This window comes from Neorhizobium galegae bv. orientalis str. HAMBI 540, from assembly GCF_000731315.1.
Classification (GTDB): domain Bacteria; phylum Pseudomonadota; class Alphaproteobacteria; order Rhizobiales; family Rhizobiaceae; genus Neorhizobium; species Neorhizobium galegae.
The window spans coordinates 679833-733856 of record NZ_HG938353.1 but is presented as its reverse complement, the minus strand read 5'-3'; the positions used below and the strand labels follow the sequence as shown (position 1 = coordinate 733856).

Annotated in this window: 60 protein-coding genes and 1 tRNA gene (2 of these 61 running past the window's edge); 14 read left to right on the top strand and 47 right to left on the bottom strand. The window is 60.8% G+C overall.

The window, feature by feature from the left end; translation table 11 throughout:
- Positions 1-358, top strand: the 3' portion of a protein-coding gene (locus RG540_RS03645) for a MarR family winged helix-turn-helix transcriptional regulator (protein ID WP_157884574.1). Its footprint begins 101 nt before the window's first position; the window shows 358 of its 459 coding nt (coding positions 102-459); its start codon lies off the left edge, out of view; the stop codon is at positions 356-358.
- 51 nt (positions 359-409) lie between these two features.
- Here the strand turns inward: RG540_RS03645 and RG540_RS03640 are convergent, their stop codons facing one another.
- Positions 410-832 (bottom strand): organic hydroperoxide resistance protein, encoded by a 423-nt coding sequence (locus RG540_RS03640; protein WP_038540908.1) that lies wholly within the window; start codon positions 830-832, stop codon positions 410-412.
- A gap of 161 nt (positions 833-993) precedes the next feature.
- On the opposite strand from RG540_RS03640, the gene RG540_RS03635 reads away from it, so the two are divergent.
- Positions 994-1479 (top strand): MarR family winged helix-turn-helix transcriptional regulator, encoded by a 486-nt coding sequence (locus tag RG540_RS03635; RefSeq protein ID WP_051909230.1) that lies wholly within the window; start codon positions 994-996, stop codon positions 1477-1479.
- Between the two features lie 56 nt (positions 1480-1535).
- Here the strand turns inward: RG540_RS03635 and RG540_RS03630 are convergent, their stop codons facing one another.
- From RG540_RS03630 to RG540_RS03575, 11 genes are all read right to left on the bottom strand, one after another.
- The gene (locus RG540_RS03630) at positions 1536-1943 is read right to left on the bottom strand and encodes a DUF6766 family protein (protein WP_038584670.1); all 408 of its coding nucleotides are present in this window, start codon (positions 1941-1943) and stop codon (positions 1536-1538) included.
- Positions 1944-2005: 62 nt separating this feature from the next.
- Positions 2006-2890 (bottom strand): aminoglycoside phosphotransferase family protein, encoded by an 885-nt coding sequence (locus RG540_RS03625; protein ID WP_038584667.1) that lies wholly within the window; start codon positions 2888-2890, stop codon positions 2006-2008.
- Between the two features lie 67 nt (positions 2891-2957).
- On the bottom strand, positions 2958-3659 hold the full coding sequence (locus RG540_RS03620) for a L,D-transpeptidase (RefSeq protein ID WP_038584664.1): 702 nt from the start codon (positions 3657-3659) through the stop codon (positions 2958-2960).
- Between the two features lie 226 nt (positions 3660-3885).
- Complete coding sequence (locus RG540_RS03615; RefSeq protein WP_038584661.1) at positions 3886-4710, bottom strand: L,D-transpeptidase; 825 nt, start codon at positions 4708-4710, stop codon at positions 3886-3888.
- Positions 4711-4775: 65 nt separating this feature from the next.
- On the bottom strand, positions 4776-5501 hold the full coding sequence (locus RG540_RS03610) for a nucleotidyl transferase AbiEii/AbiGii toxin family protein (RefSeq protein WP_038584658.1): 726 nt from the start codon (positions 5499-5501) through the stop codon (positions 4776-4778).
- Entirely contained in the window at positions 5498-5725 is a 228-nt protein-coding gene (locus RG540_RS03605; protein ID WP_038584655.1) for a hypothetical protein, read from the bottom strand. Before RG540_RS03605 ends, RG540_RS03610 begins: the two co-directional genes overlap by 4 nt.
- Positions 5726-5773: 48 nt before the next feature.
- Positions 5774-6727, bottom strand: a complete 954-nt coding sequence (locus RG540_RS03600) for an alpha/beta hydrolase family protein (RefSeq protein WP_038584652.1) — start codon at positions 6725-6727, stop codon at positions 5774-5776.
- A gap of 109 nt (positions 6728-6836) precedes the next feature.
- Positions 6837-7043 (bottom strand): hypothetical protein, encoded by a 207-nt coding sequence (locus RG540_RS03595; RefSeq protein ID WP_038584649.1) that lies wholly within the window; start codon positions 7041-7043, stop codon positions 6837-6839.
- A 65-nt stretch (positions 7044-7108) separates the two neighbouring features.
- On the bottom strand, positions 7109-8734 hold the full coding sequence (locus RG540_RS03590; protein ID WP_038584646.1) for a cisplatin damage response ATP-dependent DNA ligase: 1626 nt from the start codon (positions 8732-8734) through the stop codon (positions 7109-7111).
- A gap of 244 nt (positions 8735-8978) precedes the next feature.
- Positions 8979-9989, bottom strand: a complete 1011-nt coding sequence (locus tag RG540_RS03580) for a ligase-associated DNA damage response exonuclease (protein WP_038584640.1) — start codon at positions 9987-9989, stop codon at positions 8979-8981.
- Positions 9990-10026: 37 nt separating this feature from the next.
- Entirely contained in the window at positions 10027-11559 is a 1533-nt protein-coding gene (locus RG540_RS03575) for an MDR family MFS transporter (RefSeq protein WP_038584637.1), read from the bottom strand.
- A gap of 118 nt (positions 11560-11677) precedes the next feature.
- Between RG540_RS03575 and RG540_RS03570 the strand changes: the two genes are divergently transcribed.
- Entirely contained in the window at positions 11678-12229 is a 552-nt protein-coding gene (locus RG540_RS03570) for a MarR family winged helix-turn-helix transcriptional regulator (RefSeq protein ID WP_038592978.1), read from the top strand.
- Between the two features lie 148 nt (positions 12230-12377).
- On the opposite strand, the gene RG540_RS03565 is transcribed toward RG540_RS03570, so the two are convergent.
- Positions 12378-13907 carry a sensor domain-containing protein gene (locus RG540_RS03565; protein WP_080724874.1) on the bottom strand — a complete coding sequence of 510 codons (1530 nt, stop codon included), beginning with the start codon at positions 13905-13907 and terminating at the stop codon, positions 12378-12380.
- 226 nt (positions 13908-14133) lie between these two features.
- Here RG540_RS03565 and RG540_RS03560 point away from each other — a divergent pair, with 226 nt between their 5' ends.
- Positions 14134-15513: a TIGR03808 family TAT-translocated repetitive protein gene (locus RG540_RS03560; RefSeq protein WP_038584634.1), complete on the top strand. Its 1380-nt coding sequence runs from the start codon at positions 14134-14136 to the stop codon at positions 15511-15513.
- On the opposite strand, the gene RG540_RS03555 is transcribed toward RG540_RS03560, so the two are convergent.
- Both RG540_RS03555 and RG540_RS03550 read right to left on the bottom strand, forming a co-directional pair.
- Positions 15510-15797 (bottom strand): type II toxin-antitoxin system RelE/ParE family toxin, encoded by a 288-nt coding sequence (locus RG540_RS03555; protein ID WP_244446616.1) that lies wholly within the window; start codon positions 15795-15797, stop codon positions 15510-15512. The two genes, RG540_RS03560 and RG540_RS03555, sit on opposite strands and share 4 nt — an antisense overlap.
- 21 nt (positions 15798-15818) lie before the next feature.
- Positions 15819-16100 carry a ribbon-helix-helix domain-containing protein gene (locus tag RG540_RS03550; RefSeq protein WP_038540865.1) on the bottom strand — a complete coding sequence of 94 codons (282 nt, stop codon included), beginning with the start codon at positions 16098-16100 and terminating at the stop codon, positions 15819-15821.
- 134 nt (positions 16101-16234) lie between these two features.
- On the opposite strand from RG540_RS03550, the gene RG540_RS03545 reads away from it, so the two are divergent.
- A complete protein-coding gene (locus RG540_RS03545) occupies positions 16235-16894 on the top strand; it encodes a glutathione S-transferase family protein (RefSeq protein WP_038584632.1) in 660 nt (219 codons plus the stop codon).
- A 4-nt stretch (positions 16895-16898) separates the two neighbouring features.
- Here the strand turns inward: RG540_RS03545 and RG540_RS03540 are convergent, their stop codons facing one another.
- Positions 16899-17795: a LysR substrate-binding domain-containing protein gene (locus tag RG540_RS03540; protein ID WP_038584630.1), complete on the bottom strand. Its 897-nt coding sequence runs from the start codon at positions 17793-17795 to the stop codon at positions 16899-16901.
- 102 nt (positions 17796-17897) lie between these two features.
- Here RG540_RS03540 and RG540_RS03535 point away from each other — a divergent pair, with 102 nt between their 5' ends.
- The gene (locus RG540_RS03535; RefSeq protein ID WP_038584628.1) at positions 17898-18098 is read left to right on the top strand and encodes a hypothetical protein; all 201 of its coding nucleotides are present in this window, start codon (positions 17898-17900) and stop codon (positions 18096-18098) included.
- 82 nt (positions 18099-18180) lie between these two features.
- Here RG540_RS03535 and RG540_RS03530 read toward each other — a convergent pair whose 3' ends face one another.
- On the bottom strand, positions 18181-18813 hold the full coding sequence (locus RG540_RS03530) for a glutathione S-transferase family protein (RefSeq protein WP_038584625.1): 633 nt from the start codon (positions 18811-18813) through the stop codon (positions 18181-18183).
- A gap of 67 nt (positions 18814-18880) precedes the next feature.
- Entirely contained in the window at positions 18881-19237 is a 357-nt protein-coding gene (locus tag RG540_RS03525) for a hypothetical protein (RefSeq protein ID WP_038584622.1), read from the bottom strand.
- Positions 19238-19363: 126 nt separating this feature from the next.
- On the opposite strand from RG540_RS03525, the gene RG540_RS03520 reads away from it, so the two are divergent.
- A complete protein-coding gene (locus RG540_RS03520; protein ID WP_038584619.1) occupies positions 19364-20119 on the top strand; it encodes a DeoR/GlpR family DNA-binding transcription regulator in 756 nt (251 codons plus the stop codon).
- A 402-nt stretch (positions 20120-20521) separates the two neighbouring features.
- Here the strand turns inward: RG540_RS03520 and RG540_RS03515 are convergent, their stop codons facing one another.
- Both RG540_RS03515 and RG540_RS03510 read right to left on the bottom strand, forming a co-directional pair.
- The gene (locus RG540_RS03515) at positions 20522-21388 is read right to left on the bottom strand and encodes a LysR family transcriptional regulator (RefSeq protein WP_244446615.1); all 867 of its coding nucleotides are present in this window, start codon (positions 21386-21388) and stop codon (positions 20522-20524) included.
- A 173-nt stretch (positions 21389-21561) separates the two neighbouring features.
- Positions 21562-22569: an asparaginase gene (locus RG540_RS03510; protein ID WP_038584614.1), complete on the bottom strand. Its 1008-nt coding sequence runs from the start codon at positions 22567-22569 to the stop codon at positions 21562-21564.
- 94 nt (positions 22570-22663) lie between these two features.
- Here RG540_RS03510 and RG540_RS03505 point away from each other — a divergent pair, with 94 nt between their 5' ends.
- Positions 22664-23401, top strand: coding sequence for a DUF3750 domain-containing protein (locus RG540_RS03505; protein WP_038584611.1), 738 nt, complete (start codon positions 22664-22666; stop codon positions 23399-23401).
- Between the two features lie 73 nt (positions 23402-23474).
- Here the strand turns inward: RG540_RS03505 and RG540_RS31340 are convergent, their stop codons facing one another.
- From RG540_RS31340 to RG540_RS03480, 6 genes are all read right to left on the bottom strand, one after another.
- Positions 23475-23621, bottom strand: a complete 147-nt coding sequence (locus RG540_RS31340) for a DUF1127 domain-containing protein (protein ID WP_007751079.1) — start codon at positions 23619-23621, stop codon at positions 23475-23477.
- A 606-nt stretch (positions 23622-24227) separates the two neighbouring features.
- A complete protein-coding gene (locus RG540_RS03500; RefSeq protein ID WP_038584608.1) occupies positions 24228-24509 on the bottom strand; it encodes a helix-turn-helix domain-containing protein in 282 nt (93 codons plus the stop codon).
- A 13-nt stretch (positions 24510-24522) separates the two neighbouring features.
- A complete protein-coding gene (locus tag RG540_RS03495; protein ID WP_038584605.1) occupies positions 24523-24834 on the bottom strand; it encodes a type II toxin-antitoxin system RelE/ParE family toxin in 312 nt (103 codons plus the stop codon).
- 46 nt (positions 24835-24880) lie between these two features.
- Positions 24881-25882, bottom strand: coding sequence for an NAD(P)H-quinone oxidoreductase (locus RG540_RS03490; RefSeq protein ID WP_038584602.1), 1002 nt, complete (start codon positions 25880-25882; stop codon positions 24881-24883).
- Between the two features lie 102 nt (positions 25883-25984).
- Positions 25985-27790 carry a bifunctional diguanylate cyclase/phosphodiesterase gene (locus RG540_RS03485; RefSeq protein ID WP_038584599.1) on the bottom strand — a complete coding sequence of 602 codons (1806 nt, stop codon included), beginning with the start codon at positions 27788-27790 and terminating at the stop codon, positions 25985-25987.
- Between the two features lie 174 nt (positions 27791-27964).
- Positions 27965-28513 carry an HdeD family acid-resistance protein gene (locus RG540_RS03480; RefSeq protein ID WP_038584596.1) on the bottom strand — a complete coding sequence of 183 codons (549 nt, stop codon included), beginning with the start codon at positions 28511-28513 and terminating at the stop codon, positions 27965-27967.
- 179 nt (positions 28514-28692) lie between these two features.
- Between RG540_RS03480 and betC the strand changes: the two genes are divergently transcribed.
- From betC to betA, 3 genes are all read left to right on the top strand, one after another.
- A complete protein-coding gene (gene betC, locus RG540_RS03475) occupies positions 28693-30216 on the top strand; it encodes a choline-sulfatase (protein WP_038584593.1) in 1524 nt (507 codons plus the stop codon).
- Between the two features lies 1 nt (position 30217).
- Complete coding sequence (betB, locus tag RG540_RS03470; RefSeq protein WP_038584590.1) at positions 30218-31681, top strand: betaine-aldehyde dehydrogenase; 1464 nt, start codon at positions 30218-30220, stop codon at positions 31679-31681.
- A 246-nt stretch (positions 31682-31927) separates the two neighbouring features.
- The gene (gene betA / locus RG540_RS03465) at positions 31928-33580 is read left to right on the top strand and encodes a choline dehydrogenase (protein ID WP_038584587.1); all 1653 of its coding nucleotides are present in this window, start codon (positions 31928-31930) and stop codon (positions 33578-33580) included.
- Here the strand turns inward: betA and RG540_RS03460 are convergent, their stop codons facing one another.
- The 10 genes from RG540_RS03460 to RG540_RS03415 all read right to left on the bottom strand — a co-directional run bounded on the left by RG540_RS03460 (position 33581) and on the right by RG540_RS03415 (position 41991).
- Positions 33581-33880: a type II toxin-antitoxin system RelE/ParE family toxin gene (locus RG540_RS03460; protein ID WP_038584585.1), complete on the bottom strand. Its 300-nt coding sequence runs from the start codon at positions 33878-33880 to the stop codon at positions 33581-33583.
- Complete coding sequence (locus tag RG540_RS03455) at positions 33877-34152, bottom strand: YlcI/YnfO family protein (protein WP_038584582.1); 276 nt, start codon at positions 34150-34152, stop codon at positions 33877-33879. The genes RG540_RS03460 and RG540_RS03455 overlap by 4 nt, the downstream gene beginning before the upstream one ends.
- Positions 34153-34309: 157 nt before the next feature.
- A complete protein-coding gene (locus tag RG540_RS03450; protein ID WP_038584579.1) occupies positions 34310-35668 on the bottom strand; it encodes a virulence factor family protein in 1359 nt (452 codons plus the stop codon).
- A complete protein-coding gene (locus tag RG540_RS03445) occupies positions 35665-36984 on the bottom strand; it encodes a phosphatidylglycerol lysyltransferase domain-containing protein (RefSeq protein WP_038584576.1) in 1320 nt (439 codons plus the stop codon). Before RG540_RS03445 ends, RG540_RS03450 begins: the two co-directional genes overlap by 4 nt.
- A 234-nt stretch (positions 36985-37218) precedes the next feature.
- Positions 37219-38256 (bottom strand): sulfate/molybdate ABC transporter ATP-binding protein, encoded by a 1038-nt coding sequence (locus RG540_RS03440; RefSeq protein WP_038584573.1) that lies wholly within the window; start codon positions 38254-38256, stop codon positions 37219-37221.
- Between the two features lie 15 nt (positions 38257-38271).
- Positions 38272-39150, bottom strand: coding sequence for a sulfate ABC transporter permease subunit CysW (cysW, locus tag RG540_RS03435; RefSeq protein WP_038584570.1), 879 nt, complete (start codon positions 39148-39150; stop codon positions 38272-38274).
- Positions 39143-40000 carry a sulfate ABC transporter permease subunit CysT gene (gene cysT, locus RG540_RS03430; RefSeq protein WP_038584568.1) on the bottom strand — a complete coding sequence of 286 codons (858 nt, stop codon included), beginning with the start codon at positions 39998-40000 and terminating at the stop codon, positions 39143-39145. The genes cysW and cysT overlap by 8 nt, the downstream gene beginning before the upstream one ends.
- Before the next feature lie 13 nt (positions 40001-40013).
- Positions 40014-41060 (bottom strand): sulfate ABC transporter substrate-binding protein, encoded by a 1047-nt coding sequence (locus RG540_RS03425; protein ID WP_038584565.1) that lies wholly within the window; start codon positions 41058-41060, stop codon positions 40014-40016.
- A gap of 299 nt (positions 41061-41359) precedes the next feature.
- On the bottom strand, positions 41360-41512 hold the full coding sequence (locus RG540_RS03420) for a type II toxin-antitoxin system ParD family antitoxin (protein ID WP_244446614.1): 153 nt from the start codon (positions 41510-41512) through the stop codon (positions 41360-41362).
- A 23-nt stretch (positions 41513-41535) separates the two neighbouring features.
- A complete protein-coding gene (locus tag RG540_RS03415) occupies positions 41536-41991 on the bottom strand; it encodes an RrF2 family transcriptional regulator (RefSeq protein WP_038540778.1) in 456 nt (151 codons plus the stop codon).
- Positions 41992-42351: 360 nt separating this feature from the next.
- Between RG540_RS03415 and RG540_RS03410 the strand changes: the two genes are divergently transcribed.
- Genes RG540_RS03410 through cysN form a run of 3 tightly spaced genes read left to right on the top strand, consistent with a single transcriptional unit; the run spans position 42352 to position 45617 of the window.
- On the top strand, positions 42352-43122 hold the full coding sequence (locus RG540_RS03410; RefSeq protein ID WP_038584562.1) for a phosphoadenylyl-sulfate reductase: 771 nt from the start codon (positions 42352-42354) through the stop codon (positions 43120-43122).
- 40 nt (positions 43123-43162) lie between these two features.
- Positions 43163-44116 (top strand): sulfate adenylyltransferase subunit CysD, encoded by a 954-nt coding sequence (gene cysD, locus RG540_RS03405; RefSeq protein ID WP_038584558.1) that lies wholly within the window; start codon positions 43163-43165, stop codon positions 44114-44116.
- A 1-nt stretch (position 44117) separates the two neighbouring features.
- On the top strand, positions 44118-45617 hold the full coding sequence (gene cysN, locus RG540_RS03400) for a sulfate adenylyltransferase subunit CysN (RefSeq protein WP_038584557.1): 1500 nt from the start codon (positions 44118-44120) through the stop codon (positions 45615-45617).
- Positions 45618-45681: 64 nt separating this feature from the next.
- Here cysN and RG540_RS03395 read toward each other — a convergent pair whose 3' ends face one another.
- The 11 genes from RG540_RS03395 to RG540_RS03340 form a co-directional block, all read right to left on the bottom strand.
- A complete protein-coding gene (locus RG540_RS03395) occupies positions 45682-46707 on the bottom strand; it encodes a LacI family DNA-binding transcriptional regulator (RefSeq protein ID WP_038584554.1) in 1026 nt (341 codons plus the stop codon).
- A gap of 282 nt (positions 46708-46989) precedes the next feature.
- Positions 46990-47066 (bottom strand) — tRNA-Pro (locus RG540_RS03390).
- A gap of 9 nt (positions 47067-47075) precedes the next feature.
- Entirely contained in the window at positions 47076-48662 is a 1587-nt protein-coding gene (locus RG540_RS03385; protein WP_038584552.1) for a site-specific integrase, read from the bottom strand.
- Complete coding sequence (locus RG540_RS03380; RefSeq protein WP_038584549.1) at positions 48662-49156, bottom strand: hypothetical protein; 495 nt, start codon at positions 49154-49156, stop codon at positions 48662-48664. Before RG540_RS03380 ends, RG540_RS03385 begins: the two co-directional genes overlap by 1 nt.
- 656 nt (positions 49157-49812) lie before the next feature.
- Positions 49813-50136, bottom strand: a complete 324-nt coding sequence (locus tag RG540_RS03370; RefSeq protein WP_038584543.1) for a hypothetical protein — start codon at positions 50134-50136, stop codon at positions 49813-49815.
- Complete coding sequence (locus RG540_RS03365; RefSeq protein WP_157884572.1) at positions 50133-50783, bottom strand: hypothetical protein; 651 nt, start codon at positions 50781-50783, stop codon at positions 50133-50135. Before RG540_RS03365 ends, RG540_RS03370 begins: the two co-directional genes overlap by 4 nt.
- Positions 50776-51306, bottom strand: a complete 531-nt coding sequence (locus RG540_RS03360) for a hypothetical protein (RefSeq protein WP_038584538.1) — start codon at positions 51304-51306, stop codon at positions 50776-50778. The genes RG540_RS03365 and RG540_RS03360 overlap by 8 nt, the downstream gene beginning before the upstream one ends.
- A gap of 13 nt (positions 51307-51319) precedes the next feature.
- A complete protein-coding gene (locus RG540_RS03355; protein ID WP_038584535.1) occupies positions 51320-51772 on the bottom strand; it encodes a hypothetical protein in 453 nt (150 codons plus the stop codon).
- On the bottom strand, positions 51769-52311 hold the full coding sequence (locus RG540_RS03350; RefSeq protein ID WP_038584533.1) for a metallophosphoesterase family protein: 543 nt from the start codon (positions 52309-52311) through the stop codon (positions 51769-51771). The genes RG540_RS03355 and RG540_RS03350 overlap by 4 nt, the downstream gene beginning before the upstream one ends.
- A gap of 164 nt (positions 52312-52475) precedes the next feature.
- Positions 52476-53039: a hypothetical protein gene (locus tag RG540_RS03345; RefSeq protein WP_038584530.1), complete on the bottom strand. Its 564-nt coding sequence runs from the start codon at positions 53037-53039 to the stop codon at positions 52476-52478.
- Positions 53036-54024: the 3' portion of a replication initiation protein gene (locus RG540_RS03340; RefSeq protein ID WP_080724869.1), read on the bottom strand. The gene runs 640 nt beyond the window's last position; only the last 989 of its 1629 coding nucleotides appear in the window; the start codon falls outside the window, past its right edge; it ends in the stop codon at positions 53036-53038. Before RG540_RS03340 ends, RG540_RS03345 begins: the two co-directional genes overlap by 4 nt.

Sequence of the window (54024 nt, the reverse complement as noted above, 5' to 3'; positions counted from 1 at the left end):
GCTTGCCCGGCGTTTCGACAATGCGATGAAGCCGATCGGGCTCACCAACGGTCAGTTCTCGCTGATGATGTCGCTGAACCGGCCGCAGCCGGCGCCGATGAGCCAGGTCGCCGCCCTGCTCGCGATGGACCGCACGACGCTGACGGCGGCGCTGAAAGTGCTGGAACGGCGCGGCCTGGTGGAAACCACCGTCGATCCGAAGGACCGGCGTGGCCGGCTGCTGCGCCTCACCGATGACGGCATGACCATGCTCTCGGCCGCCCTGCCGATCTGGAAGCGGGTGCATGCGGAGATTGACGCTGAGCTTGGCGAGGGCGGACCGGCGGAACTGCGAGCGACGCTGGGCGGGATCAAATAGAAAAAGCCGGCGCGAGCGGCCGGCTTTCCATTTCGGAAATCTTCAGAACGATCAGGCGACAGAGACCGGCACTTCGGTCGAGGTGCGCATCGCATGGCTATAGGGGCAGACGATATGGGCCTTGGCGACGAGGTCTTCGGCCTGGGCCTTGTCCATGCCCGGAATGTCCACCAGGAGGGATACCTCGATGCCGAAACCCTTGCCGTCGTCGCGCGGGCCGATGCCGACAGTTGCCGTCACCTTGGCGTCATCCGGGATCTTGACCTTTTCCTTGCCGGCAACGTTCTTCAGCGCGCCGAGGAAGCAGGCGGAATAACCGGTTGCGAAGAGCTGTTCCGGATTGGTGCCGCGGGCACCGTCGCCGCCGAGTTCCTTCGGAACCGTCAGCGTGACGTCGAGAACGCCGTCTTCGGAGGCGCCATGACCGGCGCGGCCGCCGGTGGCAGAAGCCTTGGTGGTGTAGAGAATAGGCATGGGTCTAACTCCCTTGGTCTTTGATGATGGTTCCAGGTCAAAACATTGTCCGCAATTCAATTGCGTGCAATCTAATTACGCGCATTGCAATTTGCCGTCAAGCCTGCGAAAATACGCTTCTGGAAAAGATAGAGCACAGACACGTGAAGACAGGACCGGCCATGCAGAAAAAGGCGGGCAACGCGGATAATTTCGAGATCGAGCTCGATGCGCAGCTGTGTTTTGCGATCTACGGCGCGGCGCATGCCTTCACGCGCACCTATAAGCCGCTGCTGGAACCGCTCGGCCTTACCTATCCGCAATACCTGGTGATGATCGCGCTCTGGGAGGAGGACGACCAGCCGGTGAAGGCGATCGGCGACCGGCTGGGGCTGGATTCCGGCACGCTCTCCCCTCTCCTCAAGCGCCTCGAACAGTCCGGCCTCGTCGCCCGCAAGCGCGACCACGACGACGAGCGGCAGGTGAAGATTTTGCTGACGAAAAAAGGCCGGGAGCTGAAAGCCCAGGCGGTCGCGGTAACCGCTGCAATCGGCAAGGCCACCGGCTGCAGCTTCGAGGAAGCCATGGCCCTGCGCGACGAACTGGTCGCGCTCAAGGAAAGGCTGACAAAGGCGGGAAGCGAAAAAGAGACGCTGTCCGCTGTCTGATAGTCTCCATCGCCGGTCGAGACCGGTCAACGCGAGAGCGGCAGAACCTGCGCTGCTCACGTCTTGTGGGCTTCCGGTTCGTCCGTATGGCGGCCCGAATAACGTTCGTCCAGTTCCCGGATCACGCCTTCGCCATCGGCGGGATCCACTCTGCGCAGGATGACGTCGATCTTCGCCTCCAGCCGGTCAGAGCCTTCCTTCGATTGCGGCGAGCCCAGAAACAGGAAGAAGGCGAGGCCACCGACCTGCCAGAGCAGCTGCAGGAATTCCGACTGCCAGTTTTCGAACGTATCCCGCAGCATTTCCACCAGATAGGGAGAAAATTCCACCGGCTGCCCGTGCTCGGCCTGTTCCTGGACAAAGGCGAACCAGCCGAACAGCCAATGCCCGACAAGACTGAAACCAAAAAATGCCAAGGTGATCCAAGCGTAGCTATAGGCTCGCCATAGTGAATTCTGCTGCACGGCTTCCTCCAGAACATTCCACGCAATTCAACGGAAAAGTTCCGGCCTAGTTCCCGCAGAGATCAGGCTTGGCCGAGGTGATCCGCAACGATCCTGTCGATCCAGCGGCGATGCTCATCCTTGACCAGCGGATTTGTGCCGGGTTCGCCGGCAGCCGTGATCAGCGCTTTCCACAGGCACCAGCCGCGCGCCCTTTCCCAGGTCTCAGTGTCGAGCTTCACCCGATTGCGGAAAGCATGGGCTGCGGGTTCGTCGAACAGGGTCCAGGCGATGACGAGGTCGCAGGCCGGATCGCCGGTGCCGGAACTGCCGAAATCGATCACGGCGGCAAGCCGTCCGTCGCGGACGAGCAGGTTTCCCTCGGCGACGTCGCCATGCACCCAGACCGGCCTGTTCTTCCAGGTCGAGGCGAGCGCCCGTTCCCAGATTTCGGTGATCAGGGGCACATCGATCTGATCGGCAAGGACTCTGATCGAACGACGTGTCTCGTTGTCATAGACTTCCAATGCGCCGCCGCGGAAAAAGTTATGCGGGCCGGGAGGCGGGCCGTCGGACGGATCGATTTTCCGGAGGGCCAGCAGGAAATCCGCCAGATCCTCGGCAAAAACGGTCAGGTTGGCGATCGCCTGGAGGCTGGATCGATCACCGGCGATCCAGGCATAGACCGACCAGGGCCAGGGATAACCTTCACCCGGCTTTCCGAGCCCCAGGGGGACAGGAATGGGAAGCGGCAACTGGGGACCAAACGCCGGCAGGAAGCGATGTTCCTTCTCCACCTGCGCGACATAACGTTCGGCACTCGGCAGGCGCACCAGCATGGTCTCGCCGAGATGGAAGGTGCGGTTGTCCCAGCCGCCGTTCGCGACCGGGCGCACGGACAAATCCGCCCAATCGGGAAATTGAGCGGCTATCAGGTTTTTCACGAGAGCGGCGTCGATCTCGACCATGCGCAAATCCCTTTCTGTGCAAGTCTAGGTTGCGTCGGGGATGTTTAGCAAGTGTCTGTGACAGAGATTACTGCCACACCACGATGCGCGCCTTTTCCGGCACGCGGTCGTAGAGGTCGATGATATCCTGGTTCATCAGCCGTACGCAGCCCGACGAGACGGCCTTGCCGATCGAGTTCCATTCCGGCGAGCCGTGCAGGCGGTAGAGCGTATCCTGGCCGTTCTTGAAGATGTAGAGCGCGCGGGCGCCGAGCGGGTTCAGAAGGCCGGGCGGCATGCCGCCATTCTTGGCCGAATATTTGGTGAGTTCCGGCTGGCGGGCGACCATTTCGTCCGGCGGCGTCCATTTCGGCCATCTCTGCCGCCACTGGATGACGCCTTCGCCCTGCCAGGCGAACCCCTCGCGGCCAATGCCGACGCCGTAGCGCATCGCAGTGCCGCCCGGCTCGATGAGGTAGAGGAAACGCGAGGCGGTATCGACGACGACCGTGCCTGGACGCTCGCCGGTCGGATCGACGACCTGCTGGCGGTAGTAGCGTGGATTGATCTGCCGATAGGGTATCGCCGGAATGACGAAACCGCCGTCGACGATGGAGCCGTACATCACATCCAGTTCCGACGACGGGCCCTCAATAGGCTCCGGTCGGAAGGCAACCGTAGTCGCCAGCGGACGCGGCACCGATGAGGCGCAGCCGGCAAGCGTGGAGGCCGCACCCGCACCGAGGAGAGACAAAAAACTCCGGCGGGAAAACGAAGGGTTCAGGATCATCTGAGGCAGGACCGTCCGATAGGAAACGCAGGGAACAGCAAAATCGCTCTTTAACGGCAGGGCGGCCGAAAAGTTCCGACTCGCTCCTTCCGCAGGGAAGATAGGTCTGCGGTCGTTAATCAACTATTCACGAGACCTACACGGCGGTTCAAACCCATGAGATGAATCGAACGAAAAAGAGCGGCATCGCCGCTCTTTCCGTCTATTGCCAAGCCTGTTGCGGCGCTCAGAGGACCACGATCTGGGTGCCCGAGGGCACGCGGTCGAAGAGGTCGATGACATCCTGGTTCAGCATGCGCACGCAGCCGGACGAGGTCTGCTTGCCGACAGACTGCCAGTCCGGCGTGCCGTGCACCCGGTAGAGCGTGTCCTGGCCATCCTTGAAGATGTAGAGCGCGCGGGCGCCGAGCGGATTGTTGAGGCCCGGATTGGCACCGCCTTCGGCGGCCGAAAATTTGCGCAGATCCGGCTGGCGGGCGACCATCTCGTCCGGCGGCGTCCAGCGCGGCCATTCCGCCTTGCGCTGGATCACGCCGCGGCCCTGCCAGGCGAAACCGGCCTTGCCGAGGCCGACGCCGTAACGGATCGCCTTGCCGCCCGGCTGCACGAGATAGAGGAAGCGCTCCCTGGTATCGACGACGATCGTGCCCGGCACTTCGCTGGTTTGGTAGTCGACGTCCTGGCGCAGATAACGGGCATCGATGCGCGAATAGGGGATGGCCGGAAGCGTGTGGCCGTCATCGCGGATCACGCCATACATGGCCCGGTGGACCGGGTTGGAAATCGGCAACCCATAGGTCTGATGGAAAGTCGACGGATAGAGCTGGCGCTTGTGCGGAATGGCACCCGGCATCGGAGGTGGCTGGTTCGACGGCGGATCGGCATAGGGCGCGACGTTGAAGACCGGCGACGTCTCCTGGACGAAGACGTCCGGATTCATGCGGCTGGTATCGGTGACCAAAGGGATCTGGCAGCCGCTGACCGCAGCGGTCGCAGCAAGCGTGAAGGAAAGCCCAAGGGTTCGGGGGAAAGATCGAAAGGAGAATGGCATGAGAACCCGTTTCCAGCAGATGACGTCTAGGCCGACAATGGCAGATGCGGCTGGCGCGAGGCTGGTCAAATATCGTCGGAGCGAACCTCGAGCTCCGGCCAAAGGCGGACAGTCTCGCGTCGCAGTTCGCAGATTGCCCTGAGCGCCCTATCTGGTCTCATCATTAGGGAATGGGCCGCTGCATTGCGCTCTTCGGCATCCTGCAGTCGATTTACGACCCAAGCCAGTTTGCGTCCTATATCCGCGCCGTAAGCGGCCGTCGCCTTTTCGACCGCCGCCCCCGGAATCGCTCCGAAATGCTCAACCAGGACCCCTAGATCGAAAGCGTCACGGTAAGCCACCGAGCGATCCTGGCCGCGGTCCGCGTTGGCGAGCAGTTTTTCGGCAAACATGTCTTCAGGAAGCAAGGCCGGCACCAGAAGATCGGCATCCATTCTGCCGTTCAGAGCAATTCGTCCCTCGCGGATGATCTCGAACTTGATCAGCTGTTCCCTGAATTCGAAAACCGTCCGGAGACCGTATTGATCGATGCGAAAATCCCGCACCGCCTTTATCGATTCCGGAAAAAAGGCCTTGAGACCGCGCTCGGTCGCAGCGCTGCGGAGTTCACGATAACCGTCCGAAGAAGCGCAAAGAAAATCGACATCCAGTGAACGCCGATACTCGCCAAGTTTCAACACAATCGCAGTGCCGCCACCGAACCAGCATTCGTTCGCTACAAGGTATTCGCGATCCATCCGCGAGAGTGCTTCGGCAATGATCTGATGTTCGGGGAGAACGAAATCTTTCATCGGGATTTGAGCATCACGCCCCCGCCGAAGGCCCGCGCCAGATCCTCAATGAGATCAGCCTCCCGCCTGGTGAGGCCGCGTTCATCCACAAAACGCCAATTGCGCTCATAGATGGAGAAGGCCTCCTCGGCTGGAATCGGGCGCAATGGATCGCGACTCCAGACGAGCTGCTTCAGCTCCGGGTAATCTGCGGGAATGATGGTGCGGTCCTGCGCAGGTTCCATGGTCGCAAGATAGTGCGGAAATCGTCAAAATGACAGGGGCACTCAGCCCTAACCCGTGACCTGGCTGAAGAAGCGGATGCTCTCGGCGACCGCGCCCGGCACGACGCCGTTGTGGTTGCCGGGCAAGAGCTTTGCCTCGATCGGGACGCCGGCCGATTTTGCCCGATCCATCAGCAGCTGGTGGTCGGCATCGAAGGGCCGTTCCTCGGTGCCGCGCAGCAGCAGCGTCGGGCATTTGAGGCTGTGGCCGAAACAGACCGAGGAGCGCATGATGAATTCCTGCTGGTCGTTTTCGTCGAAACGGACTTCGCGCTCGAAGCGGCCGAAATAACGCCAGGAATTGACGCCGGCCGAGATCGGCGCCGAGGCGCGGAATTTTCGGGTCATCGAGGCAAGCAGCGCAAGGGTGCCGCCATTCGAATGGCCGGCGAGGAAGAAGCGGTTCTTGTCGATCCCCGGCAGGTCCTCCAGGTAGCTTGCGGCAGCCAGCGCATCCGATGTCTCGTCGTAGAAGCCCGAATAATTGCCGGCCTGGCCGTTCTCGCCGCGGAACGAGGGCAGCATGACGACGTAACCGGCTTCCCAATAGGCCTTCATCAGCTCCCAATGGCCGTCACCGGTGGCGTTGCCGCCGTGCAGGAAAAGAACCGCGGGCTTCAGCTTGGCGGAAGGCTCATAGGACGAGATCCAGGCGATCAGTTCGATCGAGCCGTCCGGGCCGCCGCGATACATCACCCTCCTGGCCCCTGCGGGCGTGCCGAGCGGGGCAGACTGTTCGGGAGAAGGCCCCTTCCTCAAGAGATTGGTATGGAACCGCTTGCGGGCTTCGCCATAGTCTTCCTTCTCAAGCGGCGGGACTTCGGGAATGGGAAATTCCGCGCGCGCCGCGGCCGGCAGCAGGGCTGCGACCGAGAGGCCGGCGGCGCCGGCCAGCAGGCTGCGGCGGGTTAAACCACCGTCTTCCATAAGATTTCGGGAAGGAAGAATGCGTTGATCTGTCATATGTGATGAGCCTGAAGAGCGTTTCGCCAGCCTGATATCAACATTTGCAAGAAACACTGTCCATTCACTCATTCGCGAACTTTACAGGAAAACTTGAAGGTCGGATTGCTTATAGCTTCTTGGCACGCATGGCATCCTTCTCCTTGCGCCACTGAACGAGCGCCTGAAGAAACGGCCCCGCGGTCACCCCAAGAATAATCCCGCCGGCCACCCATCCCAGAGCGCCGCCGCCCAAGAGTTCCTGACCGACATAAGCGGCTGCGACGCAGCCGATAAGCGCAACAATGCCCTTTGTGATAAAGCTCGATTTCGTCATTTCATGATCCCCCAAGAACCAAGATCTGCAATATTCGAGATTTAGATAGGCGGTTTTCGATATAATCAACCCTCGCGGGCATCCAGCATCGCGGTCAAGGTCGCCAGCCGGTCGGCGTCGCGCGGCAGCTTGTCCTGGCGCAGGCGGGCGATCCGCGGAAAGCGCATGGCGACGCCGGATTTGTGGCGGGTCGAGCGGTTGATGCCCTCGAAGGCGACTTCCAGCACGAAGCCGAAATCCCGCTCGGCCCGCACCGCCTTGACCGGCCCGAAGCGGTCGATCGTGTTGTCGCGCACGAATTTGTCGAGCACTTCGAGCTCCGCATCGGTAAAGCCGAAATAAGCTTTGCCGACCGGCACCAGTTCCTCGCCATCCGGCGTTTCGGCCCAGACGCCGAAGGTGAAGTCGGAATAATAGCTCGATCGCTTGCCGTGACCGCGCTGGGCATAGAGCATCACCGCGTCGATATTGTAGGGATCACGCTTCCATTTGAACCATGGCCCCTTGAGGCGGCCGGCCTGATAGGGGCTGTCCTTGCGCTTGATCATCACCCCTTCGATGACCGGATCGGGTGGCGCGATGCGAATGCGGTCGAGCTCGTCCCAGGTGCTGAACGGCACGAGTTCGGAGAGGTCGAAACGGTCGTGCGGCGCCTGTTCGATCACGTCGCGGAGCCGCCTGCGGCGCTCGAAAAACGTCTCGGCGCGGATATCGAGGTCGCTTTCGAAGAGCAGGTCGTAGGCACGCACGAAGGCGGGGTAGTCTTCGAGCATTTTTGACGTCACCGTCTTGCGGTTCAGCCGCTGCTGCAGATCGGAGAAGGTGCGGGTCGGATTGTTGGAGCGGGCGGTGCCGCCGACCAGCAGTTCGCCGTCGATGACGCCCTCGAAATTGATCGACCCGACGACGTCCGGAAAGGCGCCGGTGATGTCGTCGCCGGAGCGCGAATAGAGCTTCTTCGTGCCACCGTAGCTCGACATCTGCACGCGGATGCCGTCCCATTTCCACTCGGCGGCGTAATCGGCGGGATCGAGCTTTTCGAGATCGCCCGGCTCCACCGGATTGGCCAGCATGACCGAGTGGAAGATCGCCGGCGTAGCGAGGACCGGCTTTTCCGCCCTGCCCTCCAGCCAGGCGAAGAGCGGTTCATAGGGTGGTGTCAATCCGTGCCAGAGCGTCTCGATCTCGGTGACGTCTTTTCCGCTCATGTCCGACAGCGCCTGCTTGGCGAGACGGGCGGAGACGCCGATGCGGAGCGCACCGGTGACAAGTTTCAGGAAGGCAAAGCGGCTCGACGGGTCGAGCTTGTCGAGCAGGTCGCGGACGGCGGAGCGCACCTCGGTACGGCCGAGCGAATTCATTCTGGTGACGACCTCGCCGAGGCGCGGCTGGTGATCGTCATCGATCACATCCTTGGCGCCGCCATCCCATACCAGCGAAATGGTTTCGGCGAGATCGCCGACATAGTCGTAGGAATATTGGAAGAGGACGGGGTCCAGGCGTTCCAGCACGAGGTCGCGCAGCATGGCCGGCTTGACGCTTTTCAGATCGAGCCCACCGGCGAGTGCGGCCAGGCCGTAGCCGCGGTCGGGATCGGGGGTGTCGCGAAAATAATCGGCGAGAAGGGTCAGCTTGCCGTTGCGCGACGGGGTGAGAACGAGGCGGTCGAGGAGGGTGGCGAAGGCTTTCATCTTGCCACCCCATCGATGGCGTGCGTGGCATACCCCCCTCTGCCCTGCCGGGCATCTCCCCCACAAGGGGGGAGATCGACTCGCGGCATCGCCACTGCCTCGTTCTGGCTCGTCTGCTTTGCAGCAAACAAAGCGGCAGTTATTTGGGGAAGGCCGTGCCACATCCGATCTCCCCCCTTGTGGGGGAGATGGCCGGCAGGCCAGAGGGGGGTGTCGGCGGCACGAACGGAAAAGTCCTTCGCCATCAGTCCCCCTCATCCTCATAACCCACCAGATGCAGCGGCCGGGCGGGGATGTTCTTCAGCTCGCACCAGCGCACCAGTGCCTCCTCGCGGCCGTGGGTGACCCAGACTTCGGATGGGCCGATCTCCTCGATGGTCGACAGTAGTTCCGGCCAGTCGCAATGGTCGGAGATGACCAGCGGCAGTTCGACGCCCCCTTGTCTGGCGCGCTGGCGCACCATCATCCAGCCGGAGGCAAAGGCGATCAGCGGTTCGTTGAAGCGGCGTGCCCAGCGATCCTGGAAGGCGGAGGGCGGGCCGACGATGACCGCGCCTTTGAAGGCGTCGGGGCTGCTCTTCTCGATGGTCGCGGGTCTTATATCGCCGAGATCGATGCCTTGGCCGACGTAATAATCGCAGAGTTTGGCGAGCGCGCCGTGGATGTAGATCGGTTCGGAATAACCGCAATCGCGGATCAGCCGGATGACCCGCTGCGCCTTGCCGAGCGCATAGGCGCCGACGAGATGGCTGCGCTCGGGAAACTGCTTCAACGAGGTGAGCAGCTTGTCGATTTCATCCCTGGGATCCGGGTGGTGGAAAACCGGCAGGCCGAAGGTCGCCTCGGTGATGAAGACGTCGCAGGCGACCGGCACGAAAGGTGCGCAGGTGGGATCGACGCCGCGCTTGTAATCGCCCGAAACGACGATGCGCAGCCCTTGCCTTTCGATGGCAATCTGGGCCGAGCCGAGCACATGGCCGGCGGGATGAAAACTCACCCGCACGCCCTCGACATCGATCTCCTCGCCGAAGGAGGCTGCCTGTTCCTCGCCGCAGAAATCCTCGCCGTAGCGAAGCCGCATGATGTCGAGCGTCTGGCGGGTCGCCAGAACCTTGGCATGGCCGGCGCGGGCGTGGTCGGAATGGCCGTGGGTGATCAGCGCCCGCTCGACGGGACGGACCGGATCGACATGGAAACGGCCAATCGGGCAGAACAGCCCGGCCGGGGTGGGATGAAGCAGCGCCTCTGGTTTCATGCCCTTGAAGATAGGGCAAAAACGGTCGGACGCCAGATCACTCCGAAGCGGTGGCCGGCTTCTTTTCGGCGATCACCGCCTGCGGCAGCCGGGCAGGTTTCAGCATCAGGGCGGCGATGAGACCGATCAGCGCCATGGCGCTGCCGGCCATGAACACGGGCGTGAAGGCCTCGGTATAAAGCGTGTGGACTGCAAGGCGCGACGGCTCGGGCAGTTCCATCATCATCACCGGCGTCAGCGAGCCTATATCCTCGACGCCCGGAATGCTGGTACCGACGCCCCTGATGCCGGCAGCGACGATCGCGCCGTAGACCGAGATGGCAATCGAGGCGCCGGCCATGCGCATCAGCGTCACGGCGCCGGTGGCGGCACCGACATCCTCGCGAGGGGCCGAATTCTGCACGCCAATGATCGGCGCCTGCTGGCCGAAGCCGATCGCCAGGCCCTGCATCAGCATGAAGCCGAGGATGATATAGATCGGGGTACCGACCGGAAGCTGCGAGAAGATCAACAGGGCAACGATATTCAGCGACAGGCCGATCAGCGTGAACGGCTTATAGCGGCCGGTGATCGAGATCAGCCGGCCGGTCGACAGCGAGCCGATGACGATGCCGAGGGTCGTGGCGACAAAGCAGAAGCTCGCGGTCGTCGGCGACAGGCCGGTGGTCGTCTGCAGGAAGAGCGCGAAATAGTTGGCCATGCCGATCGCCACCGCGCCGGTACAGAAGGAGACGATCAGGAACAGGGAAAAGGTCGAATCGCGGAAAAGTTTCAGCGGCACGATCGGCTCCGGCACCTTCCCTTCGACGAAGACCCAGAGCACGGCGCAGAGCGCGCCCGCCGCCACGACGACCATCGACTGCCAGGCGACCAGCGAACCGAACAGCGTGACGCTGTCGGCCCAAACGACGACGCTCGCAACGGTTCCCGCCAGCAGGACCGCGCCGAGATAATCGATCTTCGGCTTGCGGATCGGGCGGCGATAGGGAAGCAGAAGCGAAATGCCGGTGACCGCGATGATGCCGATCGGCAGGTTGATGAGGAAGATCGACCGCCAGCCGAACAGTTCACTCATCGTGCCACCGAGCAGCGGCCCGAGGCTGCCGGAGGCCATGATCACCAGGCTCGAATAACTCTGGTATTTCGCCCGTTCCCGCGGCTCGAACAGGTCGGCATTGATGGAGAAGATCGACACCATGATGCCGCCGCCGCCGAACCCCTGCAGCACGCGCGAGGCGATCAGCGAATCCATCGACCAGGCGAGCCCGCAGGTGAGCGAACCGATGGTGAAGATGACGATCGCCGCCAGCATCACGTATTTGCGGCCGAACAGATCGCCTAGCTTGCCGTAGATCGGCATCGAAGTGCTGCTGGCGAGAAGATAGGCCGACCCGATCCAACCGAAACGCTCCAGTTCGCCGAATTCCCCGACAATCGTCGGCAGCGCCGTCGAGACGATCTGGTTGTCCAGCGTCGCCATGAACAGCGCCGTCAGCAAAAAGCAGAAGATCACCAACCGCTGGCGGTGGTTGGCGACAAGCGGCACATGGGCCGGACGGGTCATATCCATGGGTCAATCCAAAGTGTCGGAAATTTATGTGCCTTCAGCATATAATTGTCAACGGCACTTTGATGCGCAGGGCAAAGAACGGTTGGAAAGCCTGATGGGCTTTGATATGTTCGCCAACATGACGAGCAAGAGCCTTTTGAGCCGGAAACCCGCTGCTGCTTCACCCTCCCCCGAGGACGTGGCCCGCGTGAGCGAAATGCTCGGGCGGATGCGAATTCTGATCGGCCGGCGGATCATCGGCCGCACGGCGATTGCCAATATCGCGCCGGGCCTGGAAATTTCGCATCTAGACGTGCTGGACGTGATGCGCCGCATCGAAGGCGAGGTAACGGTGGGCGCGATTGCCGAGGCGATGCGCATCGACCCCTCGCGCGGCAGCCGGCTGGTAGCCGATCTCGTCGCCCGCGGCATCCTGCGCCGCGACGCCTCCCAGGCGGACGGCCGCCGTTCGCTGGTCGTGCGCACCGAACTCGGAGACAGCCTGCTCGCCGAGATCCGTTCCGTCAAACGCTCCCTGCTCGCGCGCGTCCTGGAGGACTGGCCGGAAGACGAACTTCACACATTCTCGCTGCTGTTCGAAAAATTCGTGTCGAGTTACGAAGAGATCTTCGTGGCGCCGGAAAAATCGTCGGACGACGAGCTTTCCGAAGCGCCTCGGCCGATGCCATAAGCTTCCGGCATTGCGGGAGATATTGCTGCGGGGATGTCCGTGACGAGACCTCGATACCTCGCTCGAAGCGGCAGCCGAAGAACTGCACAAACAGGGCTATTGGTTAGTCCGGCGATATCTCGGTAGCTCCCATCTTGATAAGGGAAGCCTAGATGCCGAGACCGTCGCCCGGGACATGCGAAACGCGCAGGCGGTCGCGGCCCAGGTCCTTGGCTTCGTACATGGCACGGTCGGCGCGGGCGAGCAGTTCCTCGGGCGTTTCACCATCCTGCGGGAAGAAGGCGACGCCCATGCTGCAGGTGGCGGTGACGCTCTTGTCGTCGATGACGATGGGTTTCGAGATCGCGGTTCTCAATTCCTGAAGCCGGCGCATCAGGCCGAGTTCGTCGTGACTGACATTGCTGAAGACGATCGCGAACTCGTCGCCGCCAAGGCGAACCAGAAGATCGGTGACGCGGACGCAGTTGACCATGCGCCACGACAGTGTTTTCAACACCTCGTCGCCGGCCGCGTGACCCAGCGTATCGTTGATCTGCTTGAAATTGTCGAGGTCGAGATAAGCGACCGTGACTTTGCGTTTCTCGCGGCGGGCCTCATGCAGGGCGCGGCTGAACTGCGCCCAGAACAGCGTCCGGTTCGGCAGGCCGGTCAGCGGATCGTGATGGGCCATGTGCTGGATGCGCTCTTCCGAGCGGGCGCGCTCGATGGCGATGCCGGCAATATCGGTCGCCATCGCGGTCAGCTCCAGCTCGAGTTCGGTCGGTTCGCGCGGTGCATCGGAATAGAGCCCGAACGTGCCAAGCACCCGCCCGTCCGCGCCCATGATCGGCGTCGACCAGCAGGAGCGAAAACCGAATCTCAGCGCCAGTTCGCGATAATTGTCCCAGAGCGGATCGGTCAGCACGTCCTTGACGAAGACAGGTTCGCGCCGCCAGGCGGCGGTGCCGCAGGAGCCGACCTTCGGGCCGATCTCGATGCCATCGATCAGTTTCACATAGGCCGGCGGAAGGCTGGACGCCGAGCCGTGACGCAGCCGGTCCGTACCTTCTTCGAGAAACAGGACCGAGGCCGTGACGTCGTCCAGCTCATCCTCCACCGTTTTGACCAGCGCATCCAGAACCGCCGTCAAAGGCTGGCCGCGGGCGATCATCTCGAGAAGACGCGCATGGCCGTGCCGGCGGTTGTCCTGGCGCTTGCGCTCGGTAATGTTGCGGGAAATGCCAACCAGGCCGACGACCTGGCCGTGAACATCGCGCAGCGGCATTTTGGAGGTGGTAAGCCAGAGCACACGGCCATCGCCGAGCTTGACGCGCTCCTCGCGACCGTCGATCGCCACGCCGGTCGACATGATCTCCTGTTCGACCAGAAACAGTTCGCGTGCGGTTTCATGATCGAGAATGTCGAAATCCGTCTTGCCGATCAGGTCGTTGCCTTCATGCAGCTTGCTGCTGCGCCCGGCTGCGGCATTGGCAAAGACGAAGCGGCCGCGACGGTCCTTTACGTAAATGAAGTCCGGGAGCTGATCGAGAAGGGTACGGGTTTCCAGTTCGAGCGTGACCAGGGCAACGTCGAGGTCGATATCACCGTCGGTGGAAACGCGCAGGAGGCGGCTGCAGAGCTCGTCGAGCGGATCGGGGGCAAACGTCAAGGGCATGCTATGCGACATGGGTCCCGCCATCCGAGTGCCTCCTTTTCATTTTCAACAGAAAATACGCGGGAACTCGCGCCAATTGCCCTATAGCATGACGGAGAATTCCTTATCGTTGCTTAAAATCATCGTGAAATTGCCATGGTTGAAGCTTGGACAGAAGTCTTTTTACTGAGCTGTCCAAGACTTTTAGCGTAATAACAATATAAAGGACTGGCATAGAAAATGCTTTATTGACGCCAGGAGGAGGCGCTGGATGATTTCGAGACGGGCGGCGTTGACGATGATCGCGGGGGCGGCGGCTGCCGGAACCCTGCCTCCCCGCGTTTTCTCGGCCCCACAAGGCTTTCCGTCGGTCGACCTGCGCGGCTCGATCGATGCCGGTGCGCATGGCGTCACGCCTGACGGTGGAGACAAGCAGAACCGCAAACTCGCAGAGATTATCGCCAAGGCGGCGCGCCAGAACATGCCGGTCTTCCTGCCGCCCGGAAACTACCCGGTGTCCAATCTCGACCTGCCCGAAGGCACGCGCATCACCGGCGTGCCGGGCGCGTCGCGGCTCGTCTATTCCGGTGACGGGCGGATGCTTACGGCCGACGGGGTGCGCCGCATCGAGCTTTCCAACATCGTCATCGACGGGGCGAGCCGCCGGCTCGACGACCAGAGTGCGGCGCTCGTCCATATGCGCGGCGTCGGTGAAATCGTCATCGACAATTGCGAGGTCATCGGCGCGCGCAAGACGGCCGTGCAGTTCGAGCGTTGTGGCGGGCGGATCGAGCGGAGCCGGATTTCCGGCGCCGCGGAATATGGCCTCTATGCAGTCGAAAGTACGGGGCTTTCGGTCACCGGCAATACGGTTTTCGATTGCGGCAATGGCGGCATCCTGATCCATCGGTGGACCAAGGGCGCCGACGGCACGATCGTTTCCGGCAATCGTATCTCCCGGATCGGCGCCACCAATGGCGGCACCGGTCAGTATGGCAATGCGATCAATCTGTTCCGGGCCGACAACGTGATGGTGACCGGCAACCAGATCTCGCAATCGGCCTTTTCGGCGATCCGCGCCAACAGCGCCTCGAACGCCCAGATCGCCAACAACACCTGCCTCGCCTCCGGCGAGACCGCGATCTATGCGGAATTCGCCTTCGAGGGCGCCATGGTCTCGGGCAATATCATTGACGGCGCGGCGAACGGCATCTCGGTCGTCAATTTCAACGAGGGCGGCCGGCTGGCGACCGTCGCCAACAACATCGTCCGCAACCTGAAGTCCACCGGTCCCTATGTGCTCGACGAAGCGATCTTCGGCGTCGGCATCAGCGTCGAGGCGGACACCGCGGTGACCGGCAACGTCATCGAGAATGTGCCGCTCTGGGGCATGGCGCTCGGTTTCGGGCCGTACCTGCGTAACGTGCTCGTGAGCAACAACATCGTCCGGCAAGCGAAAGTCGGCTGCGCGGTGACCGTGGTCGAAGGGGCGGGAAGCGCCCTGATTTCCGGCAACCTGTTCGAGGCGGTGAAGGACGGCGCGGTGATCGGCCATCGCTGGAAGGCGCCATCCACGGCAGAGCTGGCTCGCGGAGACGGTCAGGCCCAGGGGTTCAAGCATCTGACGATCGAGAACAACCGGATTGTTTAGTCGAGATCGCTGGAAGCGTCGCCGAAATCAATATTGCGGCCGCGATGGAAGATGCGGGCGATAACGACGACATCGCCTTTAACCTGAAACGCGATGGTCGCTTTGCGCCGGTATCCGACGAGGCGCAGGCCCGGCCTCTTGTTGGAGAAAACGCCGCGTTCGGGAAAGGTTTCAAAGGAGTAACAGTAGTCGATCAACCGATCGACGTATCGCTTGGCAACTTTCTCCCCCCGCGGCAGGTACCAAGTACTCCAAGAGCTCCGCGACGTCCTCTTCGGCATCATCCGAGAACAAGACCGTATACTTCATGCCTCTGGATCGACCAGTTTGTCGACGCGGGCATGCAGCCTTCTACGTGCCTCCTCAAGCGGCATGACCTTGGAGGGATCCGCTTCGATCTCATCCAGCGTCGGAACCACCTCCTCAACCAGCCACTTCTCGATTGCCGCATCGCGGGCGAGCAGGGTGCGCAGGCCGTCGCGGATGACTTCGCTTTCGGTGGCGTATTCGCCGGAAGCGACCTTGGACTTGACCATCTGCGCCATTTCGAGCGGCAGGGTGATGCTGAGCGACTGGGTGGTGCGCATGATCGGCTCCTTTCCAAGACATCGGACACGATTAAATCCTATCGAAAACTTTCATGATCGTCCAATGCGGATTGGTCTTCCGTTTTGCGCGCCATGCCCATAGCTTGCGGCCTGCATTTCAGGAGGGACATTGAATGCTGAAAATCTATGGCGTTTACCGCTCGCGCGCCACGCGGCCGCTCTGGCTTATCGAAGAGCTGGGTATTCCTTTCGAACATATTCCGATCATCCAGGGTTATCGCCTACCCGAGCCGATGGCACCGGGCGCACCGGTCAACACGCTGTCGCCGGAATTCTTGAGCGTTAACCCGATGGGCTCGATCCCGTCGATGGACGACGCCGGTTTCGTGCTGCACGAATCGCTCGCCATCACGCTCTACCTCGCCCGCAAATATGGCGGAGAGCTCGGCCCGAAGGATATCGCCGAAGAAGGCCAGATGGTGCAGTGGTCGCTGTTCGGCGCGACCAGCATCGAAACCCCGGCGCTGAAGATCTCCGCCACGATCGCCGGAGGCCGCGCCGAGACCGAGGAAGGCAAAGCGGATATCGAAGTGGCGGCCCGCACCCTGAAGCGGCCGTTCGACGTGCTCGAAAAGCACCTTTCCAAGACCGGCCACATGGTCGGCGGCCGCTTTACCGTGGCGGACATCAATGTCGGAGAAGTCGTGCGTTATGCACAAGGGTATGCGCCGCTGTTCGACAGCCGCCCGGCCTTGAAGGCCTGGATCGAGGCCGCGCAGGCTCGCTCCGGTTTCAAGGCGATGTGGGACAAGCGGACCGCCGAACCGGCGTAACGCCTTAACTTACGCTTTCCGTGAGCGGCGGCAGTTCCGTCTTCAGCCAATCCCGGAAAGCCCTCACCTTCGCCGGCATCCTAGCGCCGGCGCGGGTGACGAGATAATGCCCCATGCCGGTATGCGCCCGTATCGAAAAGGGTTCGACCAGCCGCCCCTGTTCCAGCGCATAGGTGGCGAGCGTATGCCATGCGAGCATCACGCCCTGCCCCGCAATCGTCGCATCGAGGCAGAGCGAGGCATCGTTGAAGACATGCCGCGTCGCCATGCCGGCGCCGGACAATCCCGCCTCGTTCAGCCAGATCGCCCAGGAAAACATCGATGGGCCGTCGATGATCGCCGGCAGTTTCAGGATATCCTTCGGCTGCTTCAGCTTCTCGGCGAGTGCCGGGGAGCAGACCGGAAACACCGTCTGCTCGATCAGCAGCTCCGCATCGACGCCCGGCCATGTGCCTGGCCCGACGCGGATACCGAGATCGATATCGTCTACGCCAAGGTCCGCGAGCCTGGTCGTGGCATCTATCCGCAGCCGGATTTCCGGGTGCAGGCTCGAGAACCGGTCGAGCCGGTGGACGAGGAACCGGGCTGCAAACACAGGCGCGACGGAAATGGTCAGCAGCGCATCGTCCTGCCGCCTGCCGATCGCCATCGCTTCGGAAAGCGCATGAAACCCGTCGGTCAATCGCGCCAGCATGGGGCGGGCCGCATCGACCGGCATCATGCCCTTCGGCAGGCGTTGAAAGACCGGCTGGCCGAGCTGGGCTTCGGCCTTGATGACCTGCTGGCTGACGGCACCGACCGAGACGCCGAGTTCATCGGCAGCCGCCTGCAGCGAGCCCAGGCGCCCGACTGCCTCAAGAGCCCGCAAGCCGTTGAGATGCACGAGGTTGAGATTGCTCATATAGCTTTTCTATAGCCACGCTCTCAAGAACTCAATTGAAAAACCGAGCGGAAAAGCCGATGTTACGTCTGCAAATGGTCACATATTTGCGAGGTAACGGTCATGGCACCGCTGAAGATTTTCTTGAACTTGAAAGCTTGGTTGGAAACGACCGAAACATTGACGGACCTGCAGTCGAACGACCTGTTCCGTCATCCCGACATCCGCGCGATGGACCTGCGGCAACTCGCCGACCTGCCCTTCCCGCGCCCGCTTCAAGCCGATACGAACTGCAACGAAGCGCCTCTGGCGAAATGCGCCTGACGCTCCCATGATCCGCTTCCCGCCCAAGGGCGGATCATAGGGCTGACGTGAATCGGTGTTCGAGCGGAAAAACTTGCCGGCGTTAGACCGCGGTCGCCGCAGCCTGCTCGGCAATTGCGCGCTGCACCGCCGGACGCTGCCTGACGCGCTCGTAATGGGCGTTGACCTTCGGGAAGTCGGCACGGTCGAGCTTCATGTTAGCGAGCCAGTCGGTCATCAGGTAGAGATAGGCGTCGGCGACCGAATAGGTTTCGCCGAGCACATAGGGGCCTTCGAGCAACGAGTCCTCGATCACCTGAAAACAATCATGAAAGACCTTTGGCGCCTTGGCGGCCATGTCGTCGAAGGAGGACTGGTTGTCCGCCCAGCGATAACCACGACGCCAATGGGCATAGGCGACATGCACCGTCGAGGCGATATAGGCGTTGAACGCCTGCATCTTGCCGAACAGGAACGGGTCGTCGAGCGGCGCCAGCTTTGCCTCGGGTGCGGCCTGGGCGATGAAGGCGAGGATGGCGACGGACTCGGTGATGACGCCCCGGTCAGTTGCGAGCGCCGGAACGCGGCCCTTGGGATTGATCTTCAGATAGGCTTCCGACTGCTGCTCCTTGTCGGCGAATTTCACCCATTTGATCTCGTAGGGCAGACCGGATTCGGCAAGCGCGATGTGGCTGGCCAGTGAACAAGCGTTGGGCGAAAAGAACAGTGTATACATGAAAATCCTCCTTTGGACCGCGCCGTTCTAGCACGGTTTTTTCAGGCTAGAAGTCCCAAACCAGCGATCAACTGACGCCCGGTACATCCTCCAGCCGATGCCAAACCGGAATGCCGCGCTCGTTGGCGATCCGGACATCGTTGTCGGCGCCCTTGGAAGCACCCGGCAGGCGCAGGACGCCCTCGCAGAGCTGCAGCAGACGGCCGGCGACGGGATGAAATATCTCCTCGTACAGGTTGTCGCCGACGTGTTTTCCGCCGGCCGCATGCCAGACCGGCAGCGCCACCCATTCGCCGATCATCGGCACATGGCCGGCCTTGAACAACGCATGGGACGGCGCTTCAAGCCGCTTGAGATTTTCGGCCATCTTCTCAGGATCGTCTCCGGTGCCGGAGCGGTAGGGGCCGGCAATCAAAATCAACATCTTCGTTCTCCAAACTTGTCCGCATTCATCGCGGAACTGCACGAATATGCCGGAAATGCTTTACATCGTTGGCGTTTTCAGGCATATTCGCGCTTATTCATGCAATTTCGTGCAGAGTCAAGAGCCATGCTGACAAGCCAACGCAAGAGCCTCATTCTCGACATGCTGCGCCGGGAGGGGCAGGTCGTGGCCAAACGGGCGGCGGAAGAATTTTCGCTTTCCGAGGATACGATCCGGCGGGACCTTCGGGAGATGGCGGCGGAAGGCCTGCTGCGGCGCGTGCATGGCGGGGCGATGCCGATCGCACCCGATCTGCCGGATTTCTCCGCCCGGCGGGCGGTGTCGTCGGATGTCAAGCAGCGGCTCGGCAGGGCTGCAGCTGATATGGTGAAGCCGGGCCAGACGATTTTTCTGGACGGCGGCACGTCGACGGCCGAGATTGCCCGTGCCCTGCCCCGCGACTTCGCCTTTACCGTGATCACCCATAGCCCGACGATCGCCGCAGAACTCGAACGTCATCCGACGGCCGACGTGATCCTGATCGGCGGCAAGCTCTACAAACATTCGATGGTGGCGACGGGTGCGGCGGCGATGAACCAAATCGCGCTGATGCGGCCGGACATCTTCTTCCTCGGCGTCACCGCCGCCCATCCGGTGCGCGGGCTCTCCACCGGCGACTTCGAGGAGGCGGCGATCAAACGCCATATCGCCGCCTGTTCCGCAGAGACGATCACGCTCGTCACGGAGGAGAAGCTGGATGCAGTCTCGCCGCATGTGATCATGCCGGTTTCGGCATTGTCGGGCATGATCGTGCAGGAGGGCATCGACGAGGAGCGGCTGGCGTCCTACAGGGCTTTGGGGATCGCCTTGCTGGAAGCCTGAGGCCCGTCGTCGAGAGCCGGCCCAAGCGGCTTTCTCATCAGTGAGCGGCAGGCCATGCGAAAACATTCGACAAAAACACGGCGGATTGCGGCGTTCCGCAATTGTTGGGCGAGCCGTCCGTGATGCCTTATCACGCTGGATGTCACGATAGGTTGGCAAGCTTCCTGCCGCTTCGGAAACAGGCGTGCGTATATCATTTCGCTTCTGCCTTCCCTTGCCGGGCATGAAGGACATTTTTGACGCCGGAGAACAATCGCGAGCGGAAGACAGTGACGATCATAGGGCGGGCTCCTCTAAACACCGGGAGACGACACGCGGGGCAGCGTCGTGGGCGATCCGGTCCATTCCAGAAGAGGATGAGCGCCGCTCAACTATAAATCAAATGCATTGTTTCTATAATGATTATGCATCGGACGAGGAGCCCTCGAGCCTCTTCGTCAAGGCGTTCGCCAGTCGATCGACCGCCGGGTCGAAGCGTCTCGGCATAGCGCTGCGGACCAGGGTGACGGTTGCGGGGATGACGAAATCCATCACGGACAGGATCTGCCGGCCTTCGCGATGCGGGCTGTGCTCGAACAAACGGCGCGGGACGAGCGCAAGACCTCCCACCTTGGACAGAAGCGACAGCTGAAGATCTTCCCCGAAAATCTCGGCGGCGATTCGCATGGGAAGCTGCTGGCGATCGAAGGACCGAACCAGCGCTGCACGACATCCACATCCCGGCGGGTTGAGAAACCAATCTTCCTCCGCCAGATCCCTCAGGCGCCACGGACTGCCGTCCCGCTTTGTGGGGAGGCGCGACGCAGAAACCACGACGACCTGTTCCGCGCCGAGCGCGATGCGCTGCAGTCCGGGTGGGACCGTGTGATCGTCGGTCAACAATCCAACGGCGCAATCGATGGCGCCACTCCGCACTTCTTCGATCAGGCCGACGCTCCAATTCGAACTGATCTGGAGTCGCAGGCGCGGGAAATCCTGCCGAAGCGTTTCCAGCGGCGTGCTGAGAACTATCTCTCCCAGGCCGTGGGCCACCCCGATCTTCAGTTCGCCGGCCGGATCGGCGGCGCTCGTCGTACAGGCTTCCAGTTCCGTCACGGCAGCAAGCACGCGCCGGCAATGCTCGAGAACATGGCTGCCAAGCGCCGTCAGTATGGCAGGTTTCACCGTGCGATTGAAGAGGAGGCCTTCTCCCACAGCGATTTCGAAGCTTTGGATGCGCCGTGTCATGGCGGGCTGGGTGAGATTGAGGCGTGCCGCCGCGCGGCTCACGGAGCCCGTTTCCGCCACTGCGACGAAGGCCTCGATATCTTGAAGATTCATGCCCTGGATTTATAAACGTGGGCAGATTATGTGCAAGAGAGAATATCTAAAAGGTGGCGAGAAGACCGTCCCTCCGCTTGATGAGGGAGGGCGCTGCCACGCCCACCCTGCCGGCGTCGACCTCACGCAAACAGCGCGTCGGTCACCCTCACGTCACCCACATGGATGCCGTTCCAGTTCTTCATCGGCTTGTTGGCCATCGCCATCAGCTTTGTATGCACCTCGCCGCCCTTTTCGAAATAGCGGGCGATCAAGGCGAAGATCATCGCTTCCGCGGCGCGGGTGGTGCCGTCCTCGCATTTCACCGCCATGGCAATGCCCTGATCGGGCAGCGCGGCGACGAAGACGCCTTCGGCGCCGGTCTTGGCAAAGATCTTGCCGGGCGCGACTTCCATCAGTTTGGTGCAGGCGCGGTTGGTGCCGGCGACGTAAAAGGGCTCGGCCATGCAGGCATCCATCAGCCGGCGGGAAGCTTTGGCACGTTCGGCGGACAGGGTGTTGCCGGTCGCCATTTTTGCAAAACCGTGGGCGAGGCCTTTCAACGGCACGGCATACGTCGGTATCGAGCAGCCGTCGGTGCCGCAATTCTGGTGGCCGATGATTGCGCCGGTCAGGGTTTCCATCGTGCCGCGGATTTCGGCCTGCAGCGGATGGTCGTAATCGACGTAACCCTTCACATCCATGCCCGCGTGCACGCAGGTGCAGACGAAACCCGAATGTTTGCCGGAGCAATTGTTGTGAAGTGCCGTCGGCGCCTCGATGGTGCGGGCCTGATGGATCAGCACCGCCTGTTCCGAAGACCAATGGGCGCCGCATTCGAGCGCACTGTCGTCGCGGCCGGCCTTGCCGAGCATCGAGGCAGCCATTGCCACATGCGCGTCCTCGCCGGAGTGGGAGGCACAGGCAAAGGCGAGTTCCTTGTTGCCGAAGCCATAGGCATCCGCCGCACCGCTTTCGATGAGCGGCAGCGCCTGCATGGCCTTGCTGGCGGAACGAGGGAAAACATGCGCTTCCGCCTCGCCGAACGAGAACAGCACCTTGCCGTCACCATCGACGACCGCGCCGAGTCCGCGATGGCGGCTTTCGACCAGGTTGCCTCTAGTGACTTCGACGGTAACGGGGTTTTGCATGGTCTGTCCTGAAATTGCCGGTTTCAATGTGCCTATCGTCTGGCGATATCACAGGCTCTTAAACGAGTCCGGCGGGATTTTCATGGGGGGCCGTATGAAATCGGTTAAGCGGTTGTTTCTGGTCATCTTCATCGTCTACCTGGTTCCGACCTTCGCGTCGGCAGGGTTTTGGGCGATGAAGGAGCGACCGTCGCGCTGGAGCGATGCGCGCTGGTCGTCGGCGGGCATCCTGCCAAAGCCCGAAGAGAGCAATGATGCGGCGATCTACGTCTTCTCCGCCATGACGGGGGGCCTGAAGGGTGCCGTGGCGAGCCATGCCTGGATCGTCTTCAAGGAAAAGGGCGCGAAAACCTATACGCGTTACGACAAGGTGGGCTGGGGTTCGCCGATCCGCCGTAATGGCTATTCGCCTGACGCCTACTGGTATTCCAACACACCGCAGCTCGTCACCTCGGTGACCGGCTCGAAGGCGGAGCTGCTGATCCCCAAGATCGAGGGCGCGATCGCCGCCTACCCTTATGCGGAGCCGGGCGGCTACACGATCTGGCCGGGACCGAACTCCAACACTTTCGTCGCCTATGTGCTGCGGACCGTGCCGGAACTCGACGCCGTGCTGCCGCCGCACGCAATCGGGCGCGACTATCTGCCGGCCGGCGAATTCATCCACGTGGACGACGACTGGCGCGACGTGCACGTGACCGTGCGCGGCCTCATCGGCCTATCGGCCGGTCTGCGCAGCGGTTTCGAGGTGCATTTCCTGGGCCTGGTCGCAGGCCTCGATTTCGCCAATCCCGGCATCAAGGTGCCGGCACTCGGACGGATCGGGATTTAAGATGGCAGCTATGCATCAAATGCAAAACGCCCGCGGATGCGGGCGTTCGACATAAATAGATGTCAGATGGCGATCAGAAGCCGACGGCCTGACGCGCAACCCGGCGGATATCGCCCTGGGCGATGCCGAGATCGTTGAGTTCGCGCGGTGTCATACGGCCCAGTTCGGCAACCGTCTGACGATACTTGCGCCAATTGTTGAGAGTGCGTGCGACGTTCATGATGGTTCCCCTTTCCTGGGATTTTCGAAGCCCAGCTGCCAGTCCTTGGCGCTCTCGTTTGCTTCGATGACGCTTATATAAGCTCATCAAACGTGCACTGAAAGCGCCCACTTGGCAGGCCACCTATGCGAGGGGTGCATAGGTATTCGTATATTAGAAATAATGAAAAATGAAGAGCCGCCGGCCGTCATTAAAGCGGCTTTTGAATGAAGGGCCATAAAATGGAAAAGGGCCGCTCGAGGCGACCCTTCCATGAGTTTGGTCCGGTTGAACGAACCCGGGGCGCTTCGCAGCGGCCCGAAGGAAGATGAGGTTCAGGCCGAGGGTTGCCCCGTCAAAACCGCCACCTTTCCATTGCCCGTTACACAGACCGAAATCTCACTAGACATTGGACCACCTTCCTTTCACTACGTTGATGATGATTAGAAGTTAGGGGCCAAAGCCTGAGTCTGCAAGCCACGTTATATAAACGATCGCGAATTTAATTGAGTTGCGGAAGCGACCATCCGCCCCTAGAATTCGCCAGCTTCGATCGAGGCAGATTCCCTCCCTCAGCTCAACGTCACCACGCTCTTGCCGATTTCCGTTAGCTTGTGGGATCGGAGATCAGGCTGCGTCCGCGATATCCAGCCGGACGGAAAGCCCTACTTTCCCAGCCAATTCAACGAGTGCATCCAGGCTGAAATTTGCAATCCTGCCCCGTAGCAAGTCGTTCAGGCGCGGCTGAGTGATGCCGAGGCGAGCCGCGGCATCCTTCTGAGTCACATTCCAGTTCCGAACCTTCTGCTCGATCGCAATCAGCAGGGCCGAGCGCATAGACATATTGGCCGCTTCCGCCGGGGTATTTTCCAGCGCGTCCCAGACATTTGAAAAGCTCTGGCGTTCCATGGGTCCAATCCAATCAGATCTGCCGCAGACGCGCGGTGACGATATCCAGATCCCGCTTTGCCGTCTGCTGTGTCTTCTTCTGAAATGCATGCAGGACGTAGACGGCGTCCTCTATTTTGGTCACATAGATGATGCGAAAAGCGCCGGTTTCGTCGCGGATGCGGATTTCCCGCACGCCCGCTCCGATCGTCGTCATGGGCTTCCAGTCGCTCGGCTCAAGGCCGAGTTGAATTTTGTGCAACTGGACGCCCGCTTCCTTACGGGCTACCTCCGGAAAATCCCGCAGGCGATCCAACGCATCTCCGAGAAATTCCAGCCGCTTCATATCGGTCCACGATTTATATCAAAACAAGTATAGACCTGCAAGGCGACTATGCAAGCGTCACCACGATCTTGCCGATATGGCTGCTGGTTTCCATCAGCTTGTGGGCCTCGACGACCTCTGCGAACGGCAGGACCGAGTGGATGACCGGGGCGACCGTTCCGTCTTCCAGGAGCGGCCAGACCTGGGCCAGAAGATCGTCGCGGATGGCGCGTTTTTCATCCGCGGTGCGCGGGCGCATGGTCGAGCCGGTGACCGTCAGGCGCTTCACCATGATCGGCGACAGGTTGACCTTTTCGGCGATGTTGCCGCCGAGAAAAGCGATGATCGAGAGGCAGCCATCCTTGGCGAGAACCGAGAGGTTCTTTTCGAGATAGGCAGCGCCGATCATGTCGAGCACGACATCGACGCCCCGGCCAGCGGTTTCCGCCTTGATGACCTCGGCAAAGTCCTCGGTCTTGTAGTCGATGCCTTTTACGGCGCCGAGCTTTTCGCAGGCCTCGCATTTTTCCCTGGAGCCCGCCGTCGCGTAGACCGTTGCGCCGAACGCCTTGGCGAGCTGGATGGCCGTCGTGCCGATGCCGCTAGTGCCGCCGTGGATCAGCACGCTCTCGCCTTCGGTCAGGCCCGCCATCTGGAACAGATTGGCCCAGACGGTGAAAAAGGTTTCTGGCAGCGCCGCCGCCTTGACCGCGTCATAACCCTTCGGCCAGGGCAGCGCCTGCCCCGCCGGCACGGCGCAATATTCCGCATAACCGCCACCGTTTGCGAGCCCGCAGACCTTGTCGCCGAGCTTGAATTCGCTGACGCCCTCTCCGAGAGCCACCACTTCGCCTGATATTTCCAGGCCGAGAATGGGGCTTGCGTCCTTCGGCGGCGGATAAGCGCCCTTGCGCTGCTGCACGTCGGGACGGTTGATGCCCGCCGCCTCGACCCTGACCAAGATTTCGCCCGGCCGCACCGCCGGCAGCGGACCGTTCGCGATGGTCATCACCTCCGGTTCTCCGAAGGACGGCAGATCGATGAAACGCATTTCGGTGGGAAGCGGCATGGAAGGACTCCTCTCAGAACCAGCCATCGACTTGCGGCCGGCGTCGGGCACTGACTTAGGACAGTCCCCGGCTGATAGGAAGGCGGCGTTCCGCCGCCTAGGTCATTTTGTCTCGCCGAAACTCGCGAAAAACAGACCGCCTTCGTTTTCCTTGGCCTGCGCCTTGACGGTGGCGATTTCCGCACCGATGCGGCCGACATCGTCGAGCAACAGGCCCTGGGGCAGTTCAAGCACGCCGATCGAGCAGCGCAGCAACGGAAAATCCCGCTCCGCGCCGGAGCGGTCGTGGCCGCGGATCTTGCCGGCAGCACGCTCTTCGGGAGAATAGAGCTGGACGACGTCATCGTGAAAATCGGACAGCAGGCGCCCGAGGATTTCATTGAGTTCCTCGCGGGTCCAGTCGCGCACGCCGATGAAGAAATCGTCGCCGCCGACATGGCCAAGGAAATCGCCGTCGGAGAAGAAATAACGCTTCACCAGGGCGGCAAACAGCGAGATCGCGTGGTCGCCCATCTGGAAACCGTAATGATCGTTGAACGGTTTGAAGTTGTCGAAGTCGCAGTAACAGAAGAAGCGCGCCTCGTCGTCGTCGCGGCCGGTTTCCTGCATGAAGTCGCGGATGGCGCGATTGCCCGGCAGGCCGGTCAGCGGGTTCTGGTCCTGGGCGATCTTCAACTGCTTTTCGTTGATGACCTTGATCAGCGAGGCGGCCGAGACGACGCCCGCATAGCGCATGTTTTCGGTAAGGATGACGCAGGCGCTGTTTTCCATATTGGCAAACAGCCGCATCAGTTCTTCGGCTTCCGCATCCAGCCCGACGATCGGGGCGCGGTCGACGAAATGCGAGATCGAGCGCTCGTAGACCTTGTTCTTCAGGAGATCGCGGCCGAAGGGCTGATAGATATATTCCTTGAGGTGGTATTCGTTGATGACGCCGCGCGGCTCGCCATTGGCATTCAGCACCGGGAAAAAAGCCTGGCGCGGATTGCGGCGGAACAGGTCGAAGACGCTGTCGATGCTCTGGTTCTCATAGACGGTCGGCAGGTGTTCGATCTGCTTGCGGATGAGGATTTCGTCGAGCGACTGGCTGGAGCGACGGGTACGGCCGATATCGGCGAGATAGGGGAAGGACGGCTGCAGTTCGGACACGAAGGTCGTCGGCCGGGCAATGAACCAGCCCTGGACGAGATCGACGCCGTATTCGCGGCAGACGAGGAATTCCGCTTCCGTCTCGATGCCCTCGGCAATGACGCGGATGCCGAGCACGTGGGCGATGCTGACGATATTCTTGACGAGGTGGCGCTTGCGCGGGTTCTTGTCGATCCCGGCGACGAAATGGCGGTCGATCTTCAGATAATCGACCGGATAGTCGCAGAGCAGTTTCATTTCGCCATGGCCGACGCCGAAATCGTCGATCGCCAGCTTGAAGCCTTCTTTCCGCATCTGGGTGACCAGATCGGCGAATTCCGGCACGCTGGTATTGTCGAAACGCTCGGAGAACTCGAAGCAGACGGAAGACGGTGCGATATTCGCCTTGCGCAGGTGCTGCACGACCTTTTCGAGGAAATGTTTGCCGTGGCGGATCAGCCGGACGTCGAGATTGAGAAACAGCGTCTGGGACGAGAAATCCGGCAGACTGGCGAATTTCGCCAGCGCCCGGGTTGCCATCATCTGTTCGAGTGCCAGAAGCTGGCCGGTGTCCTGGGCCTCATCCAGCAGCTCGAGCGGTGAGGAGAACCCGATCCGTTCCTGGCCGCGCAGCAGCGATTCATAACCGAAGACAGAACCTGTGCCGACTTCGACGATGGGCTGGAAGGCATTTTCCAAAACCAATTTTGCCAGGGTAACAAGCTGATCGCTCGCATACCGGCGGAAAACGCCCGGTTCCAAGATGGCCGCAGACGACATTACTCACTACTCCACTGCGCAATGGCCTAAAACATGCCTAAAACACGAATGTCAGGCTCCCGGAAATTGGTCAAAAATACCTTTCCCTAACATGAAGGTTAGATGAAAGTTTTGTGACGATAAAAGGCATTTTTATACAAGATTTTAGAGACTTAGCGGCAACTTTCGCGAGCTTCAGGCCTTGGCTGCAAGCGCCACCGCGATCAGTGCCCAACCCTGTATCGTCAAATCGATCGCCAGGAACAGGCCGAGGATCCACAGGCTGTTGACCGGCCAGCCGAAGGCGATGACGAGGCCTGCGAGCCCTGTTATGACGCCGCCGAAAACAACCCATCCGGAACCTCGCATCGGCCGCATCCTGAGCCCGACCCAGAGGCGAAAAGTGCCCGCGACGATCAGCGTCACCGCCATGAAAAAGGTAACGATGGCGGCCGTCAGCGCCGGATTCCAGAAGGCGAGCAGACCGGCAATGGTATAGAGGATGCCGCTTGCCGCCCAGAACAGGATATGGTCCCAGCCTTTCACCTGGAAGGCATGGACGAGATAGGCGATGCCTCCGATGAGCATCATCATGCCGATGTAAAAGACCGACGCGACGGTCGCCACGAAGAGATTGGCGAGCGCGAGGAAACCGAAGATCAGCAGCAGAATGCCGAGGGCCAGAAACCAGCCCCACTTATCACGGACCGTCGCGACCGACGGCGCATCCAGACCAAACGTCATGGCCACCCCCTTTTGCAAGAACCTCACCCGAACCTTAAGGGATACGATGTGGAGCGGGCTTGATCCGGGTCAACGGCGCGCTTTTGCGACAGGAAGGTTCGCAATCGCTTCTTGATTGCCAAGGCGATCGAAAATAACTCACTCTGGAGACCATGCCGCCCGCGAGGAAGATGCCTGCCATGACTAAACCCAATATCCTCATCGTCATGGTCGACCAGTTGAACGGGACGCTGTTTCCCGACGGGCCGGCGGAGTGGCTGCATGCGCCAAACCTCAAGGCGCTTGCTGCGCGGGGTGCCCGGTTTGTCAACAACTACACGTCCTCGCCGCTCTGTGCGCCGGCACGTGCCTCGTTCATGGCCGGGCAATTGCCGAGCCGGACGCGGGTCTACGACAATGCCGCCGAATATGTCTCGTCGATCCCGACGTTCGCGCACCATCTGCGCCGCGCCGGTTATTACACGGCGCTTTCGGGCAAGATGCATTTCGTGGGGCCGGACCAGTTGCACGGTTTCGAGGACCGGCTGACGACCGATATCTATCCGGCCGATTTCGGCTGGACGCCGGATTACCGCAAGCCGGGCGAGCGGATCGACTGGTGGTATCACAATCTCGGCTCGGTGACCGGCGCAGGCGTCGCCGAAATCACCAACCAGATGGAATATGACGACGAGGTCGCCTTCCTCGCCAACCAGAAGCTCTATCATCTCGCCCGCGAGCGGGACGATGCGGAGCGGCGCCCCTGGGCGCTGACCGTCTCCTTCACCCATCCGCACGACCCCTATGTGGCGCGGAAGAAATTCTGGGATCTCTACGAGGATTGCGAGCACCTGCTGCCGGAGGTCGGGCCGATCCCGCTCGAAGACCAGGACCCGCATTCGAAGCGGATCATCTTTTCCTGCGACTACAAGAATTTCGACGTGACGGAAGAGAATGTCCGCCGCTCGCGAAGAGCCTATTTCGCCAACATCTCCTATATCGACGAAAAGGTCGGCGAGCTGGTCGACACGCTGACGCGGACACGGATGCTGGACGACACGCTGATCCTGTTCTGCTCCGACCATGGCGACATGCTGGGCGAGCGCGGGCTGTGGTTCAAGATGAACTTCTTCGAGGGTTCGGCCCGCGTGCCGCTGATGATCACCGGTCCCGGCGTGCCCCCTGCCCTGCATCTGGCGCCGGTTTCCAACCTCGACGTGACACCGACGCTCTGCGACCTCGCCGGCATTTCCATGGACGAAATCAAGCCCTGGACGGACGGTGAGAGCCTGAAGCCGATGATGGAGGGTGTTCCGCGCACGAGCCCGGTGCTGATGGAATATGCCGCCGAAGGCTCCTATGCGCCGCTCGTCGCCATCCGCGAAGGCAAGTGGAAATATGTCCATTGCCTGCTCGACCCGGACCAGCTGTTCGACCTGGACAGCGATCCCAAAGAGCTCAACAACCTCGCCGACGATCCTGAACTTGCTGAGGTCGTCGCCCTGTTCCGGCGCCAGCGCGAGGAGCGGTGGGACATGGGTGCCTTCGACGCGGCGGTGCGTGAAAGCCAGGCGCGGCGCTGGGTGGTCTACGAGGCGTTGCGCAACGGCGCCTATTATCCCTGGGACCACCAGCCCTTGCAGAAAGCGTCGGAGCGCTACATGCGCAACCACATGAACCTCGACAATCTCGAAGAGTCCAAACGCTACCCGCGCGGAGAATGAGATGAAAGCCCAGCCCATCGCCAGCCATTTCATCGACGGCGAATATGTCGAGGATACCGACGGCACCGTCATCGAAAGCCTCTATCCGGCAACCGGCGAGGTGATCGCGCGGCTGCATGCGGCGACGCCCGCGATCGTCGAGAAGGCGATTGCAGCCGCCAAGCGCGCCCAGCCGGAATGGGCGGCGATGAGCCCGACCGCCCGCGGCCGCATCCTCAAGCGCGCCGCCGACATCATGCGGGAGCGCAACCGCGAGCTTTCCGAACTGGAGACGCTCGATACCGGAAAGCCGATCCAGGAAACCATCGTCGCCGACCCGACTTCGGGCGCCGACAGCTTTGAATTTTTCGGGGGTATCGCAGCGGCAGGACTCAACGGCAGCTACATTCCGCTGGGGCAGGACTTTGCCTATACGAAACGGGTGCCCTTGGGTGTTTGCGTCGGCATCGGCGCCTGGAACTACCCGCAGCAGATCGCCTGCTGGAAGGGTGCACCGGCGCTGATCTGCGGCAACGCCATGGTGTTCAAGCCCTCGGAAAACACGCCGCTCGGGGCGCTGAAAATTGCCGAGATCCTGATCGAGGCCGGGTTGCCGAAGGGACTCTACAACGTCATCCAGGGCGACCGGACGACCGGGCCGCTGCTGGTCAACCATCCCCATGTCGCCAAGGTATCGCTGACCGGCTCGGTCCCGACCGGCCGCAAGGTGGCGGCGGCGGCTGCCGGAAGCCTCAAGCATGTGACGATGGAACTCGGCGGCAAGTCGCCGCTGATCGTCTTCGACGACGCAGACATCGACTCGGCGGTCGGCGGGGCGATGCTCGGCAATTTCTATTCGACCGGCCAGGTCTGCTCCAACGGCACCCGCGTCTTCGTGCAACGGAGCATCAAGGAGACGTTCCTCTCCCGCCTCAAGGCACGCACGGAAAACATGGTGATCGGCGATCCGATGGACGAGGCGACCCAGATCGGGCCGATGGTCTCCTTCGACCAGCGCCAAAAGGTGATGAGCTATATCGAAAAGGGCAAGGCCGAGGGTGCCACGCTCGTCACCGGCGGCGGCATTCCGAACCACGTCACCGGCGAAGGTTATTACGTGCAGCCGACCGTTTTCGCCGACGTGACCGACGAGATGACGATCGCCCGCGAGGAGATTTTCGGGCCCGTGATGTGCGTGCTCGATTTCGACGACGAGGCCGAAGTGATCGCCCGTGCCAACGGCACGGAATTCGGCCTTTCGGGCGGGGTGTTCACCAGCGATCTCACGCGTGGGCATCGCGTCGCCGATCAGCTCGAGGCGGGCACGCTGTGGATCAATACCTACAATCTCTGCCCGGTGGAAATTCCCTTCGGCGGCTCGAAACAGTCCGGCTTCGGGCGGGAGAATTCGCTTGCGGCGCTGGAGCATTATTCGGAGCTGAAGACGGTCTATGTGGGCATGGGCAAGGTCGAGGCGCCGTATTGATGTTCGCTCCGGCTGTCGTCGCGCAAGTCCGCCCCCCTCTGGCCTGCCGGCCATCTCCCCCACGAGTGGGGAGATTGGCTGGGGGCACCGGCTTTCCCAAACAAAAAGCCGTGCCGACGGAAGCAACGTTTATGCGGCACGAAGGTCCAGCCGCTTGTGATCTCCCCACCCGTGGGGGAGATGGCCGGCAGGCCAGAGGGGGGCTGGCACAGCACGACCTCACGAAAATGTCTGGAGAACACTGACATGCTTCAGGCAGATTTCGTCATCATCGGTTCCGGTTCCGCAGGCTCCGCCATGGCCTATCGCCTGTCGGAGGACGGCAAAAATACCGTGATCGTCATCGAGGCGGGGGGATCCGATTTCGGGCCGTTCATCCAGATGCCTGGCGCGCTTGCCTGGCCGATGAGCATGAAGCGCTATAACTGGGGTTATCTTTCCGAACCGGAGCCGAACCTCAACAACCGCCGCATTACCGCACCGCGCGGGAAGGTCATCGGCGGGTCGTCGTCGATCAACGGGCTTGTCTATGTTCGGGGGCACGCCGAGGACTATAACCGCTGGGAGGAGCTGGGTGCGACCGGCTGGGCCTATGCGGACGTGCTGCCCTATTTCAAGCGCATGGAACATTCCCATGGCGGCGAGGAAGGCTGGCGCGGCACGGACGGGCCGCTGCATGTCAAGCGCGGGCCTGTGACCAATCCGCTTTTCCACGCCTTCATCCAGGCGGGCTCGCAGGCCGGTTTCGAGATGACGCAAGACTATAACGGCTCGAAGCAGGAAGGTTTCGGGCTGATGGAGCAGACGATCCACAACGGCCGGCGCTGGTCCGCCGCCAACGCCTATCTGCGGCCGGCGCTGAAGCGCAAGAATGTCGAATTGATCTATGGACTGGCGCAGAAGGTGGTCATCGAGAACGGCCGCGCCGTCGGCGTCGAGATTTTTCGCCGCGGCGTCAGCGAGACGATCAAGGCTAACCGCGAGGTGATCGTCTCGGCCTCTGCATTCAACTCGCCGAAACTGCTGATGCTCTCCGGCATCGGGCCGGCGGACCATCTGAAAGAGATGGGCATCGAGGTGACGGCAGACCGGCCAGGTGTCGGCGCCAACCTGCAGGACCATATGGAATTCTATTTCCAGCAGGTTTCGACCAAGCCGGTATCGCTCTATTCTTGGCTGCCCTGGTTCTGGCAGGGCGTGGTCGGCGCACAGTGGCTGCTGTCGAAGGGCGGCCTCGGCGCCTCCAACCAGTTCGAGGCCTGCGCCTTCCTGCGCTCCACCGCTGGACTCAAGCAGCCCGATATTCAATATCACTTCCTGCCGGTGGCGATCTCCTATGACGGCCGCGCGGCGGCGAAAAGCCACGGATTCCAGGTGCATGTCGGCTATAATCTGTCGAAATCGCGCGGAAGCGTGACGCTGCGATCGCCCGATCCGGAGGCCGATCCGGTGATCCGCTTCAACTATATGAGCCATGCGGAAGACTGGGAGAAGTTCCGCTACTGCGTGCGGCTGACCCGAGAGATTTTTTCGCAGAAGGCATTCGACCAGTATCGCGGGCCGGAAATCCAGCCGGGCGAACAGGTCGAGACGGACGACCAGATCGACGCGTTCCTGCGCGAGCACCTGGAAAGCGCCTATCACCCTTGCGGCACCTGCCGCATGGGCCGCGCCGACGATCCGCTTGCGGTGGTCGACCCGGAATGCCGGGTGATCGGGGTCGAGGGCCTCAGGGTTGCGGACTCGTCGATCTTCCCGCATGTGACCTACGGCAACCTCAACGGCCCCTCGATCATGACCGGCGAAAAGGCGGCCGATCATATCCTCGGAAAGACACCCCTGCCCCGCAGCAATCAGGAACCCTGGGTCAATCCGAGGGCGATGGTGAGTGATCGGTGATCAGTGATAGTCGTCTTCGCGCTGATGGCGGACGGCGGCTATGGTGACAGTCTTGTCGTTGTCGATCCTGAAGAGGACGATATAGCCGGATGAGCCGAAGGGAACCAGAAGCTCCCTGAGAAACGCATTTTCGCCAGGTGCTTTGCGACAGCTGAACGGGAACTCCTCAAGCAACTCCATTGATTGCGTGATCGCGTCGAGCGCGCGTGCGGCGGCCTCTTCATCGCGATCAAGCATAAATGCGTAGAGGAGTTTCAAATCTCCACGCGCTCTCTCCGTCAGCTTGATCGCGTATGTCATTCGGGGCGTTTTTCTGCTCGTTTAGCATCGAGCATGCCCTTCAGTTCGCCAAGAACCTCCTCAGCGGAATAATAGACGCCTGTTCGTTCCGCCTCAGCGAGCGAGGCAAGCCCCCTTGCGATAAACTCCGCCTGCGTTCGGCGATAGTTGATCTGAGCCCGCAACGAGTTCTCGACGAAAGCCGAAAGCGTTTCGCCTTCTTTCAAAACGCTCTCGGCAGCCGCGCGCAGTTCCGGATCAACGCGCAGGGAAGGAATGGTCGCGGTTTTCATGTCATCGCTCCTTGCGTTGCAATTGCGACGCAACATGCTCCCGATATTTGGATTAATCAAGACGGCTACAAACTGCGCATCTCATCGCGCAGCGAGGATACCTCCTCGAATGACTACAGTTTTCACCGTCTCTTGAACGTCAGCCCGCAACCTAACGTCAGTTGACGGCCATCAGCGCCACGGCCCTGTCGACGATCAGACGGTTGAGGGCACGGTAGTCGCCGTCGAAATGATGGCCCCCTTCGCGGGCAAGCACCTGGACGCCGGGGATTTCCTTAACGGCGGGGCAGGCGCTCTCCTTTTCCTTCAGTCCATAGATACATTGGATCTTGGACGGCTCGACCTTGCGCAGGTCGTCGACAGGATCGCCGTGGCCGGTACCGCGCATACCGAGCCAGCCGCCCACGTCGATCTCGAAATCCGCGTGGTGCGACAGCGCCAGAAGCGAAACAAGCGAGATCGCCTGCTTGTCGGCTTCCGGCAGAAGCCGATAGGTGGCCGGCAGGACATTGGCACCGAAGGAATATCCGATCAGCAGGACATTATCGACGTTCCACCGCTTTCGGTAGGAGGTCATGATCCGCGAAAGATCGGCGGCGGTCTGTTCCGGCGTCCGCTCGCTCCAGAAATAACGCAGCGCGTCGACGCCGACGACCGGGATGCCCTCTTCCTTCAGATAGGCGCCGAGCTGCTGGTCGATATCGCGCCAGCCGCCGTCGCCGGAATAGATGATCGCCATTGTGTTGTGCTTCGGCGTCGCGTGGATCGGCACGATCGGCAGATTGAGCGGCGAAGCGGAATGAGCGAGCCTCCGGGCGATGGCCGATATATTCTCCAGCAAGGCGACATCCGCGCCCTCAGCCGTTTCGTGGAACTCGATCGCGGGATGGATCTCCTTCAGTTCTTCGGCATGGATGCGACCTGCCGCGTCGGCTGACGGACTGAAGACGACGCGGATCGGATTGGGGAGGTCGCCTTCGGTCAGGCCGTAGACCGTGCCGCCGGGAACGGGCGTCTTGGGGGCCGGCGTGCAGAGAATGGTCGATAGCGGGATGGTGGTCCGGGGATCGATAGCGAGGGTCTCGGCGATCGTCGAATCCGGCGTCTGGGCGGCGATCGCGAGCGCCAGTGTAGCGCCGTCACCGATTCCCGCCACCACCGGCGGGTGGTAGTTGGCAATGTCGGCCGAGCGGTGCAGCTGATGCGACAGAGTCTCGATGTCGGAGACCAGGTACAGGCAATCGTCCCACTCTTTTTCGAGCGCCGCATAATACTGGCGGATATCCACCCCGACCACCAGCGCACCGTGCCCGGTCAGCACCTCGGAAACCTGCTCTTCGCGATCCGTCCAGCCCTCGCCATCCGAAAGCAGCACCACGACGCCGGTCGCCTTGCCTTCGGGGAAGGAGATCCGGTCCGTCGGAAGGCTCTTGGTCTTCAGGGCCGGCTCGGAGACGATATTGAAGATGGCAGCGGCCAGCGTGATGCCGGCAAAAACAATCGGCAGAAGCCTCATTTGCGAAGGATGCCCTTCAGCCCGCCACCGATCAACATGGTAATGTCGAGCATCGAAACGACCGGCATGCCGCGGCCGGAGACGACCAGATACCGCGGCTGCCATTCCGGATCGAACTTGGCCTTGAATGCCAGCACGCCCTGAAAATTGTAGAAACGCTCGCCGCTCCTGAATATCCGTTCGCCCACATGGTTCCAGAGCGGCGCCTTGTTGTGGGTCGAAAGACCGGCAAGCGGCGCCATGCCCAGATTGAGCGTGCGGAACCCTTGCGCCTTCATGTGCTCCATGATGCGCACGAAGAGCAGGTCCATCATGCCGCGATGGGTATCGGGAATATGCCGCATCAGGTCGATGAAGGCATCCCCGTCGGACGCGACCGAAAGGATATTGGCAAAGGCGACGATGCGGCCTTCGAGGCGGATGACGGCGACCGGCCCGGCCGCGACATATCGCGGCTGGAATGTGCCGAGCGAAAAACCTTTTTCGGCTGCATTCTGGGCCTCGAGCCAGGTACTGGAGACGGCAAGCAATTCATCAAGAACAGCCGGCACATCCTGCGGCTGCAGCATGGAGAACTGCAGGCCGTCGCGTTCGGCACGGTTGATGGACCGGCGCAGCTTCAGCCAAGCGCCGCCCTTGAGATCGAATTTGGTCAGATCGACGACCGCCTGTTCGCCAAGTTTGTAGGGCTTCAACCCGGCTTCGACGGTGACCGGCAGGAAATCCGGGGAGACCTGATAGAAAACAGCGCGGCAGCCCGCCTGGCGGGCATGTTCCATGAATTTGAGTGTCAGGCCGGACCAGGCCTTGCGACAGCCGACAGGATCGAACAAGGCCACCCAGGAACGGCCCTGCTGGGCGTACATGATGAAAGCCTTGCCGCATTCGGAAAACAGGATCTTCTTGTCGCCGAGGCGCACCAGGCCGGCACTGGCATTCGGCTGGGTCGCGAGGATTTCGATGGCGCGTTCCATATCGTCGTTCGCCGGCGGCTTGCGGCAGCGCCGCGGGCGCCTCAGCCGGTTGGTGGCGAATGTGCCGATCAGCAGCGTCAGCGCCAGACCGGTCGGCGCATGAATATCGCTGTTCGACAGAAGCAGGCTCCAGCCGAGCCTCGCCAGGCTTTCCTCCAGGAAAAGATTGACGCTCAGCGAAACTACAAGCAGGGCCAGACCGAATGCCAGGAGAACGCTCGTATCGGGGGTAAGGCGGTCGATCAGTACCCTTCCCATCGACACGGCAGTTTGAGCAGAATGCTTTGCCGGCGAGCCGGGAACCGGCTCGGAGGTGTCGTCGAGTTGGGCAAAATCTGCCATAGGTTACCCGTCACAGAAAGAACTTAACGCCAGCGTTCGTCAGGGCCTGCGCCCGTGAGGTTCATACCCGTTCATTGCAAATCAAAAATTGACGCATATCAATTTTGAAAAACTTTTCGTGATTAAGGTAAAAACGTCACGCAATAAAGAGGCGTGCACTGCGATTTAGCAGAAGTCAACGCAGCCGCCCGCATATGCGGCCGGCTGACGTCAACTTCAGGCTGCAACAGAGGCTTATTTGCGGAAAACCTTCCAACGGGTCGGGCGGAAACGCGTTTCGCTGCCGAGCTCGATCGGCGCATGCAGCGGCACTTCGACCTCGACGTGATAAGGCGCGTGGCCGTCATTGGCGATGTCGATTTCAGCGATGCGGGTGCCGGCGAGGCGGCGACAGGCGGTGACCTTGCCGAACAGCGCGTCCGGCGCGTCGACGAGCGTCACGTCCTCCGGCCGGAAGAACAGTTCTCCTGCCCCGCTGCCGGTTTCCGCAATGCCGATCGGCTGGCCCTGGAAAAGCATGGTGCCATCCCTGACCTCGACCGGGAGCTGCGAGGACTCGCCGATGAAGGAAAAGACGAAGGGCGAGCCCGGCCGGTCATAAACGTCGTCAGCCGAGCCGACCTGTTCGATTTTGCCCTGGCTCATGACCACGACGCGGTCGGCAAGTTCCAGCGCCTCTTCCTGGTCATGGGTGACGAAGACGGTGGTGTGGCCGGTGCGGTCGTGGAATTCCCGCAGCCAGCGGCGCAGCTCCTTTCGGACTTTGGCGTCGAGCGCGCCAAACGGTTCGTCGAGCAGCAGGATGCGCGGCTCGATCGCCATGGCACGGGCAAGTGCGACGCGCTGGCGCTGGCCGCCGGAAAGCTGGTTCGGATAACGCTTCTCGAGTCCACCGAGCTGAACCATCTCCAGGAGTTCGGAGACCCGGCGCCGGATTTCCGCCTTGGTCGGGCGGCTGGCGGTCGGCCGGACCTTGAGGCCGAAGCCGATATTCTCGGCGACGGTCATATGCCGGAACAGCGCATAATGCTGAAAGACGAAACCGACATTGCGCTCCTGCACCGAATGGTGCGAGGCGTCCTGATCACCGAAGAAGATCTTGCCCGATGTCGGGAAATCGAGGCCGGCGATCAGCCGCAGCAGCGTCGTCTTGCCGGAACCCGACGGACCGAGCAGCGCGATCAGTTCGCCGGAGGCGATCTTCAGCGACACGTCGTTCAGCGCCGGGAAACGATCGAATTCCTTGCGGATATTGTTGATGGTGACTTCCATCTAGCCTCAGACCTTTCAATGCCTGCCGCCGGCAGCGCCGGCACCGAACCGAAGTTCGAGAAGGGTTTTCAATGCAAGGGTGACGAGCGCCAGCAATGCCAGCAGCGACGCCACCGCGAAGGCCGCGACGAAGTTATACTCATTATAGAGTATCTCCACATGCAGCGGCATGGTGTTGGTGAGACCGCGGATATGGCCCGAAACCACCGAGACGGCGCCGAACTCACCCATGGCGCGGGCGTTGCAGAGGAGCACGCCGTAAAGCAGGCCCCACTTGATGTTCGGAAGCGTCACGTACCAGAAGGTCTGCCAGCCGGACGCGCCGAGCGACAGGGCCGCCTCCTCGTCGCCGGTGCCCTGGTCTTCCATCAGCGGGATCAGTTCGCGCGCGACGAAAGGAAAGGTGACGAAGACGGTGGCGAGCACGATGCCCGGCACGGCAAACAGGATGGTGATGCCGTGGCTCTTGAGGATCGGGCCGAGCAGGCTGTTCGAGCCGAAGAGCAGCACGTAGACCAGGCCGGAGATGACCGGCGAGATCGAGAACGGCAGATCGATCAGGGTGATCAGGAAGGATTTGCCCTTAAACTCGAACTTGGCAATCGCCCAGGCGGCGCAGAGCCCGAAGACGAGGTTGAGCGGAACGGAAATCACAGCCACCAGAAGCGTCAGGCGGATCGCTGCGGCGGCATCGGGCTCGATCAGGGCCTCGTAATATTCCACCCAGCCCTTGCGGAAGGCTTCGACGAAAACGGATACCAGCGGCAGGAGCAGGAAGAAGGCGAGGAAAACCAGTGCCAGCCCGATCAGCAGGAACTTTGCGAGCGGCCGCTCGTCGGCGGGGCTCCGGAATGGCGGCGGGTTGCCGAGCGCTGCGCGGGAGACTTCAGACATTGCCGTATCTCCTGCGGTTCCAAGCCTGGATGAGGTTGATGACGAAAAGCATCACGAAGGAGATGATCAGCATGATGGTGGCAATCGCCGTCGCACCCGCATAGTTGAACTCCTCCAACCTGATGACGATCAGCAGCGGCGCGATCTCCGAGACATAAGGGATATTGCCGGCAATGAAGATGACCGAGCCGTATTCGCCAACGCCTCTGGCGAAGGCGAGCGCAAAACCGGTCAGGATCGCCGGCGTCAACCCCGGCAGGATCACCCTTGAAATCGTCTGGAAGCGATTGGCGCCGAGGGTGGCTGCGGCTTCCTCCACCTCGCGGTCCAGCTCTTCCATGACCGGCTGCACGGTGCGCACCACGAAGGGCAGGCCGATGAAGACCAGCGCCACGATGATGCCGAGCGGCGTGAAAGCGATGCGGAATGGCATGAACAGCGAACCGACCCAGCCGTTCGGTGCATAAAGTGCGGCGAGCGCGATGCCGGCGACCGCTGTCGGCAGTGCGAACGGCAGGTCGACGATCGCATCGATCAGCCGGCGACCGGGGAAATTGTAGCGGGTCAGCACCCAGGCGACGATGGTGCCGAAGACGACGTTGACCAGCGCGGCCACGAAGGCCGTGCCGAAGGATATATAAAGAGCGTCCAGCGTGCGCCGGTCGGTCAGAACAGCGAAAAACCCGCTCCAGCCAAGCCCGGCAGTACGCCAAAGCAGGCCAGCAACGGGGATGAGGATGATCAGCGACAGGTAGGCGAGCGAAAAGCCGAGCGTCAACCCGAAACCCGGGATGATGCTCGGCCGTTTCAGTCGCCACTTTGCCGGTGAGGCGGTGGCGTTATGGATCATTTAATATTCCGACTTACTTACCGGGCTTGTAGATCTGGTCGAAAATGCCGCCGTCACCAAAATGTTCGGGCTGCGCCTTCTTCCAACCGCCGAAGATCGGATCGTCAATGGTGACGAGCTTGATGTTCGGCAGCGCCTTCAACAATTCCGGCTTTACCACATCGGGCTTCGAAGGACGATAGAAGTGCTTCGCCGCGATATTCTGGCCCTCGTCGGAGTAGAGATACTGCAGATAGGCCTCCGCCTGCTTGCGGGTACCCTTGGAATCGACGGTGGCGTCAACGACGGCAACCGGCGGCTCTGCAAGGATCGAGATCGGCGGAACGACGATCTCGAAGGCATCCTTGCCGAATTCCTCGCCGGCGAGATAAGCCTCGTTTTCCCAGGCAAGCAGAACGTCGCCGATCTGGCGCTGCGCGAAGGTGACCGTCGAGCCGCGGGCGCCGGTGTCGAGAACCGGGGCGCGCTTGTAAAGCTCGCCGACATAGGCCTTGATCTTGGCCTGATCGCCCTTGTATTCCTCGTTGGCCCAGGCCCAGGCGGCGAGATAGTTCCAGCGGGCGCCGCCCGATGTCTTCGGGTTCGGCGTGACGATCGAGACGTCGCCCTTCACCAGGTCGCCCCAGTTCTTGATCCCCTTCGGATTGCCCTTGCGGACGAGGAAGACGATCGTCGACGTGTAGGGCGAGGCATGGTTCGGCAGACGGTCGCGCCAGCCGGCCTTGATCTTGCCGGACTTTTCGATCGCGTTGATGTCGCTTTCAAGCGCCAGCGTCACGACGTCGGCCTCAAGGCCATCGATGACCGAACGAGCCTGCGCGCCGGAACCCCCATGCGACTGGCGGATCGTCACGTCTTCGCCGCCTTGCGCCTTCCAGTATTTGGCGAAGGCAACGTTGAAATCCTTGTAGAGCTCGCGGGTCGGATCGTACGAGACGTTGAGAAGCTGGCTATCGGCAAAGGCCGGCGCCACGATGCCGGCCGTCAAGGACAGACCGAGAGCGACAGCGCCCAAACGCGCACCTAGTCGCCAGCCCAATCCCGGGGCAAATTTGAACATGAGGTCCCTCCTGTGGTTCTGCCAAAACTCTATCGGTTGGGTCGTCTTAGTCAATCGAGGCCGGGAAGAAGGCAAAACTGTTTCCCTTTGGGGGCCCGCGACGACAAAGAAACCATTAACCCTCACTACATGGACAGAATGCCAGCATTGGCAAACGGGCGGTTTGCAAAATCACAATCCGGCCATAATCGGGATTTTTGGGGTACGGGAGGAGAATTTTGCGGGGATTTGGATCGGAATGTGGTGCCCTCTCCCCCGCTGGAGAGAAAGCATCTCGCGGAACTATCGTGCTGATACGGTTATCGGCCGTGCCGCTCGCGCATACGCTTGAGGAAATCTTCGTTGTCGAAGGTCCGTGGCAATCCGGATTCTTCACCGGCAATCAATGCATCCACCAACGCCTTGACCTGCGCCGAGTGCTCGTCGAGCGATATCGGTGTTTTGTGCGCCATGTCCGCCTCCTGCCCGGCCATGCTCAAGCCGTCAGCAGTTCCCTGACCGGGGCCTTGGTGTCGCCGGCGCCTTCGACGGCATCGGCGATCGTCGTGTTGAACAGCACGTCGCGGGTCGCATCGGCGACGCGAGCGAAGACGTGGCGGATTTCGCAGAGGTGTTCGCCGTCGCAATCCTCGCATTTGCGGTAGGCGGTCTGCGACAGGCAGGGCAGCGGCGCAATCGGCCCGTCGACCAGGCGCAGGACCTCGCCGAAGGTGATGGCGTCAGCGGGTTTCAGGAGAAGATATCCGCCCTGCTTGCCGCGGCGGGAAACGACGATGCCGGAGCGTTTCAGGTCGAGCAGGATCTGTTCCAGGAATTTCTTCGGAATGCTCTGCTGGAGGGCAATCTCTGAAATCAGCATCGGCTCTTCGGGATCGGCCTGGGCCAGGGCGGCCAGGGCCCGCAGAGCGTATTTCGCTTTCTGGGATATCATCACGCAACCATCGACAATAGCGCCGCCGCAAGGTAAATAGTCCTTACGGCGCCGCTCAGTTCAGCTTCGTTCGGGGCATCCACGGGGGCGCCGGAAGGGCGCTCAGGGGCTGCATATCCGCCAGGGGAAACAAAGCCCCGGGGACATGTTCCCGCAATAGCTCAAATCACGAGAAAATACAAACCAATGCAGGGGTTTCCGGGATAAATTCGGTCACTTTTGGTTAAGGCGGCAGGTTTTCTGTGTGAGCGTCGCTTTGGAGAGATATTTGCTCCGCATCACCATGGGAAGAAACGGGTTTTCCTGTCTTTACGCGCGCGGAATCTGGATAATCCAGCAATTGCTCACGGAAGAAGACCCATGACACTGCACGATGCCGCCGGCCAGGATCGCCTAGGATTGGCCGCCACCCTGGACGCAAAGCTTGAAAGCCTCGACCTTGCCGGCCGCCTGGCGCTCGCCGCCGAACTCGGCCGCGCCGTGTTCACGACCTCCCTCGGCATCGAGGACCAGGTGATCACAGCGGCGATCGGCACGCACCGCCTGCCGGTCGAGGTCTCGACGCTCGAAACCGGGCGGCTGTTCAAGGAAACCGTCGACCTGATCGGCGAGAGCGAGGAGCGCTACGGCATCGAGATCCATCGTTTTCGGCCGGAGCAGGACGACATCGATGAATACGCGGCGAAATACGGGCTCAACGGCTTCTACGATAGCGTCGAAGCCCGCCACGCCTGCTGTCATGTGCGCAAGCTGAAGCCTCTTGCCAAGGCCTTAGCCGGCGCCGACATCTGGATCACCGGCCTTCGCCGCGGCCAGTCGGGTAATCGCGCCGCGACCCCGTTTGCCGAATACGACGCCGAGCGCAACCTGATCAAGATCAACCCGCTGGCCGACTGGGACATCGAGACGATCAACGCCCATGTGGCGTCGGAAGCGATCCCGGTCAATCCGCTGCACAAGCGCGGTTATCCGTCGATCGGCTGCGAACCCTGTACCCGCGCCATCAAGCCCGGCGAGCCCGAGCGCGCCGGCCGCTGGTGGTGGGAAAACGACGAGAAGCGCGAATGCGGCCTGCATGTGCCGGAAAACGCCGCTCAACCGATCGTAGAGCCTGGCCCCCAAGCGAACTGAAGCCTTTTTGTTTGTTTCTAGAGACTACCCGGAGACCGAAATGCCCTTGTCAGTACAGGAAACGGAAGTGAAGAACCCGCCCGTTTCCAGACCGCCGCTCGACCCGCATCTGAAGGCCCTCGAAAACGAAGCGATCCACATCTTTCGCGAAGTGGCGGCGGAATTCGAAAAACCCGTCATGCTCTACTCGATCGGCAAGGACTCGTCCGTCCTGCTGCATCTCGCCCGCAAGGCCTTTTATCCCGGCCGCGTCCCCTTCCCGCTGCTGCACGTGGATACGACGTGGAAGTTCAAGGAGATGATCGAGTTCCGCGACCAGATCGCCGAGAAATACGATCTCGACCTCGTGGTCCACACCAATCCGCGCGGCGCCGAGGAAGGCATCACGCCGTTCACCCACGGTTCGGCGCTCTACACCGACATCATGAAGACCGAGGCCCTGCGCCAGGCGCTCGATGCCGGCGGCTACGACGCGGCCTTCGGTGGCGCCCGGCGCGACGAGGAAGCCTCCCGCGCCAAGGAACGCATCTATTCGTTCCGCACCCCGGACCACAAATGGGATCCGCGCAACCAGCGCCCGGAACTGTGGAACGTCTATAACGGCATGGTCCGAAAGGGGGAAAGCGTGCGCGCCTTCCCGCTTTCCAACTGGACCGAGGTCGATATCTGGCGCTATATCCAGGCGGAGGACATTCCGCTCGTGCCGCTCTACTACGCCGCCGAACGCCCCTATGTGGAGCGCGACGGGATGATGATCCTTGCCGAGGATCCGCGGCTTGAACTGCTGCCCGGAGAAACCGTACAGCAGGGCATGATCCGTTTCCGCACGCTCGGCTGCTTTCCGCTGACCGGCGCCATCCGCTCGACCGCCTCCAACCTTGAAGAGGTGATCGCCGAGCTCGAGATCGCCACCGTTTCCGAACGCCAGGGCCGCGCCATCGATCGCGACCAGTCCGGCTCAATGGAAAAGAAGAAGCGCGAAGGATATTTCTGAGATGACCGCTCCCGCCCAAAACGCCTCGGCGACCATCCTGCCCTTCGCGGAACCCCTGAAGGCGGTGCGCGACACACGCCCGCTGCGCCTCATCACCTGCGGCTCCGTCGACGACGGCAAGTCGACGCTGATCGGCCGGCTGCTCTGGGACACCAAGGCGGTCAAGGAAGACCAGGCCGCGACGCTTGCCCGCGACTCGGGCGGCCAGAACGACCTTGGCCTGCCGGACTTCGCCCTGCTGCTCGACGGCCTGCAGGCCGAACGCGAACAGGGCATCACGATCGACGTCGCCTATCGTTATTTCTCGACCGATCGGCGCTCGTTCATCGTCGCCGACACGCCCGGCCATGAGCAATACACCCGCAACATGGCGACCGGCGCCTCGACCGCCGATCTCGCCATCCTGCTTGCCGACGCCCGCGCCGGCCTTCTCGAACAGACCCGCCGGCACGCGACGATCGCCGCCCTGATGGGCATTCGCCAGTTCGTGCTCGCGGTCAACAAGATCGACCTCGTCCACTACGACAAGGCCGTCTTCGACAGAATCTCCCACGATTTCCGCGAATTCGCCCTGTCGCTCGGCGTGCGCCAGATCACCGCCATCCCGATGTCGGCGCTCAAGGGCGAAAACGTCGTTTATCCGGCCGATGCCTCGATGCCCTGGTATGACGGCCCGACCCTGGTCGATGCGCTCGAACTGGCGACCGTACGCTCCACCCAGGCCGGCGGTTTCCGCCTGCCGGTGCAGCGTGTCGTGCGTCCCGGCGAGAGTTTTCGCGGATATCAGGGGACTGTCGCGGGCGGCTCGGTGAAGCCGGGCGACTCCGTCGTCGTCCTGCCTTCCGGCACGGTCGCCAACGTCAGCCGGATCGTCACCTTCGACCTAGTGCGCAACGCGGCGGTCGCAGGCGATGCCATCACGCTGGTTCTCGACCGGCAGGTGGACGTGGCGCGCGGCGACGTGATCGTTTCGCTCGACGGCCAGCCGATGACCGGCCACCATTTCGACGCCCAGCTCGTGTCGCTGCAGCCGGGCGGCATCGAGCCCGGCAAGCGCTACTGGCTGAAGAGCGGTTCGCGCCGCCAGCGCGTCGCCGTCGAACCGATCAGCCAGCTCGAGCTTGCAACCGGCAAGTGGCAGCCGCATGCCTCGACGCTCGCCATGAATGCGATCGGCAAGGTACGCCTCTCCTTCGAGGAACTGGCGGTTTTTGACGCTTACGAACAGAACCGCTCGACCGGCGCCTTCATCCTGATCGATCCGGATACGATGAACACGGTCGCAGGCGGCATGATCACCGCCAAGCGCACCGAAATCGGCGGCATCCACCGCGCTGATGCCCCAGCCGGCCAGCGCGTCGTGCTGTCGTTGCCGGCCGATCTCGCCGAGCAGCTGATGGCCAGCGAACTCTTCGCCAGCCGCCGCGACGAGACCGAGGTCAAGCGGATGACCGCCAAGCAGGCGGCAGAGCTGTTTTCCAACGCCGGCGGCGATATCTGATCGTTTCGATCGGCAGGAAATGAAAAAGGGGCCGGAAGGTCCCTTTTTTGTCGCCAAGCCCCCGTCAGGCGGGCGGGCGCGTCGAACCGCGCTGAATGAGATCGAACGGCAGCTGGATCACCCGGCTCGGCAGGCATTCGTCGTTGATGGCACGAATGATGAGATCCGTGGCGCGATAGCCCATCTGGAAACGCGGCACTCGGATGGTCGTCAGCCTCGGTTCGGCGCAGAGCGCAAAATCCAGGTCGTTATAGCCGCAGATCCCGAAATCATCCGGCACGCGCAGTCCCGCCCGTTGCGCCTCGAACAGCGCGCCGAGCGCAAGATCGTCGTTCTGGCAGAATACCGCGTCGACATCGGGCGCCGTTTCCAGCAGCCGCTTGAAGAGGTCGCAGCCGAGCTGCATGCTCGTTTGCTTGTGCTCGGTCATGACGAGGCCCGGATCGTAGAGCCCCGCCTCCTGCATCACCAGCGCATAACCATCATGCCGCCGCTGGGCGCGAAGATCGCGGCTGCCGCCGATCAGGCCGATGCGGCGATATCCGCAGGCAAGCAGATGGCGCGTCGCAGTCTCCGCCGCCTCGCGATGATTGATGCCGACGGCGATGCCCGAGGGCAGCAGGTTGAGATCGACGATCTGCACCACCGGGCACGGCGCGAGCTCAAGCAGATCGCTGACCCGCTGGTCCTGCAATCCCGTCAGCAGGATGCCGGCCGGATGCTGCGACAGGAAAAGCTTGACCTGGCGGTATTCCTGGTCCGCATCGTGGTTGGTATTGGCATATTGGATGCGGAAATCCGTATCGCGCACCCGTTCCTCAATGCCGCTCATGATGCCGAGATAGGCATGATTGGTCAGCGCCGGAGCCAGAACCCCGATAATGCCGTTGTGGCGGCTTGCGAGCGCCCGGGCGGCAAGATCGGGTACGTAACCCATCTGCTCCACCTGGCGGAGGATCTTCTGCCGAAGCGGTTCGGACACCTTTTCCGGTTCTCGCAGGGCGCGGGACACGGTGATCGAGCTGATCCCCAGAACATTGGCGACATCAAGCAGGGTCACCCGTTCCGATCTGGCGCGTCTAGGCGGCATGCGCTTTGCGGCCCTCTCCCCTGCCAGGCGCAGGCACTACCGCCGAAGCGGTTCCTGAGCCGGAAGGTCTTTCAACAAGTTACACGTTCCCGCCGCCATGATGCATTAACGGGATGGCGATCCCTAGTATAATCTCGCCCTGCTAAAGTGCGGGTTGTGGATAAGACCGATCCAAAGCGCCAAGCTCTATGTAATCGGCTGTGCAGCGGGTTCGCTGAGACTATGGTTTTTACGGGAAAGGCTATCGGGAGAGCGAAATCTCTTGGGAAACCAAGGATCGACTGGTCGGAGTGGAGTGATTCGAACACTCGACCCCCACGTCCCGAACGACGTGCGCTACCAGGCTGCGCTACACTCCGTGACCAGTATTAGCGTCTATAAGTCAGCCTTTCTGGGACTACAAGCGGATTTTCATCGATTCCTGTCGATTCCTGTTTACTGCCATTAATTTCCATTCTGTCGATAACTGTCGGTTTCTGTCGGACGTTCACGGTCGGTTTTCCGTTCGTGCCGCGCAACTGTCGCTTGTGAATAGCCCGCGTTGGGTCGGACAGCGCATCGGCGATTCGAAGAAGGTCTTGCTCACGATGCTTGGCGTAGGTCTTCACCAGCGTCTCCGTTGACATGCCCAGATAACCCGCAATCGATGGCAGCGGCAGGTCTGCCTGAGAGCACATCCAGGTCGCTGCAGTGTGTCTAAAAATGTGGATGACGGCATCGTTGTCGACACCAAGGACCTCATCGAACAGGGTCCGCATGCCGTCCTTCACGTCGCCCGGCTCCTGCTTGCCGGTTCGGTGATACGGATAGGCACAAGGATAATCGATACCTTGTGCCCGCCAGCGAGCCAGTCGGTTTGCCGCAATTTCAGTGATCGGGAACGAAGGCGCTTTCTTGGTCTTGTATTTCACTTCATCGTCGCCAAGTCGGTGATAGCGTCCACGCCAGACGAGCACCTGACGCTCTTCGCCCGTGATCCGATGAGTGCGCATGACTGGTTCCTGCCACAGCTCTACCCAAGGCCGGTCACCCTCGTCCTTGAAGCCGACACGTTCAACTTTGTCTTTTCGCGATCCAGTGGAAACTGCAAGGAGGATGAACCGAGCAAGATGTCGGCGTGTGAACAAGCCCTTTACCGGCCCGCCGTTAACCCAGCCCATGCCCTTGTGATAATATGCGGCACGGATGAGCCTTTTGATCTCTTCGAAACTGAAGATCGCTGACCTGGCCTCATATTTCGGCGGAAGGAAAATGTGGACCTTGTGGCGGATCAGTTCGTATTTGATTGCGAACGTGATCGTCGCGCTGAGTTCTTCCAGATATCGGCGTGATGCTGACGGCCGGTATTCAATAGTTGCAGGGTTGAATGGTTCAAGCGGTTCAGGGGGCTTTGAGCGAAGTGTCGGAAGGACCCGGGTTCGTCGACTGGCTATCATAGCATGGATGCGCTTCTCGCGAGCGTCGGTTATTTTAGCGTAAGCTTCGAGCTTTTCCTCATACCGGCGACGGAGAAAGTTATGGTGTTCCTGCTTCCGTTCGATTTCTCGGTGATGAACAAAGACGCCGAAATCTTCGCACTTGATGCGACTGATACCTTCTAGAGGTGTGTCTTGAAAAAAATCGAGCACTGCTGCCAATCTCCTGACTGAATCCTCCGGCCGGGCAACCGGGGTCGGATAGTCAGAGGACGGGACGAAATTCTTGATCCTCCGGTCGACATAGAACGCAATGACATCTGCGACGGTGATCTCAGCTGTCGACTGCCGCCTAATCTCAAGCTTGCCTCCAGCCTCCTTTTCGGCCTTGTATTTTCTGACCTCGTCGTAGGCTCGGGTCGCTCCTTCGTTGTTATCGCCACCAAAACCCAAGCTGATTTTCTTGCTTCCATCACGAACGTGCCACTTGTCGATTGTCCTGTCGTACCATGGCCGTATGCCTTCCGCTTTGCGTCCCATCACTTACCTCCCTTCTTCTTGTTTTTGAGCATGTTGCTCAAGTCGAGGAGCTTCGCTGACGCGTTGGCGACCGAGGCACTGCCGCGCTGCTTCTCGAAGGTGGTTCGCGTGGTTGGCGTAGCGATTGATATCACCTTGGCCTGTGACTGCTTTCGTTCGCCATCGGCATCCGAACGGGACAGCCAATCTCGGATGGCAGCTGCGGTTACGAACTGCTTGCCCTTCTTCCAGATGCACACCAGGTCGCCCTTTTCAATTGCCAGGCGCAATGAGTTCTGGCTGAACGTTGGCCCCGGAACATCGTTCTTCTTATCCTTGCGCATTGAGCCGCCGAGCAACGGATGGCAAGCCGCCCGACTGATATGGATCAATTCGTTCTCGGCCGGAGTATATGTCTTGAGTATCTCGCGGGCTTTCTCGACGTTGCCACGGACTATTTTTGAACGCGCGACTACTTCGGCCACGCTTTGAGCGAGGTCGTTCAAATCATTCATGTTTTTGGGGTTCCGGTTGCAGTTAAGTTCCGCCGAAACATATCTGTCGGGTGACGTTGGAGCAATAGGTCCGAGAAAAAAGCAAAATGATTTCAGACGCTTGTCCCAAATGTCGGGGCCAAATTAGTTGACACCGATGTTTAGGACATCGGTATTTTAACGATCCGACCACAAGTGATTGAAATCGGCTCGTTTCAGTAATGGAGTCTGGAAAGCAACTTGATTACTGAAAAACCGCAGAAGCAAATCTGTTCTACGCTGCCTGAAATATCTGCGTCTGCTTGCAAGCGGTACAGGTCCGGATACCGATGCCAGGGCTGACGAAGGGGTGCGGTGCTTCCGGATTCAGGCATGTCCTGACTGCGACGCCAGGCTGCTGGAGTTCATCCCTCGTCAATGAATAAAGGCCGATCCTCGACCCCTTTGTCGCAACTGCAACGACTGATCGTCCGAGTGCGGCAGCTATCTGCGCATTCGTTTTTCCCTCTTGATACAGCTTCACCAACTGGTCAAAGTCGGTCTTCGTCCAAGCTCCTTCCCTCATTTCCATCTCCAAAAACTTGCGTCTGAAAACAGAATGCGGCAGGATTCCATCGGCCGCCACGGAATTTAATCCTATTGCGGTGCTCATCGATCAGTTTGGTAGCTAGTCCGTTTTAGGTTCCGTCTGGACGTGAAGATGCCCGAAAACCCAAGGCTGTCACGAGTTCCGACATCAGCCGGTCGACTTCATCGTCCTGCTCGCGAGTGCCGTCGTTGTCCCAGCTGACAGAGTGGCCTGGCCGGTGGTCGACGCATTGTTCCAAGACGAAATTGATATCCCCCAGAGCCGCGATCTTTTCGAGATATTCGATCAGGATGGGATATTGCCGCTCGTCGAGGATCACCGAGCAGCCCTCGGAAATCATGTGTCCGGCAAGGAATTCCAGCGTCCGAGTGTAGTCGATCAGTTCAGCGTTGGCGGCGCGAAGTGGCTTCATTCTTTTGTCTCGCTTTCCTTTAAGGTCCACGCATCGAGATCAAGGATGATGCCGTCTCGGCTCGGGTCAGGCTCTCCTACTATGTGTTTGTGCCGCTCGCAAAGCGTCAGGCATACGCCATACCCAAAACGCAGCCGAGCTGGCTCGCCGCACTCCTGACACGTCACCAAACTCGACCGGTGTGCTTCCCTATGGAGATCGATTACCTGCCTCTCTACCGACAGGATGTAATCTGAAAAGAGCCTGAGCGCACCGAATTTTTCTTTGCCCCACCGCAACCATGCCGCCTGCTTTCCCTCGATCACAAGCGAACGCAGGCCGTCGGCGTAGGTCTTCAGAATGTTCGTCCAACCCGGCCCGAATTCGAGACCTCGACCGCCGGGGCGCGAGTCTGGCGTGTAGATGTCGCTATAGTCAGCTTTGAAATCCTCGAACCGGCGGCGGCTGATTTCAGCTTTGAACAGCGCTATATCATCTTCTGAGAGACGGATTTCGCGCCAGTTTTTCCAGACTTCGCCGCCGCTCAGCACTCGCGGTTTTGGTGATATAGCAGGGACGATGTCACCGACATTGACGATCTCAACAAGAGTCATGACGTCGGTGCCGAGGCGCTCGGCAGCTTCGTGAACTGTCAGGAGTTCAGTCATCGTATCGGTTATCGGCATGTACATCGCAGAGCGTTTTGCGCCACTGCGTTTTCCCCCGCAGACGACCGGGAGCGCCGCACTTTTCACAGGTCTCTATCGACGCTACGAATGCTTCCTTTTCCGCAGCCCGGCATGCCTCCAAGCCGACCGGATCGCAACGGTACCGCAGCTCCAGGCCGCCCCATTTTTCTCCGGCCGACTTCAGAACAAATCCGGGCTGCTTGTGACCCACGATCAGGAAACGGTCGACAAGCGGCAGCCATCCGTCGTCGCAGGAAATCTTGTCTGCATCCGGTGTCGCAGCCTCCAGCTGGTCGTAGACCTGGCGCGAGACTTCCATAACACACTGACTGACAATCCAAGCCCGAGTGATGCCGGTCAAATGCTGGAAATGCGGCAGGAAAAACTGCTTGCGGCGATCCTGATTCAAGCGTTCCTTGCGGTCGAGGTCGGCGGTCGTGGCCAAATATTCGGCGACCAGCGTCTTCATAAGCGGACGCTCGACGGCGAGGACGGGCTGCATTTGCGCTCGGAATTCAGTCATGGAAAAGGTCTCCGGTTCGGCCGCGTGCAATCCACTGACGGCGCTGTTCGGCATGCTTGGGGCAAAGCGCCTGGTAATAACCGCCGAAATTTCCGATCTCGCCTTCATCCGAGCAGATTTCGCACGTAACCGCGCTGTTGTCGGACACTACGCGACGCAGCCCGTCAAGCTCGGCTGCCAGCTCATCTGGGTAGCTTTCGTCCTCGACTCGCGGACGGATGTAGACCCGTAGCTCACCGAATTTTTCCTTGATCTGTTTGATAACGGCGCGATCAATCCAGCCATGCTTTTCAAGGATCGTCTCTGCGTCACGGAGACGGTCAGCAACCAACTGCAGCCAGCCATTCTCGACGGCAAACTCGACAGTTGGAGGCAGGATGCGGGCGTGCTTTTCACGGAGCCCGGCGATGAATTCTTCGCGGTCAAATCCTTGAGGAAGCGTCATGCTGCGACCTCCGCAACCACCATCCCCGCTGTCAGCTGCCGGAATGTCCGAGGGGTGAAGGCGACATCAGGGCAGTCGACCCCGACGTCACGGCTGCGGCTATATGCAGGCAGGCGGCCATGCGAATGCCCGAAAAAATGCCAGGAACCGTGGTGTGACGCGGGCCAGACGCGCATCCCATAATGACAAAGCGTTACCCGTTCTCCGTCGACGTGAGCCTCAGCCATCTGAACGGGCGGTTGATCCCAATCGAGGTCGGCCAGCTGTTTATGAACACGACCTTTGGAATCGGTGTCATGGTTCCCTACGATCAACCGAATGCGGCCGTGGAGCTGTTGGAAAATCTTGCGAGTACGGTCGGCATCGCCAAAACCGAAATCCCCCAAATGCCACACGATATCGGTCGGCTTAACAGTCGAATTCCAGTGCTCAATGAGAGCCCGATCCATCTCTTCCGTCGTAGAGAACGGACGGTATTGGAGCATCAACTGATGGCCAAAGTGGGTATCGCCGATAAAATACTGCTGAGTGAACGCCATTGTTGCGAGTCCTTAAAATCTAGTCACACGTATCCATTCGCCGCACATCGCGGCATCAGCGATTAGGCTGATATTTTCTGGGATAGGGTGAACTGGACTCGCATTTCGGGTGCCTTGGTTAGCATTGATGGCTGTCGATATACAACCATACAGGAGTCCCCGGTTCAAGCGGAAACTGGCGAAAGGTTAACCGATTGCTTCTTCTTGAGCGCGGCTTCCTTCTTGTCCAGTTTTACCTGAGCTTCTTCACCGAGATCATCGCGATGAACGACGTCGCCGGTCTTAGACGATATCGCGATGATAAGCGCGTCAGAGTATTCCTCTTCGCCAGGTTCCAGCTTTCTGTCTTTTGCGCCGCCAGACCGCTTGTATTCGATGATCGAGCGGAATTTTTTACGGACATCGTCCGGCCCTGTAATGCCGAAGAATGTTTCGCCGAACGTATAGATATAACCAGGTGGCAGGTCCTTCGGCTTGTGGCACATCAGCTGTAGTGTTGCCGAGATCATGCCTTCAAGCTTCTGGTCGATCTTGTAGATCATCGGCCAGCGCTCAGGCATCTTTCCGATTACCGTCTTCTCGACCCAGCTCTTGAGCTGCTCATCGGTCCAGCCGAACGGGACCCACACGTCTTTGATAAACCGGGCAAAAGCTTCAGCATCCTTCGCCATTTCCGGGGACAGAATGAACCGCCAGCTGGGTAGAACTTTTTCAGGATCGATGGTCATGCGTAAATCTCCGTGCCTTTTTTAATCGGCGACAGCCCGTTTAAAAGTGTGCACCACTGGTCGAGGGTCGGGCGGATGTCGGTGGCGTAGGTACCATCGTGGCCGCTCTCGTCAGAGTAGTGCGAGACCAGCGTGATCGTCCTGGTGCCGTTCCATTTGATCGACGACAGGCGTTCGAAGACGCGGCGCTCCAGCTCCTCGACCGGCATGCTGAAATAGATATGGGCTTTTGTGCATGTCTCGAACGTGATCGGCTCTTCGACCGGCTCGGACTCGATCAGGCTGGAAATGTATTCGGTCGCCTTCTTATTCACCTTGCGACGACGATCCGTCTTCCAGCCAACACGATCTCGTCGACCACTCTCAGCTTCGCTCGCAATGAAAGAACGCAGGTGACGTGGAAGCATGTCTAGGTGTGCCAGCAGATCAGGTTCGGCGACCTCCTCGGAAAGGAAGCCCCAGCATGCGTAATCGGGACCCTCAGCTTCGATTGCCATCAACAGGCTTTCTCCGCGATATGGCCGGGTCTCGAAGCCTGGAGTCAGGGCCTTGTTGTCGATAGCTTCTTGGAGCGCCACCAGCCATAGCTCCAGGATTTTCCAATGCACCAAGCCGTGCATTGGAGACCCTTCAACACTGAAGGCTTTGCTTGCTTTGAGCCAGATGTCTGACCGGACCTGATAACGGGGATCATCCTTCCCGCCGCGTCGGAACTGGGTCTTGTCGTACCGGACCCTCACGTTGTGCATAGCCGGTGGGTTGATCGTGACTGTGAAGCGGTAGGCACTGATCTTACGGCCTCTAACGGCTTCGTATTCAGGCTCGCAGGTAACGGAGAATTTCCGGACGTTTTCGATGTCTTTGACGAAGGTCTCCGTTGCGAATTTGGTCAGCTTCCCGATATTGAACTTGCCGTTCTCGTCTTCAGGATAATCGATCTCAGCAACCAGACGTCCGGGCTCGATCTTCAGTTCAAACGTGTTCG

Excerpts from the sequence above, each read along its gene's own strand:
- RG540_RS03360 (WP_038584538.1), bottom strand. The coding sequence starts at position 51,306 with ATGCAGCCCGTCCTCGCCGTCGAGCGTCCGCTTATGAAGACGCTGGTC.
- RG540_RS03550 (WP_038540865.1), bottom strand. The coding sequence starts at position 16,100 with ATGCGCACCACCCAGTCGCTCAGCATCACCCTGCCGCTCGAAATGGCG.
- RG540_RS31340 (WP_007751079.1), bottom strand. The coding sequence starts at position 23,621 with ATGAACGTCGCACGCACTCTCAACAATTGGCGCAAGTATCGTCAGACG.
- RG540_RS03525 (WP_038584622.1), bottom strand. The coding sequence starts at position 19,237 with ATGTTGATTTTGATTGCCGGCCCCTACCGCTCCGGCACCGGAGACGAT.
- betA (WP_038584587.1), top strand. The coding sequence starts at position 31,928 with ATGCTTCAGGCAGATTTCGTCATCATCGGTTCCGGTTCCGCAGGCTCC.
- RG540_RS03600 (WP_038584652.1), bottom strand. The coding sequence starts at position 6,727 with ATGACAGATCAACGCATTCTTCCTTCCCGAAATCTTATGGAAGACGGT.
- RG540_RS03580 (WP_038584640.1), bottom strand. The coding sequence starts at position 9,989 with ATGAAACCAGAGGCGCTGCTTCATCCCACCCCGGCCGGGCTGTTCTGC.
- betC (WP_038584593.1), top strand. The coding sequence starts at position 28,693 with ATGACTAAACCCAATATCCTCATCGTCATGGTCGACCAGTTGAACGGG.
- RG540_RS03505 (WP_038584611.1), top strand. The coding sequence starts at position 22,664 with ATGAAATCGGTTAAGCGGTTGTTTCTGGTCATCTTCATCGTCTACCTG.
- RG540_RS03455 (WP_038584582.1), bottom strand. The coding sequence starts at position 34,152 with ATGAAAACCGCGACCATTCCTTCCCTGCGCGTTGATCCGGAACTGCGC.
- RG540_RS03615 (WP_038584661.1), bottom strand. The coding sequence starts at position 4,710 with ATGCCATTCTCCTTTCGATCTTTCCCCCGAACCCTTGGGCTTTCCTTC.
- RG540_RS03610 (WP_038584658.1), bottom strand. The coding sequence starts at position 5,501 with ATGAAAGATTTCGTTCTCCCCGAACATCAGATCATTGCCGAAGCACTC.
- RG540_RS03490 (WP_038584602.1), bottom strand. The coding sequence starts at position 25,882 with ATGCCGCTTCCCACCGAAATGCGTTTCATCGATCTGCCGTCCTTCGGA.
- RG540_RS03420 (WP_244446614.1), bottom strand. The coding sequence starts at position 41,512 with ATGGCGCACAAAACACCGATATCGCTCGACGAGCACTCGGCGCAGGTC.
- RG540_RS03520 (WP_038584619.1), top strand. The coding sequence starts at position 19,364 with ATGCTGACAAGCCAACGCAAGAGCCTCATTCTCGACATGCTGCGCCGG.
- RG540_RS03510 (WP_038584614.1), bottom strand. The coding sequence starts at position 22,569 with ATGCAAAACCCCGTTACCGTCGAAGTCACTAGAGGCAACCTGGTCGAA.
- RG540_RS03635 (WP_051909230.1), top strand. The coding sequence starts at position 994 with ATGCAGAAAAAGGCGGGCAACGCGGATAATTTCGAGATCGAGCTCGAT.
- RG540_RS03560 (WP_038584634.1), top strand. The coding sequence starts at position 14,134 with ATGATTTCGAGACGGGCGGCGTTGACGATGATCGCGGGGGCGGCGGCT.
- RG540_RS03575 (WP_038584637.1), bottom strand. The coding sequence starts at position 11,559 with ATGGATATGACCCGTCCGGCCCATGTGCCGCTTGTCGCCAACCACCGC.
- RG540_RS03570 (WP_038592978.1), top strand. The coding sequence starts at position 11,678 with ATGACGAGCAAGAGCCTTTTGAGCCGGAAACCCGCTGCTGCTTCACCC.
- RG540_RS03440 (WP_038584573.1), bottom strand. The coding sequence starts at position 38,256 with ATGGAAGTCACCATCAACAATATCCGCAAGGAATTCGATCGTTTCCCG.
- RG540_RS03555 (WP_244446616.1), bottom strand. The coding sequence starts at position 15,797 with ATGATGCCGAAGAGGACGTCGCGGAGCTCTTGGAGTACTTGGTACCTG.
- cysW (WP_038584570.1), bottom strand. The coding sequence starts at position 39,150 with ATGTCTGAAGTCTCCCGCGCAGCGCTCGGCAACCCGCCGCCATTCCGG.
- RG540_RS03485 (WP_038584599.1), bottom strand. The coding sequence starts at position 27,790 with ATGTCGTCTGCGGCCATCTTGGAACCGGGCGTTTTCCGCCGGTATGCG.
- RG540_RS03350 (WP_038584533.1), bottom strand. The coding sequence starts at position 52,311 with ATGGCGTTCACTCAGCAGTATTTTATCGGCGATACCCACTTTGGCCAT.
- RG540_RS03370 (WP_038584543.1), bottom strand. The coding sequence starts at position 50,136 with ATGAAGCCACTTCGCGCCGCCAACGCTGAACTGATCGACTACACTCGG.
- RG540_RS03450 (WP_038584579.1), bottom strand. The coding sequence starts at position 35,668 with ATGAGGCTTCTGCCGATTGTTTTTGCCGGCATCACGCTGGCCGCTGCC.
- RG540_RS03535 (WP_038584628.1), top strand. The coding sequence starts at position 17,898 with ATGGCACCGCTGAAGATTTTCTTGAACTTGAAAGCTTGGTTGGAAACG.
- RG540_RS03460 (WP_038584585.1), bottom strand. The coding sequence starts at position 33,880 with ATGACATACGCGATCAAGCTGACGGAGAGAGCGCGTGGAGATTTGAAA.
- RG540_RS03605 (WP_038584655.1), bottom strand. The coding sequence starts at position 5,725 with ATGGAACCTGCGCAGGACCGCACCATCATTCCCGCAGATTACCCGGAG.
- RG540_RS03500 (WP_038584608.1), bottom strand. The coding sequence starts at position 24,509 with ATGGAACGCCAGAGCTTTTCAAATGTCTGGGACGCGCTGGAAAATACC.
- betB (WP_038584590.1), top strand. The coding sequence starts at position 30,218 with ATGAAAGCCCAGCCCATCGCCAGCCATTTCATCGACGGCGAATATGTC.
- RG540_RS03365 (WP_157884572.1), bottom strand. The coding sequence starts at position 50,783 with ATGACTGAACTCCTGACAGTTCACGAAGCTGCCGAGCGCCTCGGCACC.
- RG540_RS03625 (WP_038584667.1), bottom strand. The coding sequence starts at position 2,890 with ATGGTCGAGATCGACGCCGCTCTCGTGAAAAACCTGATAGCCGCTCAA.
- RG540_RS03595 (WP_038584649.1), bottom strand. The coding sequence starts at position 7,043 with ATGACGAAATCGAGCTTTATCACAAAGGGCATTGTTGCGCTTATCGGC.
- RG540_RS03480 (WP_038584596.1), bottom strand. The coding sequence starts at position 28,513 with ATGACGTTTGGTCTGGATGCGCCGTCGGTCGCGACGGTCCGTGATAAG.
- RG540_RS03380 (WP_038584549.1), bottom strand. The coding sequence starts at position 49,156 with ATGAATGATTTGAACGACCTCGCTCAAAGCGTGGCCGAAGTAGTCGCG.
- RG540_RS03565 (WP_080724874.1), bottom strand. The coding sequence starts at position 13,907 with ATGGCGGGACCCATGTCGCATAGCATGCCCTTGACGTTTGCCCCCGAT.
- cysT (WP_038584568.1), bottom strand. The coding sequence starts at position 40,000 with ATGATCCATAACGCCACCGCCTCACCGGCAAAGTGGCGACTGAAACGG.
- RG540_RS03415 (WP_038540778.1), bottom strand. The coding sequence starts at position 41,991 with ATGATATCCCAGAAAGCGAAATACGCTCTGCGGGCCCTGGCCGCCCTG.
- RG540_RS03530 (WP_038584625.1), bottom strand. The coding sequence starts at position 18,813 with ATGTATACACTGTTCTTTTCGCCCAACGCTTGTTCACTGGCCAGCCAC.
- RG540_RS03620 (WP_038584664.1), bottom strand. The coding sequence starts at position 3,659 with ATGATCCTGAACCCTTCGTTTTCCCGCCGGAGTTTTTTGTCTCTCCTC.
- cysN (WP_038584557.1), top strand. The coding sequence starts at position 44,118 with ATGACCGCTCCCGCCCAAAACGCCTCGGCGACCATCCTGCCCTTCGCG.
- RG540_RS03445 (WP_038584576.1), bottom strand. The coding sequence starts at position 36,984 with ATGGCAGATTTTGCCCAACTCGACGACACCTCCGAGCCGGTTCCCGGC.
- RG540_RS03495 (WP_038584605.1), bottom strand. The coding sequence starts at position 24,834 with ATGAAGCGGCTGGAATTTCTCGGAGATGCGTTGGATCGCCTGCGGGAT.
- RG540_RS03590 (WP_038584646.1), bottom strand. The coding sequence starts at position 8,734 with ATGAAAGCCTTCGCCACCCTCCTCGACCGCCTCGTTCTCACCCCGTCG.
- RG540_RS03425 (WP_038584565.1), bottom strand. The coding sequence starts at position 41,060 with ATGTTCAAATTTGCCCCGGGATTGGGCTGGCGACTAGGTGCGCGTTTG.
- RG540_RS03640 (WP_038540908.1), bottom strand. The coding sequence starts at position 832 with ATGCCTATTCTCTACACCACCAAGGCTTCTGCCACCGGCGGCCGCGCC.
- RG540_RS03355 (WP_038584535.1), bottom strand. The coding sequence starts at position 51,772 with ATGACGCTTCCTCAAGGATTTGACCGCGAAGAATTCATCGCCGGGCTC.
- RG540_RS03345 (WP_038584530.1), bottom strand. The coding sequence starts at position 53,039 with ATGACCATCGATCCTGAAAAAGTTCTACCCAGCTGGCGGTTCATTCTG.
- RG540_RS03385 (WP_038584552.1), bottom strand. The coding sequence starts at position 48,662 with ATGGGACGCAAAGCGGAAGGCATACGGCCATGGTACGACAGGACAATC.
- RG540_RS03545 (WP_038584632.1), top strand. The coding sequence starts at position 16,235 with ATGCTGAAAATCTATGGCGTTTACCGCTCGCGCGCCACGCGGCCGCTC.
- RG540_RS03395 (WP_038584554.1), bottom strand. The coding sequence starts at position 46,707 with ATGCCGCCTAGACGCGCCAGATCGGAACGGGTGACCCTGCTTGATGTC.
- RG540_RS03410 (WP_038584562.1), top strand. The coding sequence starts at position 42,352 with ATGACACTGCACGATGCCGCCGGCCAGGATCGCCTAGGATTGGCCGCC.
- RG540_RS03540 (WP_038584630.1), bottom strand. The coding sequence starts at position 17,795 with ATGAGCAATCTCAACCTCGTGCATCTCAACGGCTTGCGGGCTCTTGAG.
- cysD (WP_038584558.1), top strand. The coding sequence starts at position 43,163 with ATGCCCTTGTCAGTACAGGAAACGGAAGTGAAGAACCCGCCCGTTTCC.